This window comes from Microbacterium sp. NPDC056736 (genome assembly GCF_042790415.1).
Taxonomy (GTDB): domain Bacteria; phylum Actinomycetota; class Actinomycetes; order Actinomycetales; family Microbacteriaceae; genus Microbacterium.
Map to the genome: position 1 here is coordinate 330513 of NZ_JBHTZE010000004.1, position 54608 is coordinate 385120.

Annotated in this window: 58 protein-coding genes, 1 tRNA gene and 1 riboswitch (2 of these 60 cut by a window edge); of the genes, 36 read left to right on the forward strand and 23 right to left on the reverse strand. The window is 71.7% G+C overall.

Features of this window, described 5'->3' with window-relative positions:
- From ACFRAL_RS10905 to ACFRAL_RS10915, 3 genes are all read right to left on the reverse strand, one after another.
- Nucleotides 1-298, reverse strand: partial view of a heme peroxidase family protein gene (locus ACFRAL_RS10905; RefSeq protein WP_378882652.1) — the beginning only. Its footprint begins 1358 nt before the window's first position; the window shows 298 of its 1656 coding nt (coding positions 1-298); it begins with the start codon at nucleotides 296-298; its stop codon lies off the left edge, out of view.
- 71 nt (nucleotides 299-369) lie between these two features.
- A complete protein-coding gene (locus ACFRAL_RS10910) occupies nucleotides 370-1575 on the reverse strand; it encodes a homoserine O-acetyltransferase (protein ID WP_336398530.1) in 1206 nt (401 codons plus the stop codon).
- A 114-nt stretch (nucleotides 1576-1689) separates the two neighbouring features.
- A complete protein-coding gene (locus tag ACFRAL_RS10915) occupies nucleotides 1690-3012 on the reverse strand; it encodes a bifunctional o-acetylhomoserine/o-acetylserine sulfhydrylase (RefSeq protein WP_336398531.1) in 1323 nt (440 codons plus the stop codon).
- A 177-nt stretch (nucleotides 3013-3189) separates the two neighbouring features.
- Between ACFRAL_RS10915 and ACFRAL_RS10920 the strand changes: the two genes are divergently transcribed.
- Genes ACFRAL_RS10920 through ACFRAL_RS10935 form a run of 4 tightly spaced genes read left to right on the forward strand, consistent with a single transcriptional unit; the run spans nucleotide 3190 to nucleotide 6219 of the window.
- Nucleotides 3190-3978, forward strand: a complete 789-nt coding sequence (locus ACFRAL_RS10920; protein ID WP_336398532.1) for an SDR family oxidoreductase — start codon at nucleotides 3190-3192, stop codon at nucleotides 3976-3978.
- Nucleotides 3975-4841: a metal-dependent hydrolase gene (locus ACFRAL_RS10925; RefSeq protein ID WP_378882656.1), complete on the forward strand. Its 867-nt coding sequence runs from the start codon at nucleotides 3975-3977 to the stop codon at nucleotides 4839-4841. The genes ACFRAL_RS10920 and ACFRAL_RS10925 overlap by 4 nt, the downstream gene beginning before the upstream one ends.
- 1 nt (nucleotide 4842) lies before the next feature.
- Nucleotides 4843-5535, forward strand: coding sequence for a uracil-DNA glycosylase (locus tag ACFRAL_RS10930; RefSeq protein ID WP_378882659.1), 693 nt, complete (start codon nucleotides 4843-4845; stop codon nucleotides 5533-5535).
- Between the two features lie 45 nt (nucleotides 5536-5580).
- Nucleotides 5581-6219, forward strand: a complete 639-nt coding sequence (locus ACFRAL_RS10935) for a GNAT family N-acetyltransferase (RefSeq protein WP_378882662.1) — start codon at nucleotides 5581-5583, stop codon at nucleotides 6217-6219.
- A gap of 3 nt (nucleotides 6220-6222) precedes the next feature.
- On the opposite strand, the gene ACFRAL_RS10940 is transcribed toward ACFRAL_RS10935, so the two are convergent.
- From ACFRAL_RS10940 to ACFRAL_RS10975, 8 genes are all read right to left on the reverse strand, one after another.
- Nucleotides 6223-6675 (reverse strand): hypothetical protein, encoded by a 453-nt coding sequence (locus tag ACFRAL_RS10940; protein WP_378882665.1) that lies wholly within the window; start codon nucleotides 6673-6675, stop codon nucleotides 6223-6225.
- Complete coding sequence (locus tag ACFRAL_RS10945; protein ID WP_378882667.1) at nucleotides 6644-7723, reverse strand: M4 family metallopeptidase; 1080 nt, start codon at nucleotides 7721-7723, stop codon at nucleotides 6644-6646. Before ACFRAL_RS10945 ends, ACFRAL_RS10940 begins: the two co-directional genes overlap by 32 nt.
- A gap of 35 nt (nucleotides 7724-7758) precedes the next feature.
- Nucleotides 7759-8571 (reverse strand): ATP-binding cassette domain-containing protein, encoded by an 813-nt coding sequence (locus tag ACFRAL_RS10950; protein ID WP_378882670.1) that lies wholly within the window; start codon nucleotides 8569-8571, stop codon nucleotides 7759-7761.
- Complete coding sequence (locus ACFRAL_RS10955) at nucleotides 8568-9356, reverse strand: ATP-binding cassette domain-containing protein (protein ID WP_378882673.1); 789 nt, start codon at nucleotides 9354-9356, stop codon at nucleotides 8568-8570. The genes ACFRAL_RS10950 and ACFRAL_RS10955 overlap by 4 nt, the downstream gene beginning before the upstream one ends.
- Complete coding sequence (locus ACFRAL_RS10960) at nucleotides 9353-10309, reverse strand: ABC transporter permease (protein ID WP_378882677.1); 957 nt, start codon at nucleotides 10307-10309, stop codon at nucleotides 9353-9355. Before ACFRAL_RS10960 ends, ACFRAL_RS10955 begins: the two co-directional genes overlap by 4 nt.
- Entirely contained in the window at nucleotides 10306-11256 is a 951-nt protein-coding gene (locus ACFRAL_RS10965; RefSeq protein ID WP_336398541.1) for an ABC transporter permease, read from the reverse strand. The genes ACFRAL_RS10960 and ACFRAL_RS10965 overlap by 4 nt, the downstream gene beginning before the upstream one ends.
- A complete protein-coding gene (locus ACFRAL_RS10970) occupies nucleotides 11253-12767 on the reverse strand; it encodes an ABC transporter substrate-binding protein (RefSeq protein ID WP_378882680.1) in 1515 nt (504 codons plus the stop codon). Before ACFRAL_RS10970 ends, ACFRAL_RS10965 begins: the two co-directional genes overlap by 4 nt.
- 186 nt (nucleotides 12768-12953) lie before the next feature.
- Entirely contained in the window at nucleotides 12954-13934 is a 981-nt protein-coding gene (locus tag ACFRAL_RS10975; RefSeq protein WP_378882683.1) for an alpha/beta fold hydrolase, read from the reverse strand.
- 67 nt (nucleotides 13935-14001) lie between these two features.
- Here ACFRAL_RS10975 and ACFRAL_RS10980 point away from each other — a divergent pair, with 67 nt between their 5' ends.
- The 3 genes from ACFRAL_RS10980 (at nucleotide 14002) to ACFRAL_RS10990 (ending at nucleotide 15844) form a co-directional block, all read left to right on the forward strand.
- Nucleotides 14002-14511: a carboxymuconolactone decarboxylase family protein gene (locus tag ACFRAL_RS10980; protein WP_336398544.1), complete on the forward strand. Its 510-nt coding sequence runs from the start codon at nucleotides 14002-14004 to the stop codon at nucleotides 14509-14511.
- Entirely contained in the window at nucleotides 14508-15290 is a 783-nt protein-coding gene (locus ACFRAL_RS10985) for a tyrosine-protein phosphatase (protein ID WP_336398545.1), read from the forward strand. The genes ACFRAL_RS10980 and ACFRAL_RS10985 overlap by 4 nt, the downstream gene beginning before the upstream one ends.
- 77 nt (nucleotides 15291-15367) lie before the next feature.
- Nucleotides 15368-15844, forward strand: coding sequence for an SIP domain-containing protein (locus tag ACFRAL_RS10990; protein ID WP_336398546.1), 477 nt, complete (start codon nucleotides 15368-15370; stop codon nucleotides 15842-15844).
- 4 nt (nucleotides 15845-15848) lie between these two features.
- Here the strand turns inward: ACFRAL_RS10990 and ACFRAL_RS10995 are convergent, their stop codons facing one another.
- The 4 genes from ACFRAL_RS10995 to ACFRAL_RS11010 all read right to left on the reverse strand — a co-directional run bounded on the left by ACFRAL_RS10995 (nucleotide 15849) and on the right by ACFRAL_RS11010 (nucleotide 20233).
- A complete protein-coding gene (locus ACFRAL_RS10995) occupies nucleotides 15849-16304 on the reverse strand; it encodes a Fe-S oxidoreductase (RefSeq protein WP_378882687.1) in 456 nt (151 codons plus the stop codon).
- Nucleotides 16301-17137 carry an arginase family protein gene (locus tag ACFRAL_RS11000; RefSeq protein WP_378882690.1) on the reverse strand — a complete coding sequence of 279 codons (837 nt, stop codon included), beginning with the start codon at nucleotides 17135-17137 and terminating at the stop codon, nucleotides 16301-16303. The genes ACFRAL_RS10995 and ACFRAL_RS11000 overlap by 4 nt, the downstream gene beginning before the upstream one ends.
- A 222-nt stretch (nucleotides 17138-17359) precedes the next feature.
- Nucleotides 17360-18100: a PspA/IM30 family protein gene (locus ACFRAL_RS11005; protein ID WP_336398549.1), complete on the reverse strand. Its 741-nt coding sequence runs from the start codon at nucleotides 18098-18100 to the stop codon at nucleotides 17360-17362.
- 96 nt (nucleotides 18101-18196) lie between these two features.
- Nucleotides 18197-20233: a TPM domain-containing protein gene (locus ACFRAL_RS11010; protein ID WP_378882693.1), complete on the reverse strand. Its 2037-nt coding sequence runs from the start codon at nucleotides 20231-20233 to the stop codon at nucleotides 18197-18199.
- A gap of 230 nt (nucleotides 20234-20463) precedes the next feature.
- On the opposite strand from ACFRAL_RS11010, the gene ACFRAL_RS11015 reads away from it, so the two are divergent.
- From ACFRAL_RS11015 to ACFRAL_RS11030, 4 genes are all read left to right on the forward strand, one after another.
- Complete coding sequence (locus ACFRAL_RS11015; RefSeq protein ID WP_378882696.1) at nucleotides 20464-21321, forward strand: DUF3097 family protein; 858 nt, start codon at nucleotides 20464-20466, stop codon at nucleotides 21319-21321.
- 9 nt (nucleotides 21322-21330) lie between these two features.
- A complete protein-coding gene (trmB, locus tag ACFRAL_RS11020; RefSeq protein ID WP_378882701.1) occupies nucleotides 21331-22095 on the forward strand; it encodes a tRNA (guanosine(46)-N7)-methyltransferase TrmB in 765 nt (254 codons plus the stop codon).
- Nucleotides 22096-22110: 15 nt separating this feature from the next.
- Complete coding sequence (locus ACFRAL_RS11025; protein WP_378882703.1) at nucleotides 22111-23019, forward strand: type II CAAX prenyl endopeptidase Rce1 family protein; 909 nt, start codon at nucleotides 22111-22113, stop codon at nucleotides 23017-23019.
- 61 nt (nucleotides 23020-23080) lie between these two features.
- Nucleotides 23081-23144: riboswitch (guanidine-III (ykkC-III) riboswitch) on the forward strand.
- 10 nt (nucleotides 23145-23154) lie between these two features.
- Entirely contained in the window at nucleotides 23155-23475 is a 321-nt protein-coding gene (locus tag ACFRAL_RS11030; RefSeq protein WP_336398553.1) for a multidrug efflux SMR transporter, read from the forward strand.
- A 326-nt stretch (nucleotides 23476-23801) separates the two neighbouring features.
- Here ACFRAL_RS11030 and ACFRAL_RS11035 read toward each other — a convergent pair whose 3' ends face one another.
- The 4 genes from ACFRAL_RS11035 to ACFRAL_RS11050 form a co-directional block, all read right to left on the reverse strand.
- Complete coding sequence (locus ACFRAL_RS11035) at nucleotides 23802-24065, reverse strand: hypothetical protein (protein ID WP_378882707.1); 264 nt, start codon at nucleotides 24063-24065, stop codon at nucleotides 23802-23804.
- Nucleotides 24066-24146: 81 nt separating this feature from the next.
- Nucleotides 24147-24485 (reverse strand): ATP-dependent DNA ligase, encoded by a 339-nt coding sequence (locus tag ACFRAL_RS11040; RefSeq protein WP_194397877.1) that lies wholly within the window; start codon nucleotides 24483-24485, stop codon nucleotides 24147-24149.
- A 200-nt stretch (nucleotides 24486-24685) separates the two neighbouring features.
- Nucleotides 24686-24758 (reverse strand) — tRNA-Arg (locus ACFRAL_RS11045).
- A gap of 43 nt (nucleotides 24759-24801) precedes the next feature.
- Nucleotides 24802-25626, reverse strand: a complete 825-nt coding sequence (locus ACFRAL_RS11050; RefSeq protein ID WP_336398555.1) for an SGNH/GDSL hydrolase family protein — start codon at nucleotides 25624-25626, stop codon at nucleotides 24802-24804.
- Nucleotides 25627-25785: 159 nt separating this feature from the next.
- On the opposite strand from ACFRAL_RS11050, the gene ACFRAL_RS11055 reads away from it, so the two are divergent.
- The 10 genes from ACFRAL_RS11055 (at nucleotide 25786) to ACFRAL_RS11100 (ending at nucleotide 38223) form a co-directional block, all read left to right on the forward strand.
- On the forward strand, nucleotides 25786-26640 hold the full coding sequence (locus ACFRAL_RS11055; RefSeq protein ID WP_336398556.1) for a transglutaminase family protein: 855 nt from the start codon (nucleotides 25786-25788) through the stop codon (nucleotides 26638-26640).
- Nucleotides 26641-26723: 83 nt separating this feature from the next.
- Nucleotides 26724-28391 (forward strand): arginine--tRNA ligase, encoded by a 1668-nt coding sequence (gene argS / locus ACFRAL_RS11060; protein WP_378882712.1) that lies wholly within the window; start codon nucleotides 26724-26726, stop codon nucleotides 28389-28391.
- A gap of 2 nt (nucleotides 28392-28393) precedes the next feature.
- Nucleotides 28394-29215 (forward strand): DUF2993 domain-containing protein, encoded by an 822-nt coding sequence (locus ACFRAL_RS11065; protein WP_378882715.1) that lies wholly within the window; start codon nucleotides 28394-28396, stop codon nucleotides 29213-29215.
- A 150-nt stretch (nucleotides 29216-29365) separates the two neighbouring features.
- Nucleotides 29366-30820, forward strand: coding sequence for a diaminopimelate decarboxylase (lysA, locus tag ACFRAL_RS11070; RefSeq protein WP_378882716.1), 1455 nt, complete (start codon nucleotides 29366-29368; stop codon nucleotides 30818-30820).
- Complete coding sequence (locus tag ACFRAL_RS11075; protein WP_378882720.1) at nucleotides 30817-32169, forward strand: homoserine dehydrogenase; 1353 nt, start codon at nucleotides 30817-30819, stop codon at nucleotides 32167-32169. Before lysA ends, ACFRAL_RS11075 begins: the two co-directional genes overlap by 4 nt.
- 22 nt (nucleotides 32170-32191) lie before the next feature.
- Nucleotides 32192-33280 (forward strand): threonine synthase, encoded by a 1089-nt coding sequence (gene thrC / locus ACFRAL_RS11080; protein WP_378882723.1) that lies wholly within the window; start codon nucleotides 32192-32194, stop codon nucleotides 33278-33280.
- Nucleotides 33277-34224, forward strand: coding sequence for a homoserine kinase (thrB, locus tag ACFRAL_RS11085; protein WP_378882726.1), 948 nt, complete (start codon nucleotides 33277-33279; stop codon nucleotides 34222-34224). The genes thrC and thrB overlap by 4 nt, the downstream gene beginning before the upstream one ends.
- 200 nt (nucleotides 34225-34424) lie before the next feature.
- Nucleotides 34425-36644, forward strand: coding sequence for a transcription termination factor Rho (gene rho, locus ACFRAL_RS11090; protein WP_378882729.1), 2220 nt, complete (start codon nucleotides 34425-34427; stop codon nucleotides 36642-36644).
- A gap of 6 nt (nucleotides 36645-36650) precedes the next feature.
- A complete protein-coding gene (gene prfA / locus ACFRAL_RS11095; protein WP_378882732.1) occupies nucleotides 36651-37745 on the forward strand; it encodes a peptide chain release factor 1 in 1095 nt (364 codons plus the stop codon).
- 76 nt (nucleotides 37746-37821) lie between these two features.
- Nucleotides 37822-38223, forward strand: a complete 402-nt coding sequence (locus ACFRAL_RS11100; RefSeq protein ID WP_336398565.1) for a hypothetical protein — start codon at nucleotides 37822-37824, stop codon at nucleotides 38221-38223.
- Nucleotides 38224-38248: 25 nt separating this feature from the next.
- Here ACFRAL_RS11100 and epsC read toward each other — a convergent pair whose 3' ends face one another.
- From epsC to cysK (ACFRAL_RS11115), 3 genes are all read right to left on the reverse strand, one after another.
- Nucleotides 38249-38833 carry a serine O-acetyltransferase EpsC gene (epsC, locus tag ACFRAL_RS11105; RefSeq protein ID WP_336398566.1) on the reverse strand — a complete coding sequence of 195 codons (585 nt, stop codon included), beginning with the start codon at nucleotides 38831-38833 and terminating at the stop codon, nucleotides 38249-38251.
- Nucleotides 38830-39783, reverse strand: coding sequence for a cysteine synthase A (gene cysK / locus ACFRAL_RS11110; RefSeq protein ID WP_378882736.1), 954 nt, complete (start codon nucleotides 39781-39783; stop codon nucleotides 38830-38832). The genes epsC and cysK (ACFRAL_RS11110) overlap by 4 nt, the downstream gene beginning before the upstream one ends.
- Nucleotides 39784-39869: 86 nt before the next feature.
- Nucleotides 39870-40808, reverse strand: coding sequence for a cysteine synthase A (cysK, locus tag ACFRAL_RS11115; RefSeq protein ID WP_378882739.1), 939 nt, complete (start codon nucleotides 40806-40808; stop codon nucleotides 39870-39872).
- Nucleotides 40809-40934: 126 nt separating this feature from the next.
- On the opposite strand from cysK (ACFRAL_RS11115), the gene prmC reads away from it, so the two are divergent.
- From prmC to ACFRAL_RS11180, 13 genes are all read left to right on the forward strand, one after another.
- Complete coding sequence (gene prmC / locus ACFRAL_RS11120) at nucleotides 40935-41813, forward strand: peptide chain release factor N(5)-glutamine methyltransferase (protein WP_378882741.1); 879 nt, start codon at nucleotides 40935-40937, stop codon at nucleotides 41811-41813.
- A gap of 82 nt (nucleotides 41814-41895) precedes the next feature.
- On the forward strand, nucleotides 41896-42693 hold the full coding sequence (locus ACFRAL_RS11125; RefSeq protein WP_378882744.1) for an L-threonylcarbamoyladenylate synthase: 798 nt from the start codon (nucleotides 41896-41898) through the stop codon (nucleotides 42691-42693).
- Nucleotides 42690-43886, forward strand: coding sequence for an MraY family glycosyltransferase (locus ACFRAL_RS11130; protein ID WP_378882747.1), 1197 nt, complete (start codon nucleotides 42690-42692; stop codon nucleotides 43884-43886). Before ACFRAL_RS11125 ends, ACFRAL_RS11130 begins: the two co-directional genes overlap by 4 nt.
- Nucleotides 43883-44371 carry a hypothetical protein gene (locus ACFRAL_RS11135; protein ID WP_378882750.1) on the forward strand — a complete coding sequence of 163 codons (489 nt, stop codon included), beginning with the start codon at nucleotides 43883-43885 and terminating at the stop codon, nucleotides 44369-44371. Before ACFRAL_RS11130 ends, ACFRAL_RS11135 begins: the two co-directional genes overlap by 4 nt.
- A gap of 169 nt (nucleotides 44372-44540) precedes the next feature.
- A complete protein-coding gene (atpB, locus tag ACFRAL_RS11140) occupies nucleotides 44541-45335 on the forward strand; it encodes a F0F1 ATP synthase subunit A (protein WP_336398623.1) in 795 nt (264 codons plus the stop codon).
- Between the two features lie 62 nt (nucleotides 45336-45397).
- A complete protein-coding gene (atpE, locus tag ACFRAL_RS11145) occupies nucleotides 45398-45631 on the forward strand; it encodes an ATP synthase F0 subunit C (RefSeq protein WP_292728372.1) in 234 nt (77 codons plus the stop codon).
- 29 nt (nucleotides 45632-45660) lie between these two features.
- Complete coding sequence (locus ACFRAL_RS11150; protein ID WP_336398573.1) at nucleotides 45661-46215, forward strand: F0F1 ATP synthase subunit B; 555 nt, start codon at nucleotides 45661-45663, stop codon at nucleotides 46213-46215.
- Nucleotides 46215-47006 carry a F0F1 ATP synthase subunit delta gene (locus ACFRAL_RS11155; protein ID WP_378882755.1) on the forward strand — a complete coding sequence of 264 codons (792 nt, stop codon included), beginning with the start codon at nucleotides 46215-46217 and terminating at the stop codon, nucleotides 47004-47006. Before ACFRAL_RS11150 ends, ACFRAL_RS11155 begins: the two co-directional genes overlap by 1 nt.
- Nucleotides 47007-47068: 62 nt before the next feature.
- On the forward strand, nucleotides 47069-48706 hold the full coding sequence (gene atpA, locus ACFRAL_RS11160) for a F0F1 ATP synthase subunit alpha (protein ID WP_336398575.1): 1638 nt from the start codon (nucleotides 47069-47071) through the stop codon (nucleotides 48704-48706).
- A 20-nt stretch (nucleotides 48707-48726) separates the two neighbouring features.
- Nucleotides 48727-49623 carry a F0F1 ATP synthase subunit gamma gene (locus ACFRAL_RS11165; RefSeq protein ID WP_336398576.1) on the forward strand — a complete coding sequence of 299 codons (897 nt, stop codon included), beginning with the start codon at nucleotides 48727-48729 and terminating at the stop codon, nucleotides 49621-49623.
- Nucleotides 49624-49645: 22 nt separating this feature from the next.
- Nucleotides 49646-51091 carry a F0F1 ATP synthase subunit beta gene (atpD, locus tag ACFRAL_RS11170; RefSeq protein ID WP_336398577.1) on the forward strand — a complete coding sequence of 482 codons (1446 nt, stop codon included), beginning with the start codon at nucleotides 49646-49648 and terminating at the stop codon, nucleotides 51089-51091.
- Between the two features lies 1 nt (nucleotide 51092).
- The gene (locus ACFRAL_RS11175) at nucleotides 51093-51353 is read left to right on the forward strand and encodes a F0F1 ATP synthase subunit epsilon (RefSeq protein WP_194397897.1); all 261 of its coding nucleotides are present in this window, start codon (nucleotides 51093-51095) and stop codon (nucleotides 51351-51353) included.
- Between the two features lie 88 nt (nucleotides 51354-51441).
- Nucleotides 51442-52218, forward strand: coding sequence for a YaaA family protein (locus ACFRAL_RS11180; RefSeq protein ID WP_378882761.1), 777 nt, complete (start codon nucleotides 51442-51444; stop codon nucleotides 52216-52218).
- Between the two features lie 13 nt (nucleotides 52219-52231).
- Here ACFRAL_RS11180 and ACFRAL_RS11185 read toward each other — a convergent pair whose 3' ends face one another.
- Complete coding sequence (locus tag ACFRAL_RS11185) at nucleotides 52232-52684, reverse strand: DUF4282 domain-containing protein (protein WP_336398579.1); 453 nt, start codon at nucleotides 52682-52684, stop codon at nucleotides 52232-52234.
- Between the two features lie 189 nt (nucleotides 52685-52873).
- Here ACFRAL_RS11185 and ACFRAL_RS11190 point away from each other — a divergent pair, with 189 nt between their 5' ends.
- Together ACFRAL_RS11190 and ACFRAL_RS11195 are read left to right on the forward strand one after the other, a co-directional pair.
- On the forward strand, nucleotides 52874-53662 hold the full coding sequence (locus tag ACFRAL_RS11190) for a large exoprotein (RefSeq protein WP_378882765.1): 789 nt from the start codon (nucleotides 52874-52876) through the stop codon (nucleotides 53660-53662).
- A gap of 88 nt (nucleotides 53663-53750) precedes the next feature.
- Nucleotides 53751-54608: the 5' portion of an aldo/keto reductase gene (locus ACFRAL_RS11195; RefSeq protein ID WP_378882768.1), read on the forward strand. It continues 123 nt past the right edge of the window; only the first 858 of its 981 coding nucleotides appear in the window; its start codon is at nucleotides 53751-53753; its stop codon lies off the right edge, out of view.

Genomic DNA, 54608 nt, shown 5'->3' on the forward strand with positions numbered 1-54608 from the left:
GCAGCCGGCTGGCCTTGCGCACCCTGGTCTTGGTCAGGTAGCCGAACTTGTCGGCGGCGGAGGAGAACACCTCGTGCGCGGGGAAGTATCCGAGCGAGAACTTCGCGCCGTGGAACCTCCCGTGCTCGGGCCGCACCGCCTCCAGCGAGGAGCGGATGTCCACCGGCAGCCGCGGTGCCCGCCGCTCGCCGGGCGACCGCTCCCGGGTGCCGTTCACGCCGAGCTGTTCGCGGAGAAAGGGCTGGGCCGCGAAGGCGTCTTCGGGCGACTCGGCGCCCGGCTTGGTGTCAGTGCTCATGATTCCCTCCTTGGGACTTTGCCCAGTGGGAGAGGAGCGCCTCGCGGACGGTGATACCGCGGCGACGTGAATCAGGACTCGAGCAGCCGGCGCAGGTGGGTCCCCACCGCGTGCGTCTCGATGAGGAACCCGTCGTGGCCGAAGTCGCTCGAGAGCACGACGGCGCGGTCTCCGTCGAGCGTGTTGCGGATGCCGCGGGCGATGCGGTGCTGCCCGTCGATCGGGAAGAGGCGGTCGCTGTCGATGCCGAGCACGAGCGCCGTCGCGGTGACGCGGGCGAGCGCGTCCTCGACACCGCCGCGGTCGCGCCCGACGTCGTGCGAGTTCATCGCCTCCACGAGCGTGATGTACGCGTTCGCGTCGAAGCGCCGCGTGAACTTGTTGCCGTGGAAGTCGAGATACGACTCCACGGCGAACCGGCCGCCGCGCCCGAGCGGGCTGACGCCGGACTGCCACGACCGCTGGAACCGCTGGTTCAGCTCGGTGGGGGAGCGGTAGTTCAGCAGCGCCATCCGGCGGGCCAGCGCGAGGCCGCGCGTCGGCCCGTCCCCGTCGGCGGCGTCGTAGTACTCGCCGCTCTGGAACCGCGGGTCGATGCGGATGGCCTCCAGCTGCACCGAGTTCAGCGCGATCTGGTCGGCGGTGTTGACCGGCGGCGACGACAGGATCCCCACGCGCGCGACGCGCTCGGGCAGCGACACCGCCCACTCCAGGGCGTGCATGCCGCCCATCGATCCGCCGACGACGGCCGCCCAGACGTCGATCCCCAGCGCATCCGCGAGGCGCACCTGGGCCGCCACCTGGTCGCGGATCGTCAGGTACGGGAAGCGCGAGGCCCACTCGTAGCCGTCGGGACCGATGGATGCCGGACCCGTCGAGCCCTGGCATCCGCCCAGCATGTTCGGTGCGACGACGAACCAGCGATCGGTGTCTATCGGGCCGCCCGGGGCCACGATGTCGTCCCACCAGCCGGAGGTCGGGTGCCCCGCCCCGGCCGGCCCGCGGACGTGGCTGTCGCCGGTGAGCGCGTGGAGCACCAGTACGGCGTTGTCGCGGGTGGCGTTCAGCTCGCCCCACGTCTCGTACGCGAGCCGGTAGGCGGGCAGCTCGCGGCCGCCCTCGGTGCGGAACGCCCCGAAGGCGGCGAAGTGCCGGTCGCCCGGCGGGTCGCCGTCGCGCCAGGCGCCGGTGGCGGGCGGGCGCCCGCCCAGCAGGCGGGCGTCGGCCTCCGTGACGGGCGCGCTCGGCACCGTGTCCTCGGAGGTCTGCCAGTCCATCGGTCCATTCTCGCGTGCCGGGTCGCGGGCAGGCCGCGTGTTACGGGCGGGATGACGGATGCCCCGTCCCGGCGCCGCGCGCCGGGACGGGGCATCCGCGTCCCGAGGAGGGGGTCAGGCGCGAGCGGCCTCCGAGACGCGGCGTGCGGCCGCGAGAGCCTGCTCGAGGTCAGCCTTGAGGTCGTCGATGTTCTCGAGGCCCACCGAGAGGCGCACCAGGCCAGGGGTGACCCCGGCGGTGAGCTGCTGCTCGGGCGTGAGCTGCGAGTGCGTCGTCGAGGCCGGGTGGATGACGAGCGAGCGCACGTCGCCGATGTTGGCCAGGTGGCTGAACAGCGTCAGCGAGTTGACGAACTCGCGGCCGGCCTCGACGCCGCCCTTCAGCTCGAACGACAGCACCGCGCCGACGCCCTTCGGGGCGTACGTGTTCGCGGCGGCGTACCACGGCGAGGTGGGCAGGCCCGAGTAGTTCACCGACGCGACGTCGCCGTGGTTCTCGAGCCACTCCGCGATCTCCTGCGCGTTCTGCACGTGACGCTCGACGCGCAGCGACAGCGTCTCGATGCCCTGGATCAGCAGCCACGCGCTGTTCGGCGAGATGGCCGAGCCGAGGTCGCGGAGCAGCTGCACGCGCGCCTTGATGATGTAGGCCAGGCCGTCGCCGACCGCGGCGGTGTACGACGCGCCGTGGTACGAAGGGTCCGGAACCGTGAGGCCGGGGAACTTCTCGACGTTCTTGGACCACGCGAAGGTGCCGCCGTCGACGATCACGCCGCCGATGGTCGTGCCGTGGCCGCCGAGGAACTTGGTGGCCGAGTGCACCACGATGTCGGCGCCGTGCTCGAACGGCTTGATGAGGTACGGCGTCGCGATCGTGTTGTCGACGATGAGCGGCACGCCGCTCTCGTGGGCGATGTCGGCGACGGTGCGGATGTCGAGCACGTTGATCTTCGGGTTGCCGATGGTCTCGGCGAAGAACAGCTTCGTGTTGGGGCGCACCGCGCGGCGCCACTCCTCGGCGTCGTCCTGGTTCTCGACGAACGTGGTCTCGATGCCGAGCTTGGCGAGGGTGTACTTGAAGAGGTTGTACGTGCCGCCGTAGATCGAGCTCGACGAGACGATGTGGTCGCCGGCCTCGGCGATGTTCAGCACCGCGAAGGTCGCCGCCGCCTGGCCGCTCGCGAGGAGCAGAGCGCCGGTGCCGCCCTCGAGCGCGGCGAGGCGCTCCTCGACGACCGCCTGCGTCGGGTTCTGGATGCGCGTGTAGATGTTGCCGAACTCGGCCAGCGCGAAGAGGTTCGCCGCGTGGTCGGCGTTGTCGAAGACGTACGACGTGGTCTGGTAGATCGGCGTCGCACGAGCCTTGGTCACCGGGTCGGGCTGGGCCCCCGAGTGGATCTGCTTGGTCTCGAAACGCCAGTTCTCGGGTGCGGACATGGCTTGCTCCTGCGGGTTCGGATGCCGGGAGCAGGCGCCCCCAGCCGGGTTCGACAGTACGGAGAACCGCGGTTGTCGACAACGCGGGGGAAATGTGACGTAACGCGCTCACCGCCCCCTCCTCCCCGGACCGCCCGCGAGTGAACGGGGCTGGGGACTGTGGGTAGCGTGGAGGTCATGGCGAACAGACGTGCTGTGGTGACCGGGGCGAGCTCGGGGATCGGGGAGGCGGCCGTCCGCGCGCTGCGCGCGACCGGCTGGGACGTGGTGGGGGTGGCGCGGCGGGCCGACCGCCTCGCGGCGCTCGAGGACGAGACGGGCGCCGTCGCGTTCGCCGCCGATCTGACGACGGATGCCGATGTCGAGGCGCTCGCGGCGTTCCTCGACGGCTCCGGCCCGGTGCACGCGCTGGTGCACGTCGCCGGGGGCGCCCGCGGCACGGACCGGGTCGAGGACGGGCGCGTCGAGGACTGGCAGTGGATGTTCGAGGCCAACGTGCTGTCCGCCCAGCGCCTCGTGGCGGCCCTGCTGCCGCAGCTGCGCCGGGCCGCGGCATCCGACGGTCACGCCGACACGCTCTTCGTGACCTCGACGGCCGCCCAGCACGCCTACGCAGGCGGCGCCGGCTACAACGCGGCGAAGGCGGCCGAGGCGATGCTCGCGCACGCGCTGCGCCTCGAGCTCAACGGAGAGCCGATCCGCGTGGTCGAGATCGCGCCGGGGATGGTGCACACGCCCGAGTTCACGCTCAACCGCCTGGGCGGTGACACCGTCGCCGCCGAGCGCGTGTACGAAGGCGTGCGCGAGCCCCTCACGGCAGACGACGTGGCCGACGTGATCGCGTACGCGCTCAACGCTCCCGGCCACGTGAATCTGGACTTGGTGACCATGCGCCCCGTCGCGCAGTCGGCACAGCACCTGCTCGCGCGCGGTCCGCTGCGTCCGCGCGGCGTGGACGCACCGTGACGCTCGACCGCGGCACGGTCGTCACCTACCCGGACGGGGCGACCGTCTCGCACGGAACGGTGGTGCACGTCGCCCCGGCCGGCGACGGGCGCACCGCCGTCATCCTCGACCGCACCGCGTTCCACCCGGTCGACACGGCATGGCCCGACCAGCCCGCAGACAGAGGCGTCCTCCGCATCGGCGGCGTCGAGCTCCCGGTCGTCGACGCGGTGGTGGGCGCCGCGCAGGGCGAGCAGCTCCTCCTCGGCGCCGACGTCCCCGTGCGCACCGGGACCGAGGGGTGGAGCTTCGTCGTCGCCCACGTCGTCGCCGGTGACGGGGTCGCCCCCGGCGCGAGCGTCGAGGTGGAGGCGGATGCCGCCTACCGCGCCGCCCTCTCGCGCGGCCACACCGCGTGCCACCTCGCCTCCCTGGCGCTGGACGCGGCGCTCGCGGACGCGTGGCGCAAGCCGGCACCGCTGGACGCGCTCGGTGCACCGGCCTTCGACGCACTGGCCATCCAGGAGTCGCGCATCCTCCCCGAGGGGTCCCGCGACGTCTACCGCATCGGCAAGTCGCTGCGTCGCAAGGGCTTCGACCCCGCGGCGTTGGAGGACCTCGGGTCGCTCGCCGCCCGGGTGGACGCCCTGCTGGCCGAGTGGGTCGCAGCCGACGGCGCCGTGCGCATCGTCCGCGACGGTGAGGCGCTCGCCGACCGGCGGACGTGGGTGTGTCAGCTCCCCGGCACCGAGGTCCGCATCCCCTGCGGCGGGACGCACGTCGCCTCCCTCGCCGAGCTCGCCTCGGTGTCGGTCTCGTTCGCGACGACCGCGACAGACGGCGGACTCGAGCTCGTGATGACCACCGCGGCCGAGCGTGCCTGACATGGCGATGACCCTCCCCGAGCTCGCCGGCGCGGGGCTCATCGACGCCGGCTGGTCGGCGGCGCTCGAGCCGGTCGCCCCCGACATCGCGGCGCTCGGCGACCGCCTGCGGGCGGAGGTCGCCGCCGGACGCCCCTACCTGCCGTCCGGCGACCGCGTCCTGCGGGCCTTCCAGCGCCCGCTCGCCGACGTCAAGGTGCTCATCGTCGGGCAGGACCCGTACCCGACGCCGGGGCATCCGATCGGCCTCTCGTTCGCCGTGGACGCGCACGTGCGTCCGCTGCCCAGGAGCCTCGCCAACATCTACCAGGAGCTGGAGGCCGACCTCGGCATCCCCCGGGCGCCCCACGGCGACCTGTCGGCCTGGAGCGACCAGGGCGTCATGCTCCTCAACCGCGTCCTGACGGTCGCCCCGGGGGCACCGGCGTCGCACCGCGGCTGGGGGTGGGAGAAGGTGACCGAGCACGCCATCCGCACGCTCGTCGCCCGTGACAGGCCGCTCGTGGCGATCCTGTGGGGGAGGGATGCCGCGAACCTGCGGCCTCTGCTCGGGGACACACCCGTCATCGAATCGGCGCACCCGTCCCCGCTCTCTGCGAGCCGGGGCTTCTTCGGCGCCAGGCCGTTCTCGCGAGCGAACGAGCTGCTCGCGATCCAGGGTGCCGAGCCGGTGGACTGGCGGCTGCCCGCGTAGGCTCGTCCCGCTGCCCAGGGCCGGCCGCACACATCAGGAGGGCGCATGCTCGAGGAGGAATACGAGAAGGACCGCCGACGGCTGCCGCGCCATCTGCAGCGCCAGCCGGAGCCCGAGCTGCCCTTCACGTTCCGGATCCGTCCCGTGGAGGACCGGGACATCCCCGACATCCGCGAGATCTACAACTACTACGTCACCAACTCGGTGGTGACCTTCGATGAAGACACCTGGTCGGTCTCGAAGTGGCGCAAGAAACGCGACCACCTCCGCAGGCTCGGGCTGCCGTTCCTCGTCGCCGAGTCCCCGTCCGGTCAGATCCTGGGCTACGCGCTGGTCCAGCCGATGTCGAGCAAGTCCGCCTACCGCTTCTCGGTGGAGAACTCGATCTACCTCGGCCAGGCCGCGACCGGCAAGGGGCTCGGCCGCGCACTGCTTCACGCCCTCATCGAGGCCTGCGAAGAGGTCGGCATCCGCCAGATGGTCGCCGTGATCAGCGACAAGGGGGCCGAGGGCTCGGTCGCGCTGCACGAGAAGCTGGGGTTCGTCGAGGTCGGGCGCATGGGCCGGGTGGGCTTCAAGTTCGACCGCTGGCTGGGCACCATCTACCTGCAGAAGTCGCTCAATCCGAAGAAGGGGGCGGGCAAGAAGCCCGGCACCCCCAAGAAGGGATTGTTCGGGCGCTGATCCTCAGCGTCCGGGCAGCTCCGGTCCCGGCCGCTGCCTGCTCCAGTCGCGGACGGCGTCGATGAGCTCGCGCCACGCCCCGACGACCTGGTCGTCGAAGAGCTCTGCCTCGCGCGGGTCGGATCCCGCCCAGCTGGCGCGGATCAGCCACACGAAGCCGTCCGGCACGGGCGGTCGGCCGCGGTCCTCCGCCGACAGGACCGGGGGTTCCTCCGGGCCGCTCGTCGTCGCCGTCGGGGCCGTGTGCGCGCCCTCCTCCGGCGCCCAGGGCGGGGGGACGTCGTCCCACGGGCAGCGCTCGATGAGCGAGCGCCATTCCGGCGCCTCCGCGGCGGGAGGCTGCGCCGACCAGCGTCGCGTCATGCCGGCGATGCCGCCGGTGCGGGCCACGTCGACCTCGAGCGCGGGGTCGGGTGCGCCCCCGTCAGCATCGCGTGGTCGGGTCGTCTTGATCATCCGCGATCACCCCGACGCTCGTCCACCCGGCGCGGACGGCGTCGACCTCCTCCGAGTCCTCACCGTACTCCGTGCTCGCCGCCGTGACCGTGGCCCGTGCGAACGTCGTGAAGTCGGCGGTGGCGGGCACCGTGCCCGATGTGAGCGTGCGGTACCAGATGAGGCCGGCGCGGTCCCACGCCCGCCCGCCCAGGGCGGTGGCGGTGAGGTAGAAGGCGTGGTTGGGGATGCCGGAGTTGATGTGCACGCCGCCGTTGTCGTCTCGGGTCACGACGAAGTCGCGCATGTGGGCCGGCTGCGGGTCCTTGCCCAGCACGTCGTCGTCGTACGCCGTGCCGGGGGCGGCGAGCGATCGGAGCGCCGTTCCCTGCACGGCATCCGTGAAGATCCCTTCGCCGATCAGCCAGCTCGCGGTCTCGACGGTCTGGGCTTCGCGGTGCTGCTCGGCGAGCGCACCGAAGACGTCGGCGACGGATTCGTTGAGCGCGCCGGACTGGCCGCGGTAGAGCAGCCCGCCCTCGTCCTCGATGACGCCGTGGGCGAGCTCGTGGGCGATGACGCTCAGCGCGCCGGTGAACCCCGCGAAGATCTCGCCGTCGCCGTCGCCGAACACCATCCGCTCGCCGTTCCAGAAGGCGTTGTCGTAGTCGCGGCCGTAGTGCACGGTGGCCAGAAGCGAACCGCCCGCACCGTCGATGCCGTCGCGCCGGTACGCGTCCCACCAGAAGTCGAACGTCGCTCCGAGGCCGTCGAAGGCATCGTCGACGGACGCGTCGCCGGTCGCCGGGTCGTCCTCGCCGCGCACCCGCACGCCCGGCAGCACCTCGCGCTCCTGCGCGTCGGAGATCTCGCGATCCGGCGCGGGCGTGGTCTCGGCGACCAGCGTTCCCCGCTCCTCGATCGACAGGCGCAGCCGGGAGCGGGCCGGCCGGTAGTCGCGCGGGGCGGCGAGGGTGGCGCGGGCGGCCTGCGCGGCCTTGGCCCAGCCCTCCTCCCGCACGGCGGCGATGCGGGCGAGGAGATAGGGCGGGACGATTCCGGGAGCCATGCTCCGAACCTAACGCCGCCCGCCGACGCCCAGCGTCAGGCCGGGCTCACATCCCGCCCGGGGGCGTCGATGACGGGGATCGAGGCCAGCAGCCGGCGGGTGTACGAGACCTGCGGCTGCAGCAGCACCTTCTCGGTCGGTCCCTCCTCGACGACGCGGCCGTCCTTCATCACGACCACTTCGTCGCACAGGTTCTGCACCACGCCGATGTCGTGCGACACCAGCAGCAGGGTGAGCCCGTCGCGGGCGCGCAGCTCGCCGAGCAGCTCGAGGATCTGCGCGCGCACCGTCACGTCCAGGGCCGACAGCGGCTCGTCGCCGACGAGCAGCCGCGGCCGGTGCACGATCGCCCGTGCCAGGGCGATGCGCTGCCGCTGGCCGCCCGAGAACTCGTGGGGGAAGCGGTCGGCCATCGCGGCATCCAGTCCCACGTCCTCCAGCACGTCGCGCACGCGCGCGCGCCGGTCCCCGTCGACGCCGAGCGCCCACAGCGGCTCGCCGACGATGCGGCCGACGCTCATCCGGGGGTCGAGAGAGGCGTAGGGGTCCTGGAAGACGATGCCGGTCTGCCGGCGCAGCCAGTGCAGCGATCGCGCCGAGGCGTTCGCGTCCACCGCCTGCCCGTCGAACTCGACGGTCCCCGCGGTGGGCGCGTCCAGCGCCAGCAGCAGGCGCACGAGGGTGGACTTGCCCGAGCCGGACTCGCCGATGACCCCCACGGCGGATCCCTCCCGCACGTCGATGTCGGCATCCTCCAGGCCCGTGGTGAAGGTGCGCGCGCCGAACAGCCGGCTCTTCGGCGCGGGGTAGCGGCGGGTCAGCCCGCGACCGCTGATCAGCACGTTCATGGGGCACCCCCCGGGCGCCACAGCGTGGCGGTCGCATCGCGCAGCAGCTCCTGGGTGACCACGGATGCCGGGGCGGAGAGCAGCTGAGCCACGGGCGCCGCCTCGACGACGCGCCCGCGCTCGAGCACGACGCCGTGCGTCGCGATCTGCGACAGCACGGCGAGGTCGTGCGTGATGAACACCAGCGACATGCCGTCGTCGCGCACGAGCCCCAGGAGCAGGTCGAGGATCTCGGCCTGGATCGTGACGTCCAGCGCGGTGGTCGGCTCGTCGGCGATCAGCAGCCGCGGCCGGCACGCGAGCGCCATCGCGATCGCGACACGCTGCCGCTGGCCCCCCGACAGTTGATGCGGGTACCGCGAGACGATGCGGCCGGGGTCGGGGAGCGCGACCCGGGAGGCCTCGGCGACGGCGCGGGCTGCGGCATCCCGCTTCGACAGGCCCTCGTGGATCCGCACCGACTCGGCGATCTGGCGTCCCACGGTGCGGATGGGGTTGAGCGCGGTACGGGGCTCCTGGAACACGATCCCGATCTCGTCGCCGCGGAGCTCGGCGAGCTCGGCGTCGTCGAGCCCGAGGATCTCGCGGCCGTTCCAGCGGATGCTGCCCGACGCGGTCGCGCCGTCGGGCAGGAGCCCGAGGATCGCGAGGGCCGTGAGCGACTTGCCCGATCCGGACTCGCCGATGAGTCCCACGCGCGCGCCGTCGGGGACGCCGAACGAGACGCCGTCCACCACGACGCGGCCGCCGATCTCGATGCTGAGGTCCTGCACGTCGAGGGTCACGACACGACCTCCGGGATGTGCAGGCGTGCGCGTCGGGTGGCGAAGGGGCTGCGGGACAGGGTCGGGTCGGTCGCCTCGCGCAGGCCGTCGCCGAGGAGGTTCAGCCCGAGCACGGTGAGGGTGATGGCAAGACCCGGCCACACCACCGACAGCGGATGCACCGTGATGAACTGCTGCAGCTCGGCCAGCAGCAGCCCCCACGAGGGCTCGGTGACCGGCGCACCGAAGCCCAGGTACGACAGCCCCGCCTCGGCGAGCACCGCCACCGCCATGCCCCACGACAGCTGCACGATGAACACCGGGGCGACGTTGGGCAGGAGGTGGCGCCACAGGTTCTGCGCGGGCGTCAGTCCGCTCGCGCGGCCGGCGAGCACGAAGTCGCTGTGCAGAACCCGCCGCAGCTCCGGCCGCGTCACGCGGGCGATGTTGACGCCGAAGCCGATGCCGACCGCCCAGATCACGACCCACAGCGACCCGCCCCAGACGGCGGAGATCATCATGGCGATGATGAGCACGGGGAACGCGATCAGGATGTCGACCAGGACCGCGACCGACTCGCGCACCCACCGGGCGGTGAGCGCGCCGAGGGCCGCGAGCGCGATGCCGATGACGGTGGCCACCGCTCCCGCGCCCACGGCGACCAGCACGGTGGTGCGGGCGCCGGCCATGAGGAGGCTGAGGATGTCGCGCCCCGACCCGTCGGTCCCCAGGAGGTGCGGCCATCCGGGCGGCGCCCAGCGGCCGGAGATGTCGACCTGCTGGGGATCGAACGGCGTCCACACCTGCGCGACGACGGCGGTCGCCGCGACGACGCCGACCACGATGAGGCCGAACCGTCCGGTCGACAGCGCCCACAGCCGCCGCAGCCACGCCCAGCGCGACCGGCGGCGCCGGGGCGGGGCCTCGGGTGCGGCATCCGCGTCGGCAGCCCCTGCGCTCGTCGAGGGGATCATGCCGCCTCCCGCTGCCGCGGGTCGATGAAGCGGTGCACCAGGTCGACGGCGAAGCCGACGACGAGCACGAAGCCGGTGAGCGCCAGCAGCTCGCCCTGAACCATCGGAAGGTCGCGCGCGGCGACGTCGGAGACCAGCATGCGGCCGATGCCGGGGAGGGAGAACAGCTGCTCGATCACCACCGCGCCCACGATGATGCCCGCGACCTGCAGGCCGAGCACGGTGATCACCGACAGCCCCACGACGGGCAGTCCGTGGCGGATGAGCGCCTGGTCCCTGGTGAGGCCCTTCGCGGCGGCCGTGCGGACGAAGTCCTGACCGACGGCCTGGAGCGTCGCGCTGCGCACGAAGCGCAGCAGCATCGCGCCCTCGACGATGCCGATCGTCAGCGCGGGGAGGATCAGCGCGCGCAGCGCGGCGGCCGGGTCCTCCCACCCGGCCCGCGGGAAGCCCTGCGCCGGAAGCCAGCCGAGCCACACCGCGAAGACGACGACGAGCATCATCCCCGCCCACACCACGGGCACGGCGGCGAGCGCCTGGGCGCCGACGCTGAGCGCGGTGCCGTCGGCGCGGCCGCGGCGCATCGCCGAGAGCACGCCCAGCGGCACGCTGATCACGACGGCGATGAGGAGCGACAGCACCCCGAGCGGCACCGTCACCTCGGCCTTCTGCGCGAGCTGGTCCACGACGCTCGACCCGGTCAGGAGGGACGTGCCCAGGTCGCCCCGGAACAGGCCGCCGATCCAGTCCAGGTACTGCGCGGGCAGCGGCCTGTCCAGCCCGAGGCGCGCGCGGATGGCGCCCTGCTGCTCAGGCGTCGAGCCGACCCCGGCGATGACCGAGGCGACGTCGCCGGGGAGCACGCGGAGCGTCACGAAGATCAGCACGCTGGCGACGAGAAGCCCGAGCAGGAGCAGGGCGAATCGGGTCAGCGTGTAGCGGATCACCCGTTGCTCTTGCCGATCTCGGTGACGTTGAGGCGCTCGTTCACGTTGATCGAGGGCATACCGGTGATGTTAGTGCCGACCGCGATGACCGAGGCGCCGTTGTACAGCCAGTCCGCCGCGTGGTCCTCGGCCACGATCCGCGCGGCCTCCTGCAGCAGGTCGGCGGCCTCTGTCTCATCGGTCGCCGCGAGGGACCGGGCGTAGAGCTCCTGCACCTCGGGGTTGTCGTAGGTGAAGTAGTAGTCCGGGTTCGCCCAGTTCTCGAAGTCGCGGGCCTCGGTGTGCAGCACGAAGCTCAGGTCGTAGTCCTGGTTCGTGTACACGTCGGTCAGCCACGTCGTGAAGTCCACCGACTCGACCTCGAGCGTGATGCCGACCTCGTCGAGATCCGACACGAGGATCTGCGGGATGGTCGTCGAGTAGAAGTTCGGGATGGTCAGCGTCAGCTCGAGGTCCTCGGCGCCGGCCTCCTCGAGGAGCGCCCGCGCCGCTTCGGGATCGAACGGCGCGACGTCCGACAGGTCCTCGTAGCCCGGGTCGAGCTCGGGGATCGGCCCGTACTGGGCCTGCCCCGACGCCAGCGCCTCGATGATCGCGTCGTGGTCGATGGCCTGACGGATCGCCTGCCGCACGCGCTCGTCCTCGAGGGGGCTGCCCGGCGCCTGGTTGAACGCGAGCGTCCCCTTGTCGGTCGACCGGCCGAGCACGAGGGCGAAGTCGCCGTTCGCCTCGATCTGCTCGCGGAGGTTCGCGTCGAAGCCCGTCAGGACGTCGACCTCGCCGGCGAGGGCCGCGTTGAGGGCCGCCTGGTTGTCGGGGATGTAGTCGAAGACGACCTCGGCGGCGCCGGACGGCTCGTCCCAGTAGGCCTCGTTGCGGACGAACGTGATGCTGTCGCCCTGCCGCCAGTCGTCGAGCACGAACGGCCCGGTGCCGTTCGCCTCGGTCTGGTAGTCGACGGTGTCGCCTTCCTTGAGGATGATCCCCGCGCGACCGGTGAGGTTCCACAGCAGGCTCGAGTCCGGGGCGTCGAGGGTGAGCGTGACCTCCTGGCCCTCCGCCTCGATCGCCGTGACGCCCGAGAGACGGCCGGAGTCCCGCCACTCCGCGGTGTCGCGACGGGTGGTCAGCGACCACACGACGTCCTGCGGGGTGAGCGGCTGGCCGTCGTGGAAGGTGACGCCCTCCCGCAGCGTGAAGGTGTAGGTGAGACCGTCGGGGGAGACGGTCCAGTCGCCGGCCAGAGCCGGGACGATGTCCTGCTCCGGGGTGCGCGCGACCAGGCCCTGGTAGATGTTGTCGACGAGGATCTGGTCCAGGGCCGAGCCCGCCGTCTGCCGGATGTCGAGGTTACCGGGCTCCAGCACGAGGCGGATCGCCACCGAGGCGTCGGGATCGGGGTCGCCGATCACCGTCGGGGTCGGCTCGGCTCCGCTGCCGCTGCACGCGGTCAGGGCGAGGAGGCCGGCGGCGAGCAGGGAGGTCGCGGCAAGGGCGGTGCGACGGAGCATGGAGGTCCTTTCGGGGAGGGTCCCGCGTGCTGTGGGGCGGGCCGTTCTGTGGGGACGGCCCGGGGGCGGATATCAGCCTAGGGATATCGCGTCGGCGCGCGGCAACCGCTACTCGGAACGCAATACAAGTGATATCGCTTCCCGAACCGGCCGATTCCCGCGGGGTCCTGCCGCGCCTCGCGCCGATCACGCGTCCAGCGCGCGCCTGCGGAGGAGGGCGGCGAGGTCCGCCGGGATGTCCTCCTGCACGTTGTGCCCCGCGGGGACGGAGACGACGGATGCCGCCGGCAGCCGCCGCGCGAAGACCTCGGCGTCGGCGTCGGTGACGTAGCCGCGGTCGCCCCGGATGAGTGTCGTCGGGGCGAGCACCGCGGCGAGGTCCTCCCAGCCGGATTCGCCGAGCACCGACGCGACGGCATCCGTCCCGCCGGCAGGAGGCACCGCGGACGGCGCGTCGACGGGTCCGTCGCCCGCGCGCGCGGCGGACGCGGCGTTCGCCAGGTGCGCGAAATGGTGCTTCCACTCGACGCGTCCGTCCGGACGCACCCGCGAGTTGTGGAACACGCCGCGCTCCGCCTTGCGGCGGGTGCCGCCGCCCAGGCCGAAGGCGAGAGCCCGGTCGACCAGCTCGTCGCGCGAGGCCCAGTCGACCGGACCCGCGAAGAACTCCCGGATCTGCGTGGGGCCGGCGTTCGCGTCCACGCCGGGCGTGATGTCGATGACGACCAGCTCGCGCACCAGATCCGGACGGGATGCCGCGACCGCGGCGGCCGTCAGCCCGCCCAGCGACTGCCCGACGAGCACCTGCGGCTCGGCGGTCCACGCGTCCATCCCCGCCGCGACGTCGGCGGCCAGCACCCGCGCGAGGTACGCCGCATCGTCGCGCCAGGACGAGTCGCCGTGGCCGGGCAGATCGATCGCCAGCGCGGGCAGCCCGAGCGCGAGGATCGTGGTGTCCCAGGTATGCGCGTTCAGGCCGGCGCCGTGGAGCAGGGTCACCACGGGCGGCGTGTCCGGCGCGTCGGCGGGGGCGTAGTGCAGCGCGCTCAGGCGGCGGCCGCTCTCGAGCGTCAGGGTGAGGCGCCGGCCGCGGGGGAGCGGGGAGTCGATGCCGGCCTCCGCCGCCTGCTCGGGAAGGAACGAGAACTCGTCGATGGGGTCGCTCACCCGCTCATCATGCCGCACCGCACGGGCGCCGGTCCGCGTGGTGTGCACGGCTGGGTAGTCTGGCGTCATGACGGCTGAACACCGCGTGCACCTCTCGCGAGCGGCGCGACCCGCCTACCAGGCCCTCTCGGCCTTCTCGAAGAGCGTGGGCGGCATCGCGGCCGAGAACGGCGTCGACGACCGGCTCAAGGAGCTGGTGCAGATCCACGCCTCGCAGCTCAACGGCTGCGCCTACTGCGTCCGCGTGCACGTCGAGCGTGCGACGGCGGCCGGCGTGTCCGCCGACGAGATCGCACAGCTGCCCGTGTGGCGGGACTCGGGCGTGTTCTCCGAGCGCGAGCGCGCGGGGCTCGAGCTCGCCGAGGCGTTCGTGTTCATCCACGACGACGGGATCCCCGACGACGTCTACGACCGCGTCGGCGGCGTGCTCACCGAGAAGGAGTACGTGGCCCTCAGCTGGATCCTCGTCTCCATCAACGCGTTCAACCGCATCGCGATCGCCGGCCGGTACAGCGTGCCGCCGCGCGACGACCTCGCCGGCGAAGACAAGGACGCCGCCGCGGGCGCGGCGTGGTGACCGACGACCCGGACGCCGTGGAGCCGGTGACCCCGGCGGGCTCCGGTCGCCTGGAGTTCTCCGATCCGGTCGTCCCCGGCGCCGTGAACCTCCGCGATGTCGGCGGGCTGCGGGCGGGGGAGACGACGACGCGCTACGGCGTCCTGTTCCGCTCGGGCAATCTCGCGCGTCTGGGAGGGAAGGGCAGGCGCGCGCTGGCAGGGCTCGGGCTGCGCCGCATCATCGACCTGCGCGCCGACGACGAGATCGCACGCGATCCGAGTCGCGTCTCGGGTCTGGACATCGTCACGCAGCGCGTACCGCTGTTCCTCGGCTCGGTCGAGTCGTTCTTCCGCGACGACCTCAGCCTCGACGAGATGTACCGCCGCATCGTCGACGACTCGGCCGAGGGCGTGGTCACGGTCGTACGCGGCATCCTCGCCGATCAGCCGGTTCTCGTGCACTGCACCGCGGGCAAGGACCGCACCGGCGTGACCGTCGCGCTCACGCTCTCGGCCGCCGGCGTCGACGTCGACGCCGTCGTCGCCGACTACGCGCGCACGGAGGGGCTGCTGCCGGCCCGGCGCAATCGCTATGTCGTGACGCTGCTGCGCTCGATGCACCCCCGGGCCGTGAACGTCGAGGACCTCGTCATGCGCTCGCCGGCGCCCGTCATGGAGGCGCTGCTCGTGAGCATCGCGGAGCGCTTCGGGTCGTCGGCGGAGTACCTGCGCGCGCACGGCCTCGCCGACGACGAGATCGCGGAGCTGCGCCGCGTGCTGCTGCGGCCCGACGCGTAGCGCGGGGCCGGGCGGTGATGTCATCGTGCGTCACTGAGGTAAGGCAACCCTTCATAAGCGGGTATAGTGGAGGTGTCATGTCGCACACCACCGCACACCCGTCCGCCACGCACAGCGCGTCGGCGTGCCGTGCGTCTCGCCACACGCGCGTCCAGCACCTCATCACGGCCGACGAGACCTCGCTGACCGAACTCGAGGCGCTGCTCGCGACGCTTCCGATCTGCTCGACGGGCCGGGTCTTCATCGAGATCCCGGATGCCTCGTGGCTCGCCGAGATCGCGGCGCCCAGCCGGATGGTCGTGACGTGGCTCGACCGGTCGCAGCGCTCCGGCGCGCCCGGCACCGGTCGCGGCTGCGGCTCGGGGGAGGCGCTGACGCGTGCGGTCACGGCCTGGTCCGACGAGATGCTCTGCGCCGAGGACGACCAGACCCGCATCCACCTGCTGGGCGGCTACCTCGGCACCGCAGACATCCTCGACCACCTCGTGGGGCTCGGCGTGCGCGCCGATGCCGTCCACACGCCCGCGCAGTACGGCCTGACGACCGCCCGCTGAGCGTTCAGGCCCCGCGCGGCACGTAGTTGCCGTCGGCCAGGTCCGCCTCGATCTCGAACCGGTTGCGCAGCGGGTCCCGCCCGGCGAGCAGATACAGCAGCGGCATCAGGAAGCCGTACCGCCGCCACTGGCGCTTGTGCACGGCTTCGTGGCGCAGCAGCGCGTCGGTGACGCGCCCGTCCCCGGTGAGGAAGCAGCCGCCGACGCACACGCCGCCCCGAGGGAAGGACCATCGCGGCATCCCGCGGAAGACCCACAGGCCCTCGCGTCTCTCGATCGCGCCCGTGCTCCACAGCGTGCCCCAGATCCACCCCACGGTGCTGCCGTACCAGTAGCCGACGCGGCTGACCGGCGAGTCCAGCAGGAAGGCCGGGATGAACGCGTCCAGGCGGCGGCCGCGGATGACGGCACGCTCGGCGCGGGCGCGCCATCCGGGCGGCGGCGTGGCGATGGGGCTCACGCGAGCGCCCCGATCACCCGCAGGATCGCCCCGAGATCGTCGGTCGCGGCCGCGGCCGACGTGGGGGAGTAGCCCGCGAGGGAGGCTCCGACCAGCGGCACGCGCGCGCGCAGGCGGGCGAGCGCGACGGTGAGCTCCGCGACCGTGATCCCGAACGGCTCCGGGTGGGCGTTGCCGGCGATCTCGGCGGGATCCAGCGCGTCGATGTCGACGTGCACGTACACCGCGTCCGCGCCCGTGGCCGCGACGGCGTCGGCGAGCGCGTCGGCCTCCGCGAACCGGTCGACCGCGAGCGAGGTGATGCCGAAGTCCGCCACCGCCGTCAGCTCGGGATCGTCGAACGACCGTGCGCCGCCGATGACCACGCGACCCGGGACCACCGTCCCACCGGGCAGGGCGAGCCCCGGCACGCCGTCGCCGACGACGGCGCGCAGCACCATGCCGGCGAACGCCCCGGACGGCGAGGTCTCGGGCGAGTTGAGGTCGGGGTGAGCGTCGATCCACACCACCGCGAGCGCGGGAGCCCGGCGCGCGGCGTGCGCGATGGGTGCCAGGGCGATGCCGCAGTCCCCGCCGATCGTCAGCACCGGCTCGTCGGGAGCCGCCGAGCCGTGCGCTGCGAGGGCCTCCGCGACCATGCCGTGCACGCGCTGCAGCGCGCTCAAGCGGTGGATGCCGGTGCCGAGCGACTCGCCCGCCTCCATCGGCACATCCAGCACGGTGGTCGAGGCCCGGGGCAGGTCGCCGGCGATCGCCTGCGCCCCGTCGATGAGCTGCATCGCGCGCGAGGAGGGGCTTCCCTGCCACTGCGGGACCACGAGGTATCGCGTCATCCCCTCATCTTCGCGCACAGCCGCGGTCGCGGCATCCGCCCTCCGCCTTCTTCGCCGAGAAACCGCGATGTCGGCGAAAGTCCACGTTGTGGGCGACGAGAGCGTGGTCGTTCGCCGAGAAACCGCGATGTCGGCAAGAAGTGGGGGAAGGGCAGGGTGCCGCGGAGAACGCGGAGGGCGCCGGGTCCGCGGGGACCCGGCGCCCTCCGGCGCGTGGTGCGATCAGTTCTCGATCGCGGCCTGCTGCGGCGTCGCGCCGGACTTCAGGGCGGCCAGGCGCGCCTCGACCTCGGTCAGCTCGCCGACGTCCTCGAGGGCGTTGAACTGCGCGTCCAGGCTGGACGCCGCGAGCTCCTGCTTCCCGGCCGCGAGCGCCTCCTGGCGCCGCACCTTGTCCTCGAAGCGCCCGAGCTCGCTGGTCGGGTCGAGCACGTCGATCGACTTGACGGCGTCGTGCACCTTGTTCTGCGCCTCGGCGGTCTTCGCGCGCGCGAGCAGCTCGGAGCGCTTGGACCGCAGCTGCTCCAGCTTCTGCTTCATGCCGTTGAGGCCCTCTTTGAGCTTGTCGACGACCTCGTTCTGCGAGGCGATGGTGGGCGCGATCGCCTTGGCCTCGTTCTCCTCGCTGATCTGACGCTGCAGCGCGATCTTGGCGAGGTTGTCGAACTTGTCGGCGTCGGCCGTGTTGCCGACCCGGCGCAGCTCGTCGGCCTTGCGGCTGGCGGCGAGGGCCTTGTTGCCCCACTCGGTGGCCGCCTGCACGTCCTCCTGGTGGTCGCGCTCGAGCAGGCGCAGGTTGCCGATCGTCTCGGCGATGGCCGACTCGGCGTCGGCGATGGAGTTCGTGTAGTCGCGCACGAGCTGATCGAGCATCTTCTGCGGGTCCTCGGCAGAGTCGAGGAGTGCGTTGATGTTCGCCTTCATGAGGGTCGAGATGCGACCGAAGATGGACTGCTTCGCCATCGGATTTCCTTCCTGTCGGACTTCAGTTCTGGTCTGGATCGATGTCGGATGACGGATGCCGCTCCCCGCGGTGCACGGACGGCTGGACGGTGCGGGTCAGAAGCGGCCACCCCCTCGGCGCATGCGGGTTCCACCGCCGCCGAAGCTGCCCGGCCGGAACCCGCCGCCGCCCGAGCGACCGCCGCCGAGCATGCCGCCCAGCCCGCCGCCGAAGCCGCCGCCGCCCCCCGAGCGACTGCCGCCGAGCATGGAGTTGAGCACGATGCCGCCCAGCACGGCGCCGAGCATCCCGTTGTTCCCGCCGCTCTGCTGGCCGCCGCCGCCGAACATGCCGCCCATTCCGCCGCCGAAGGCGCCGACGTCGTTCTGGGCCAGCTGGATGGCGAGACCCGCGAGCTGGTCCGCCCGCTGCGCCTGCTGCATCGCCTGCTGCGGATCGACGGCCTGCAGGGCGTGGGCCCGTGCGAGCGAGGCGCCCGCTTCGGCGAGTCGCGTGCGGGCCTCGGCGCCGACGGCGCCGCGCCGCGCCGTGATGTAGTCCTCCGCGGCGGAGACCTGGGCCTGCGCCTGCGTCATCACCTGGGCGAGCATCTGGTGGGCGCGCTGTGCCTGTGCCTGGGCGTCGCGGACGCCCTGCACGAGCGAGTCGATCTGGGCGTCGGCCGCCTCCAGCGCCTGCAGCGCCGCGAGGGGGCGCTTGGCCGCACCGGTCAGCTGGGCGCGGGCGGTGTCGAGCTGCTGGCGCGTCGCGGCGATGACGGCCGCGATCCGGCCGTCGGCATCGGGCAGCGTTGACGCCGCGGCGATGTCGCTCTGCAGCTCGGTGAGAAGGGCGGCTGCGCTGCGCTCGCCCTCGGCGAGGTCGTTCGCGAGCTTCTCGATGGCGTCCTCGAGGAGGGTCGCCTGACCGACCGCCTCCTCCGCCGCACGGATGCCGACCGCCGCCTCGCCGCCGTCTCCGGCCCCGATCGCGGTCTGCGCCGCGGCGAGCTGCTCGTCGGCGAAGCCGAGCCGCTGCCGGGCCTGCTCGGGGTTGTCGGCGACGGTCGCGAGGGCCTCCGGCGCGTACGCCGAGCGAAGGGTCTGCAGACGCGCCGCCGCCTGATCGAGGGATGCCGCGGCTCGCGCCCGCTCGGCCTGCACGCGGGCCAGCGCCTCGGGGGCGTTCTGCTCGAGCTTCCGCAGCTCGTCGAACGCCGCCGCCTTCTCGTCCAGGAGCGCGTTCGAGGCCTCGCACAGCGCGATGATGCGCTCGTTCCAGGCCCGGGTGTCCTGCTCGGAGTCGGGCGTCGCGTCGTCGAGCTGCTGGCGGAGGCCGAACGCCTCGTCGAGGTTCTGCTTCGCGGTGGCCAGCGCGGTCTCGAACTCGACGGTCGCGGCATCTCCGAACTGCGCCTTGGCGAAGCCGAGCTCCTGGGCGCTGGTCTTGAGCGCGTCGTCCGTCTCGACCAGGAGCGACGCGGCCCGCTTCTCGAGGTCCTCGATGCTGACCTGCGGCGGCGCACCGGGGACCTGCGGCCCCGCCGTGCCGGAGCGCCGGCGCCGCAGGAACATCACCAGCAGCACGGTGCCCACGACGACCGCGGCCGCGAGCAGCACCCACGTGAGCCATCCGCCGCCCCCGGGCACGTCGGAGGCGCCCGCCCCGGAGCCGCCGTCGGCGGCGTCCGTCATGCCGTCCGCCGCCGCATCGACCGCGCCGAGCCAGTCGTCGCGCTGCAGAGCGGGCTGGATGCGCTGGGTCTCGATCGTGGAGAGCTGCTCCTCGCTCAGCGGTCCGTTGGAGTAGCCGGACAGGTAGTACTGGCGGCCGTCGACCGAGACCGCGAGCAGGTACTGGGTGGTGCCGAGCCCGTTGTCGTCGGCGGTCTGGTTGGCCCACGGGCCGGCGTCGTCCGGATCGGTGAACTGGTCCACGTACACGACCCACAGGTCGAGTCCGGTGTCGGTCTTGAGCTGCTCGAGGCGCTGCTGCGCCTCGGTCTCTTCGTCCGTCGAGAGCACGTCGGCGTCGTCGAGGACGTACCCGGAGCCGAGCGTCACCGGGGGTGTCGCCGAGGCCGCCGCCCCGCCGATCGCTGTGGCCGCGACCACCGCAGCGGACGCCAGCGCCGCAGCCCATCGCCGTCGCATCGATCCCCCCTCTGGGACTCGGGTGACCCCCCGGCCGAGTCTATTCAGGCCCGGGCATACGAGGGTAGCCCGCACGGCGGGCCCAGGTTGTGTGTTCGCCGAGAGCACGCGGCGCGCCGGCGCAGACGGGCTCCCCGCCGGGCGGAGCGGGGAGGAGATCGGCTGCCGGGCGGGTCGCTGCGATACGCGCCCGCGGCGAGCGGGTAGCGTTTCGGATCCGGAGGACGAGGATGGACGATCGCTACGGCGCGGATGTGCTGGCCACGGGGTGGAAGGGCCACGGGGTGCGCGAGCTTCCCCGGGTCGCGGCATCCCGCGATCTCGTGGTCGAGGTCGCCGCCGACGGCTATTGCGGCGCGGTGGTCGGCGTGTCGGGCGGCATGGTCGAGCTGGAGGACCGCCGCGGCCGGAGGCGCGTGTTCCCGCTCGGGGCGGGATTCCTGATCGACGGCAGGGACATCGTGCTGGGGCCGCCCGCGCCGGCGCCGGCGGCCACGGGTCCTCGCCGCACCGCCTCGGGGTCGTTCGCCGCGCCGGACGCGCGGGCGAGGACCGCGCGGGCCAGTCGCATCCTCGTCGAGGGGCGGCACGACGCCGAGCTGGTGGAGCGGGTGTGGGGCGACGATCTGCGCGCCGAGGGCGTCGTCGTGGAGTACCTGCAGGGCATCGACCTGCTCGATGCCACGCTGGACGAGGAGCCGCCGTCGGCGCAGCGCCGGTACGGCGTGCTCGTGGACCACCTCGTGCCCGGCTCGAAGGAGTCCCGCATCGCCGACGCCGTCGCACGCGGCCGCCACGGCGCGCACGTGCTGATCGTCGGCCACCCCTGGATCGACGTCTGGCAGTGCGTCACGCCCCGCGCGGTCGGCATCGAGCGCTGGCCGGACGTGCCGCGGGGCATCGAGTTCAAGGTCGGCGTGTGCCGCGCCCTCGGCTGGCCCGCTCGCGACCAGGCCGACCTGGCGCGGGCCTGGCAGCGGATCCTCGCGTCGGTCACGACCTACCGCGACCTCGAGCCCGCCTTCCTCGGCCGCGTGGAGGAGCTCATCGACTTCGTCACGGTCGGCCCGGCCGACGCCTCTCGGTAGCCTGGAGGCGTGACCGACCCCGCGCCGCCGACCTCCGACGCCCGAACCTTCCGCGAGAAGCCGGTGTCGTTCGTGCGTCGCAGCGGCCGGATGTCGGAGGCGCAGGAGCGGGCGTGGAGCGAGCTCGCGCCCCGCTACGTCGTGACCGTCCCGAGGGACGTGGCGGCCACGAGCATCCTGCCCGGCTCAGAGATCGACCCCGCCGCGGTGTGGGGCCGCGAGGCGCCGCTGGTCGTCGAGATCGGCTCCGGCCAGGGCCACGCCATCGTGCACGCGGCGTCGTCGCGTCCCGACGAGGACTTCCTCGCGATCGAGGTCTTCAGGGCGGGGCTCGCGCGCACGATGCTCGACGCGGAGCGCGTCGGCGCGCGCAACCTGCGCCTGGTGGAGGCCAACGCTCCCGAGGTGCTCGAGCACCTGCTGCCCGCGGCATCCGTCGACGAGCTCTGGGTCTTCTTCCCCGACCCGTGGCACAAGAAGAAGCACACCAAGCGGCGCCTCGTCGCCGGCGGGTTCGCCGAGCTCGCAGCGCGCGCGCTGAAGGACGGCGGCATGCTGCGCCTGGCGACCGACTGGGAGGACTACGCGCTGCAGATGCGCGAGGTCATGGGTGCGGCACCCGACTTCGAGCCGGCCTACGAGGGGGAGTGGGCGCCGCGGTTCGAGGGCCGCGTGCTCACCGCGTTCGAGCGCAAGGGCGCGCGCGTCGGGCGCGACATCCGCGATCTGTCCTACCGTCGGGTCCGACGGACCGCCCGCCCGCTCGACGACTGATCCGGAGCCGCCCTCATGCCCGCACATCCCGACGCCGCACCCGCGCCGGTCGTCCCGGCGTGGTCGTGGCGCCTCGCCCCCGCCCTCCTCGTGTGCCTGGCCGCCCCCGCATTCTTCGTGCTGCGGGTCCCGTGGGTCGGCTGGGTGCTGCTGGCCGCCGGAATGGCCGTCGCGGTGGCCATGGAGCGCGTCCCGGCGTCGCAGCAGGTGCTCCAGGGTGCCGGCGCGAGCGCACCGGCGACCCAGGAGAACGGCATCCGTCGCCCGTCCCTGGTGCGGGACCTCTCGCTCATCGCGGTGGGCATGCTGATCGTCAGCGTGATCCCGTTGAAGGCAGAGCTCGACAACCTCGCCATCCTCCGGTTCGCCCTGGCACTCGGCGGCGCGGTGGCGGTGCCCTACGTGATCTCGCGATGGGTGTACCGTGACCGCGCCATCCGGTTCCCCTGGCGCGGCGGAGGCCGGTGGACGGCATTCCAGTGGACATGGCTGGTCGCCGTGCTGCTGCTGGGCTGGCTGATCCTGCCGTTCTACTTCATCACCTCGGGGGTGTACCTCAACTGGCCCGTGGTGGACACCCCCGATCTGATCGCACGCCTCTTCGTCGGCGTGGGCGCGGTCGGCATCTGGGACGAGCTCTTCTTCATCTGCACCTGCTTCGCGCTGCTGCGCCGGCACTTCCCGTTCTGGCAGGCCAACGTGCTGCAGGCCGTCGTGTTCGTGTCGTTCCTGTGGGAGCTGGGCTACCAGGCGTGGGGGCCGCTTCTCACGATCCCGTTCGCGCTCCTGCAGGGCTTCATCTTCATGAAGACGCGCTCGCTGGCCTACGTCGTCACGGTGCACCTGCTGTTCGACGCGGTCGTCTTCCTGGTGCTCGTGCACGCGCACAACCCGGGCATGCTGGACGGGCTCTTCCTCGTCTGAGCGTGCGTGCGGGGCGGTGCGGCTGCTCAGGGCCTGCCCAGGCCGGACGGGTAAGGTCGCAGACGGGTCCCGACCGGACCCCCGGACGACGGATCAGTACCCGGTGAGCGACAAGACTGGCCAGGAGTCGCAGTCATGTCGTGGGTCATCCTCATCCTCTCGGGCATCCTCGAAGCCGTGTGGGCCACCGCGCTCGGCAAGACCGAGGGCTTCACCAAGCTCTGGCCCACCGTCGTCTTCGGCGTCGCGCTCGTGGCCAGCATGGGCGGCCTCGCGTGGGCGATGCGCGACATCTCCACCGGCACCGCCTACGCCGTCTGGGTCGGGATCGGCGCGGCGCTCACCGTCGCGTACGCGATGATCACCGGTGCCGAGGCGTTCTCGGTCGTCAAGATGCTGCTCATCCTCGGCCTGGTCGGCTGCGTCGTGGGACTGAAGGTCGTCGGACACGAGTGATCGAAGGAGCGGATGCTGCGGCATCCGCTCCCATCTCCCGCCCCCTGTCCTTCACCCTCACGTTGACGTCGAGGCGAGTTCTGCCCGCCCCCTTGACGGCGCGGTCGGACAGGAGGACATTCGAGAGTGCGAACAGACAACAGGAACGAGGTACCCGAAAGGGAACCGGACACGGAAACCAGACATCGCACTGACGATCCCCCCGGCGCTTCGGCACCGAGGGGATCATCGTTTTCTGCGCCGAGCGCGGAGCGCCGGGGCTCGCGCGAAGCCGGGGCCCCGGCGACGCGCCCGCGGGCGGCCTCGTGCGGGCGGAGCACCGTTCGTCAGCCCCCGGTGCGCGGGTTCTGCCCCGACCCCGCGACCTCGGGTGGCGGAGCGGCATCGTCGCCCGGAATCGGGATGACGGCGAGCGGCACACCAGGGGTGATGAGCAGATGGGCGGGCCGCATCGTGCCCTCGCCGTCGTTGACCTCGAGCCAGAAGAAGCCCTTCGCCAGGCCCGCCTCCACCTCGCGCAGGAGATCGTTCAACCGGCGGCCGCCCACGCTGTAGTGCTCGCCGTCGTAGTAGATGTCGATCCGCTTCATGCCGCTCCTGTCGTCCCTGGCCGTCTCGGCCGTCCCTGTTCGCGAATCGGCGCGAGGGGCCGTCGCCCGCGCGGTGCGCGGTCAGGCGATCACATCGTGCTCCTGCGGCTCCACGGCGATCGGCATGGCAGGCTCGGGGACGAGGTAGAGACCGGACGGCGAGTTCGCGGTGTGGGCGAGCGCGTCGATCCACGCGGGGTTGAGCTGCGGTTTCCGGCTGCCGTAGAACTTGTACACCAGCGCGCATCGAGGGTGGACCCAGATCGTCGTGCGTCCGTCGCCGATGCTGGCGTCGTCGCGCCATGTGAAGTGGAAGGGCTCTCCTCGCCGCAGCTTGGTGCCGATCACCAGCTGAAGGTGCGCGAGCGTACGGTCATCGAAGTCGACCTTCACAGCCCCTTCGTAGATCAGCTTTCCCATCGACTGCCTCCGCCCGGAGACTGCCGGCGAACGCAGCGCCGTGGGGGTCGCCTGTGGTGGACGTCGGTCAGCTCCACCGCTCATGCTCCTCCGGTCGCGGGGGTTTGGACACCCCTTGACACCCCGCGAAGGTGCCCAACGGTGTGCCGGCCGAAGAACACGAAAGGACCGGTCCGTGTGGACCGGCCCTTCACCGTGTGTGCCCCCGACAGGAATCGAACCTGCGACCTTTGGTACCGGAAACCAACGCTCTATCCCCTGAGCTACGGAGGCGTGCCGATCGAGATTACCATCCCGGACGGGCGGCTCCCGCCAGTCACGGTGCCGGGACGGCGTCGTCGTGCGGGGCGTCGGCCACGATCGCAGGCTGATCCGCCATGCGCTCGATCGCGTCCGCGACGCGCCCCGCGAGGTAGGCGTGACCGTCCGTGGAGGGGTGGTCACGGCCGACCGGCCCGGTGTCGATGACGTCGAGGTAGTTCGCCTGCGTGATCCAGTCCTCGGCGATGGGGGAGATGTACCACCACCCGCGGGCGGAGGCGAGCTCGCCGAGATCGGCGTCGATGCTCCGCGTGCTGCGCTCCACGGGCAGCACCTGCGGGGCCGGACCGAGGATCACGATGTCGGCGTCGGGATACCGGGCGTCCAGCGCGTCCCACGCGGCCTTCACGGCATCCCGGTACCCGTCCGGATACAGCCGGCGATCGTTGATGGACCCCTCGACGATGATCACGTCGGGATCGAGCGCCGGGTCGAGCGCGGCGATGCGCTCGCCGTAGGACGGTCCGTCGATCCCGGGCTTCAGGTAGCCGCTGCCGCGGACGCCGTCGACGACGGTCTCCACCCCGAGCTCGTCGGCGAGCCGGTACGCGAAGCCGAGCGTCGGCGTCGTCGCCGCAGATCCGTACACCCACGAGTCGCCGAACACGAGCACGCGGGCGTCGTCGTCGAGGAGGAGGGGAGCGAGGGGGACGGATGCCGCGGCCGGCGCGTCGCCCTCCGAGACGGCCACCTGTGCGACGGGTTCGGGCGCCACACCCGGACGCAGGAGGGCCACCGCGCACAGCGCGGCCACGGCGATCGCGGCGACCGACAGGGGGAGCCACAGCCGCCGTGCGCGGAAGCGGCCGGGCGCGTGCATGTGAAGAGGGTAAGTCATCTCCCCGGGAGTCTCGTCCACAGTGCCGGGAGCTGGGGAAAGGACAGGCGGATCCTGAGCCTCCGTGTCCTTGCTGGCCGCTCACCCGGGAACCTCCACAGCCCCGCGTCGAGGCGCCTCGCGGCATGCGAGGATACTTCGGTGCAACGCGTCGTGACCGCTGAGATGGACCTCGAACTGGGGGCATCCGTCGACCTCATCTTCCAGATCGCAGCCTCCCAGGCGGTGCCGGTCTCGAATGAGCAGCTGACGTTCACGCAGGGTGATCGCGTGTACACGCCGACCGAGATCGTCGACCAGTCCGGAAGCCGGCTGCACCGCCTCACGGGCGAGCCCGGACGGCTCGAGATCCGCTACGAGGCGACCGTCGAAGGTCAGGCCGCGTCGAGCCGGACGAGCGACCTCGAGGCCATCACGTACCTGCGCCCCAGCCGGTACGCGCAGTCCGACGAGGTTTTCCAGCAGGCGCGCCGTCAGTTCAAGGGCCTCTCGGGTCACGACCTCATCGCGGCGGTGTCCGAGTTCGTCGCGTCCAGCACCACGTACACGCCCGGCCTCAGTCACGGCACCGACAGCGCCGTGACCACGCTCATGACGGGGCAGGGCGTGTGCCGGGACTACGCGCACGTCGTGATCGCCCTGCTGCGGGCGATGGACATGCCGGCCCGCTACGCCGCCTGCTACGCGCCGGGGCTGCGCCCGATGGACTTCCACGCCGTGGCGGAGGCCTATCTCGACGGCGCCTGGTACGTGATCGACGCGACGAGGCTCGCGAACCGCAGGTCGCTGGTGCGCATCGCCACCGGACGCGACGCCGCGGACTGCGCGTTCCTCAGCTACCACGGCGGCTACGTGGGGCTCGAGCGCCTGCGCGTCGACGCCTGGGTGGTGCCCGAGGCGGCGACGCTGGAGGGACTGGACACGCTTCCCGATGCCCTCCCCGAGGCGGCGGATCCCGCCTCCGACGACTTCGGCGCGCTCGTGCAGATCTCCTGAGAGCCCGGCCCGCCGACGGCCTTGCCGACGGCGGTGCCGCGCCGAACGGGGGCCGCCACCGGCCCAACTAGAATGATCCGGTTATGAACCCCGAAGCCCTCTCCGCCGCTCTGCTCGCCGTCGTCGCTCCGCTGGCGGAGGCCCGACGCCCCGGTGCGGCGGCTGGGCTCACCGCCGCCGACCTGCCGCTGGAGCGGCCGAAGAACCGCGACCACGGCGACTGGGCGTCCAACGCGGCGCTCAAGCTCGCGAAGGCCGTGGGTGCGAACCCGCGCGAGTTCGCCGCCGACATCGCCCGTGGCCTCGCCGAGGTCGAGGGTGTCGCGGGCGTCGAGGTGGCCGGTCCCGGGTTCATCAACATCCGGCTGGATGCCGCGGCCGCCGGCGCCCTCGCCAGGACGATCGTCGAGGCCGGCGCGGCGTTCGGCACGAACGAGTCGCAGCGCGGCAACACGATCAACCTCGAGTTCGTGAGCGCGAACCCGACCGGGCCGATGCACATCGGCCACACCCGCTGGGCCGCACTGGGCGACTCGATGGCGCGGCTGCTGCTCGCCAGCGGCGCGACGCTGGTCCGCGAGTTCTACGTCAACGACGCCGGCGCGCAGATGGAGCGGTTCGGGCGCTCGGTGCTCGCGGCCGTGAAGGGCGAGCCCACGCCCGAGGACGGCTACCCGGGCTCGTACATCGACGACCTCGCACGGCGCGTGCTCGCCGCGGAGCCCGAGCTGCTGTCGCTGCCCGAGGACGAGCAGCTCCGCGTGGCCCGCGATCGCGCGTACGACTTCCAGCTGGGCGACCTCCAGGTCTCGCTGGAGAGGTTCAACGTCCACTTCGACGTGTTCTTCAGCGAGCGCACGCTGCACGCCAAGGGCCCCAACGGCGAGCCGAGCCTCGTCGACGAGGCGGTCGACCGCCTTCGCGAGCAGGGGCACGTGTTCGACGAGGACGGAGCGGTGTGGGTCCGCACCACCGACTTCGGCGACGACAAGGATCGCGTCATCCGCCGCTCCAACGGCGAGTACACCTACTTCGCCGCCGACGCGGCGTACTACCTCAACAAGGGCGACCGCGGCTTCGCGCACAAGATCTACCTGCTGGGCGCCGACCATCACGGCTACGTCCACCGCCTGAAGGCGCTCGCGGGCGCCGCCGGCGACGACCCCGACAAGGACATCGAGGTGCTCATCGGGCAGCTCGTGTCGGTCAACGGCGCGCGGCTGTCCAAGCGGGCGGGCAACATCATCGAGCTCGACGACCTGCGCGACTGGATCGGCACCGACGCGCTGCGGTACTCGCTGGCGCGCTACCCCGCCGACTCGCCGCTGACCCTCGACCCCGAGATCCTGCGCAAGCGCACCAACGACAACCCGGTCTTCTACGTGCAGTACGCGCACGCCCGCACGCACAACGTCGGCCGCAACGCGCACGGCTCGGGCGTCGACCGCTCCGAGTTCGCTCCCGAGCTGCTCACGCACGAGACCGAGTCGGCGCTCCTGGGGGCGCTGCAGGAGTTCCCGCGCATCGTCGCGTTCGCCGCCGAGGTGCGCGAGCCGCACCGCGTCGCCCGCTACCTGGAGGAGCTGGCCGGCCTGTACCACCGCTGGTACGACAACTGCCGCGTCATCCCGCTCGGCGATGAGCCCGTCGAGCCGGTGCACCGCACGCGCCTGTGGCTCAACGACGCCACCGGACAGGTGCTGCGCAACGGCCTCGACCTCCTCGGCGTCGGCGCGCCCGAGCGGATGTAGCGATGAGCTCAGCGGACACGCGGCCCACCGAGCCCCTCCCGGAGCGGTCGGCGGCGTCCGCGTCGCCCCGGCGCCGGCGCGGGTCCTGGCCCTGGTTCGTCGGCTTCGCCATCGTCGCACTGCTCGCGGTGGCCGCCTGGTTCGCCGCCGAGCTCATCGCCCGGCAGATCGTGGTCGGCGTGGTGCGCGACCAGGTGCGCACGCAGCTCGCGCTGCCCGACGACCAGCCGATCGACGTCGTCCTCGTCGAGCCGGTGCTGCCGCAGCTCATCGCGGGGACGCTGACCGAGCTCACCATCTCGTCGCAGGACGTGGTGCTGGGCAGCGTCGAGGGGGACATGTCGGTGGTCGCGCAGGGCGTGCCCGTGCGCGGCAGCGGCGACATCGCCGGCGCCGAGGGCACGCTGGTGCTCGACGAGCAGCAGCTGAGGACGCTCATGTCCGATGTCGAGGGGTTCCCGGCCGACAGCCTCGGGCTCGCGGCCCCCGACATCACGGCGACCACGGACCTGACGATCTTCGGCGCGACGGTCGCCGTCGGCGCCGCACTCACCCCGTCCGCCGCCGAGGGCGATCTCGTGCTGACCCCCGCGTCCCTCCAGGTCGGCGGTGCGGAGGTGTCGGCCGAGGAGCTCCAGGACCGCTTCGGCCGCATCGCCGACGGGGTGCTGCGCGACTGGGACGTCTGCGTCGCGGAGTACCTCCCCGCCGGGGTGACCCTGACGTCGGTCGCCGTCGAGGGCGAGACGCTCGTGGCCGGCTTCGACATCGACGGCGGCATCGCCTCCGACCCCGCGCTGCAGGAGAACGGCACCTGCGCCTGAGACGCCGGGCGTCACACGGCGCGGGGGCCCGCAGCCACGTGCCCTAGACTGCTAGCACTGCCAGGGGCGTGACTCCGCCGGCCCGGCATTCGCGCCGCACCCGGTCGCCCGGACGGCCACAGCGTCGAAGCCCCCACCGATTGGTCCACCGTGTCCGCCGACCCGCACACCCGCACCGTCGCTCCGGCCTGGCTCCATCCGCCCGCCGATGCGAACGGCCTTGCGCCCGCCGTGTGGCCCGCGGCGGCCCGCCGCGACGATGCGGGAATCCTGTCTCTCGGCGGCATCCCCGCCACGACGCTCCGCGAGCGCTTCGGAACGCCCCTGTACGTCCTGGACGAGGACGAGGTGCGCGCCACCGCGCGGCGGACGCTCGACGCGTTCCGCGCCGCGGCGGCGCTGCACGGCGTGCAGGCGCGGGTCTACTACGCCGGCAAGGCGTTCCTCAGCACCGAGGTGGTGCGGTGGGTCACCGAGGAGGGGCTCGCGGTCGACGTGTGCACCGGCGGCGAGCTGGCCGTGGCGCTCGCGGCGGGGGCCGATCCCGCGCGTCTCGGCTTCCACGGCAACAACAAGTCGGTCGCCGAGCTCGAGCGCGCGGTCGAGGTCGGCATCGGGTCGATCGTCATCGACAGTCTCATCGAGATCGAGCGGCTCGCGGCGATCGTCGAGCGCCGCGGCGGCACGCAGTCCGTGCTGGTCCGGGTCAACAGCGGCGTGCACGCCGAGACGCACGACTTCCTGGCCACGGCCCACGAGGACCAGAAGTTCGGCTTCACCCTCGAGGACGCCCCGGCGGCCGTCGCGCGCATCCGCGAGCTGCCCGGCCTGGAGTTCGTGGGACTGCACTGCCACATCGGCTCGCAGATCTTCGGCACCGCCGGCTTCGAGGAGTCGGCCGGCCGCATCGTCGAGCTGCACGCCCAGCTGCGTCAGGGCGGCGAGCTGCCCGTGCTCAACCTCGGCGGCGGCTTCGGCATCGCCTACACGTCGGTCGACGACCCGACGCCCATCGAGGTGCTGGCCCTGGGCATCGCCGAGGCCGTGGCGCGCGAGTGCGAGGAGCGCGGCATCCCGATGCCGAACCTCGCCTTCGAGCCGGGCCGGGCCATCGTCGGCCGCGCCGGGGTCACACTGTACGAGGTCGGCACGACGAAGCCGGTCGCCCTCGAGAGCGGCGACGCGCGGCTCTACGTCAGCGTCGACGGAGGCATGAGCGACAACGCGCGTCCCGCCCTGTACGGGGCGCAGTTCTCGGCGCGCATCGCCTCGCGCACGAGCGAGGCCGAGCCGGCGCTCGCGCGGGTCGTCGGCAAGCACTGCGAGTCGGGCGACATCGTCGTGGACGCCGAGTACCTTCCGGCCGACGTCGCCGCCGGCGATCTGCTGGCGGTGCCGGCCACCGGTGCCTACTGCTTCTCGCTCGCCAGCAACTACAACTACGTCCCCCGCCCGCCGGTCGTGGCGCTGCGCGGGGGAGAGGCGCGCGTCATCGTGCGCGGCGAGACGGTCGACGACCTGCTCGCCCGCGACGCGGGCCTCGCGACGCCCGTGCTCGAAGCTGGGCGCCCCCTCGAGGGCGCACCGATGGAAGGGACCGCATGACCGACTACCGCCGCCTCCGCGTCGCACTCCTGGGAGCCGGAGCCGTCGGCTCGCAGGTCGCGTCGCTGCTGCGCCAGCACGCCGACGAGCTCGCCGACCGGGCGGGAGCGCGGCTGGAACTGGTCGGCATCGCGGTGCGCGACGTCGACGCCAAGCGCGACGTGGACCTTCCCAAGGACCTCTTCACCACCGACGCCGAGTCGCTCATCGTGGGGTCCGACATCGTGATCGAGCTCATGGGGGGCATCGAGCCGGCGCGGGCGTACCTGCTGCACGCGATCAACTCGGGTGCCGACGTCGTGACCGCCAACAAGGCGCTGCTCGCCACGCACGGTCCCGAGATCTTCGACGCCGCCGATCAGGTCGGTGCCGAGGTCTACTACGAGGCGGCCGCCGCGGGCGCCATCCCCATCATCCGCCCGCTGCGGGACTCGCTGGCGGGCGACCGCGTGCAGCGCATCATGGGGATCGTCAACGGCACCACGAACTACATCCTCGACCGCATGGACACCGAGGGCGCGGAATTCGCCGACGTGCTCGCCGACGCCCAGCGCCTCGGCTACGCGGAGGCCGACCCCACCGCCGACGTCGAGGGCTACGACGCCGCGCAGAAGGCCGCGATCCTCGCGAGCCTCGCGTTCCACACCACCGTCCCGCTCGACGCGGTCCACCGCGAGGGCATCACCTCGATCGACAAGTCGATGATGGATGCCGCGCGCCACGCCGGCTACGTCATCAAGCTGCTGGCCGTGTGCGAGCGGCTGAGCGAGGCATCCGGCGAGGCCATCTCGGTGCGCGTGTATCCCGCGCTCATCGACCGCGCGCACCCCCTCGCCAGCGTCCACGGCGCCAACAACGCGGTCTTCGTGCAGGCGGAGGCCGCCGGCAACCTCATGTTCTACGGCGCCGGGGCCGGCGGCGTGCAGACCGCATCGGCCGTGCTCGGCGACGTCGTCTCGGCGGCACGCCGCCACATCGCCGGCGGTGTCGGCGTGGGCGAGTCGACGCTGGCGAACCTGCCGATCGTCCCCGTCGGCCGCGTGACCACGAGCTACCAGATCACGCTCGAGGTCGACGACGAACCCGGCGTGCTGGCGACGGTGGCGGGAATCCTGAGCGACGGGCGCGTGTCGATCGCGACCGTGGAGCAGACCGTCGTCGAAGAGGGCGCCGCGACAGGCTCGGGGCAGTCCGGGTCGCAGGACGACGCGGGCGAGCCCGGTGTGGCGCGCCTGGTGATCGGCACGCACAAGGCGCGCGAGCAGGACCTCAGCGACACCGTCGCGCGCCTCGCCGCGAGCGGCGTCGTGGAGCGCGTCGTCTCGGTGCTGCGCGTCGAAGGCAACTGAAGGCTTCTGAAGGAGAACTGACATGGCACATGTTTGGCGCGGAGTCCTCCGCGAGTACGCAGATCGACTGGGCGTCACGGATGCCTCCACCGTCGTCACCCTCGGGGAGGGCGGCACGCCGCTGCTCCCGGCCCCGGCGCTCTCGCGCCGCACCGGCACCGACGTGTGGGTGAAGTTCGAGGGCATGAACCCGACCGGCTCGTTCAAGGACCGCGGCATGACGGTCGCCGTCTCGCGCGCGATCGAGCACGGCGCGAAGGCCGTCATCTGCGCGTCCACGGGCAACACGTCGGCCTCGGCGGCCGCGTACGCCGCGCACGCCGGCATCACGGCGGCCGTCCTCGTGCCCGAGGGCAAGATCGCGATGGGCAAGCTCAGCCAGGCCGTGGCGCACAACGGGCGCCTCATCCAGATCCGCGGCAACTTCGACGACTGCCTCGAGATCGCGCGGGAGCTCGCCGACAACTACCCGGTGCACCTGGTCAACTCGGTCAACCCCGACCGCATCGACGGCCAGAAGACCGCCGCGTACGAGATCGTCGAGCAGCTCGGCGACGCTCCCGACTTCCACTTCATCCCGGTCGGCAACGCCGGCAACTACACCGCCTACACGCGCGGCTACACCGAGGAGGCCGCGGCCGGCGTGTCCACCCGCGTGCCCCGCATGTTCGGCTTCCAGGCCGAAGGCTCCGCGCCGCTCGTGCGCGGCGAGGTCGTCAAGAACCCCGAGACGGTCGCCAGCGCCATCCGCATCGGCAACCCGGCGTCGTGGGACCTCGCGCTCGAGGCGCGCGCGGCGACCGACGGCTGGTTCGGGGCCATCGACGACGACCGCATCCTGGCGGCGCAGAAGCTCCTCTCCGGTGAGGTGGGCATCTTCGTCGAGCCGGCGTCCGCGATCAGCGTCGCCGGCCTCCTGGACCGCGTCGAGGCCGGTGTCGTCCCGCAGGGCGCGCGCGTGGTGCTCACGGTGACCGGCCACGGCCTGAAGGACCCGCACTGGGCGCTGCGCAACGCCGACGGCTCCGAGGTCGAGCCGACGGTGGTCGACGCGACGACGTCGGAGGTGGCATCCGTCCTCGACCTCGCCCCTGCGGCGGCGACCGCGTGAACGCAGCCGTCGTGCCCGCTCCCGGCCGGCGTGTCGTGGTCCGCGTTCCGGCCACGAGCGCCAACCTCGGGCCCGGGTTCGACACGCTCGGCCTCGCGCTGAGCGTGTACGACGAGCTCGACGTCACCGCGCTGCCGGAGGGCGAGCTCGAGATCGAGGTGGAGGGCGCGGGCGCGGCCGACGTGCCGCGCGACGCGTCGCACCTCGTCGTGCGCGCGATCGCGTACGCCTATGAGGCGGTGGGACGGCGGATGCCGGGACTGCGCCTTCACGCCAGGAACGTGATCCCGCACGGGCGGGGCCTGGGCTCGTCGGGCGCCGCGGTCGTGTCGGGCCTGCTCGCGGCCAAGGGACTGCTGGAGGGTGACGTCGAGCTCGGTCCCGACGCGCTGCTCCGCCTCGCCACCGAGCTCGAGGGGCACCCCGACAACGTCGCCCCGGCGCTCTTCGGCGGGCTGACCATCGCGTGGGTCGACGAGGACGGCCCGCAGCACAAGAAGCTGCTCGTCCACCGCGGCGTCTCGCCGCTGGTCTTCGTGCCCGAGTTCACCATGTCGACGTCTCTTGCGCGCAGCCTCCAGCCCAAGCAGGTGCCGCGCGAGGACGCCGTGTTCAACGTGTCGCGCTCCGCGCTGCTGATCGCGGCGCTCACCCAGAGCCCGGAGCTGCTGCAGGCCGCCACCGAGGACAAGCTCCACCAGAACTACCGTGCCAGCGCGATGCCCGAGACCGACGGTCTCGTGCGCGCACTGCGGGCGGCAGGGTTCGCCGCGGTCGTCTCCGGCGCCGGACCCAGCGTGCTCGTGCTCGCAGACGGACCCGGGCGCCGCCTGGAGGCGGCGTCCCTGGCTGCGGCGGTCACCGACACTCCGTGGGAGGCCCTCATGCTCGCCGTCGACTTCAAGGGTGGTACAGTGAGGGAGTACGCGGAGGGTTCCACGTAATACGTGAATCTGGCCTCCGTCGCAAATCTGCGAAACCACCGCACGGCATTCTGACCTGCCGACGTCCGCTGAGTACCCTCGCGGTCCCTCACCCCGTCGGCGGGTGTCTCGGCAGGCGTGACAACTGCGTGAGACAGACAGTCACCACCCCTGCGCCGTGCGATCGTGCATAACCTGTTCGTTTTCACAAGGGAGAACTCGTGGAGTCCATCTCCGAGATCCACGCCGACGTTCCGGCCGACGAGCGCGCGGAAGCGCCTGAGGCCGTCGAGAACGCCGACGCCGTCCAGACCGACGCGGTCGAGGGCACCGAGAGCACCGCCGCCGAGGCCGTCGCCGAAGAGGCCGTGGCCGAGGCCGTCGAGGCCGACGCCGTCGCCGAAGAGGCGGTCGAAGAGGCCGTCGAGGCTGAGGCCGTCGCCGAAGCGGCTGTCGCCGAGGCCGTGGCGGTCGCCGAGTCCGGCGACCCCATCGCCGCCGAGGCCGCCGAGGCCGTCGCCGAGGAAGCGGTCGCCGAGGCGCTCGTCGCCGATGCCGTCGCCGTGGAGGCCGTCATCGAAGCCGAGGTCGCCGACGTCATCGCCGATGAGGCCGTCGCCGAGGCAGCCGCGGCGGACGCCTCCGCCGCCGAGGCCCCGGCCGCCGAAGAGCCGCCGGCCGCCCCCGCGAAGGCGCCGCGCAAGCGCGCGCCGCGCCGGGCGAAGAGCACCGACGTGCCGCCGCCGACCGAGCCCGCGGCGGATGCGTCCGCCGACGCGGCCGACGCGCCCGCCCAGGCGACGTCGACCGAGGCTGCGCCGGCCGCCGGCGACCAGGGCGCCGACGAGGCATCCGCCGCCGAGGCATCCGCCCCCGCTGACGCGCCCGCCGCCGAGACGGCGTCCGCCGACGCGGGCGAGCAGGCCGCCGACGCGGGCGAGCAGGCGACCGAGGGCGAGGGCGAGCAGACGACGTCGCGCAGCCGCAGCCGGAGCCGCAGCCGCAGCCGCAGCCGCAACGGCGCCAAGGACCAGGGCGGCCAGAACGCCGACGGCGGTCAGAACGCCCAGGGCGGTGCTCAGAACGCCCAGGGCGGCGGCCAGAGCCAGAATGCGAAGCCCGCGGCGGAGCCCGCGAAGGCCGAGCCCGCCGACGAGGAGCAGCCGGCCCAGGGCAACGGGCGCGGTCGCCAGCGCAACAAGCGCCGCGGCGCGCAGACCACGGGCGACGAGTTCGACACCGAGATCGGCGAGGACGACGTCCTCATCCCGATCGCCGGCATCCTCGACGTGCTCGACAACTACGCCTTCGTCCGCACCACGGGCTACCTGCCCGGGACCAGCGACGTCTACGTGTCGCTGGGCCAGGTGAAGAAGTACAACCTGCGCAAGGGCGACGCCGTCGTCGGCGCGATCAAGCAGCCGCGCGAGGGCGAGCAGTCCAGTCGTCAGAAGTACAACGCGCTGGTCAAGGTCGACGCGATCAACGGCCTGTCGGTCGACGACGCCGCCACGCGCGTCGAGTTCGGCAAGCTCACCCCGCTTTACCCGCAGGAGCGCCTGCGCCTCGAGACCGCGCCCGAGAAGCTGACGCAGCGCATCATCGACCTCGTCGCCCCGATCGGCAAGGGGCAGCGCGGCCTCATCGTCGCGCCGCCCAAGGCCGGCAAGACGATCGTGCTGCAGCAGATCGCCAACGCGATCGCGATCAACAACCCCGAGGTGCACCTGATGGTCGTGCTCGTCGACGAGCGCCCCGAAGAGGTCACCGACATGCAGCGCACGGTGAAGGGCGAGGTCATCGCCTCGACCTTCGACCGTCCTGCCGAGGACCACACCACGGTCGCCGAGCTCGCGATCGAGCGCGCCAAGCGCCTGGTCGAGCTCGGTCGCGACGTCGTCGTGCTGCTCGACTCGATCACCCGCCTCGGCCGCGCCTACAACATCTCGGCGCCCACCTCGGGCCGCGTGCTCACCGGCGGCGTCGACGCGTCGGCGCTGTACCCGCCCAAGCGCTTCTTCGGCGCTGCGCGCAACATCGAGAACGGCGGGTCGCTCACCATCCTCGCCACGGCGCTCGTGGAGACCGGCTCCAAGATGGACGACGTGATCTTCGAGGAGTTCAAGGGCACCGGCAACAGCGAGCTGCGCCTGAACCGCCAGCTCGCCGACAAGCGGATCTTCCCGGCGGTCGACGTCAACGCGTCGAGCACCCGCCGCGAGGAGATGCTGCTGTCGCCCGACGAGGTGAAGATCACCTGGAAGCTCCGCCGCGCGCTGGCCGGCCTCGAGCCCCAGCAGGCCCTCGAGGTCGTGCTCGGCAAGCTCAAGGAGACGCAGTCCAACGTCGAGTTCCTGGTGCAGATGCAGAAGTCGATCCCGGCTCCCACCACCGGTCACAGCGGCGGACGCAGCCACGCGGACGACAACAGCATCCGCTGATCCCCCATGGTCGAACCCGCGATGTTCGATTCCGTGCGGGCGCTGATCGACGAGCACCGCGCGGTGCAGGAGGAGCTCTCCGACCCCGCGGTGCACGCCGATGCGGCGCGCGCCAAGCGGGTCAACCGGCGCTACGCCGAGCTGTCGCGCATCGTCAAGGCGCACGAGGACTGGCTGGCGGCATCCGATGATCTGGATGCCGCCCGCGAGCTCGCGCGCGACGACGAGGCCTTCGCCGAAGAGGTGCCGGCGCTGGAGGCGAGGCTCGCCGAGACGCAGGAGCGCCTGCGGCGCCTGCTCATTCCGCGTGACCCCGACGACGCCCGCGACGTGATCATGGAGATCAAGCAGGGCGAGGGCGGCGCCGAGTCGGCCTTGTTCGCGGCGGACCTGCTGCGCATGTACCTGCAGTACGCCGCCTCCAAGGGCTGGAAGACCGAGCTCCTCGAGCGCAACGAGTCCGACCTCGGCGGCTACAAGGACGTCCAGGTCGCGATCAAGGGCTCCTCGTCCGACCCGGCGCAGGGGGTGTGGGCGCACTTGAAGTACGAGGGCGGCGTCCACCGCGTGCAGCGCGTGCCGGCGACCGAGTCGCAGGGGCGGATCCACACGTCGACCACGGGTGTGCTGGTGTTCCCCGAGGTCGACGAGCCCGAGGAGATCCACATCGATCCGAACGAGCTGAAGATCGACGTCTTCCGCTCGTCCGGCCCCGGCGGGCAGTCCGTGAACACGACGGACTCCGCGGTGCGCATCACGCACGTGCCGACCGGAATCGTCGTCTCGATGCAGAACGAGAAGTCGCAGCTGCAGAACCGCGAGGCCGGCATGCGCGTCCTCCGCGCGCGCCTGCTCGCCCGGCAGCAGGAGGAGCTCGAGGCGGCGGCATCCGACGCCCGCAGGTCGCAGATCCGCGGTATGGACCGTTCGGAGCGCATCCGCACGTACAACTTCCCCGAGAACCGCATCGCCGATCACCGCACCGGCTACAAGGCCTACAACCTCGACCAGGTGATGGACGGCGCCCTCGAGCCGATCATCGAGTCCGCGATCCAGGCCGACGAAGAGGCGCGCCTGGCCGCCCTCGGCGCCGACGCCTGACGCCCCCGCCTCTGACGCTCCCGTCCGGACTGGCGCTTCGCGAGGGGGACGGATGCCGCGGCGCTAGGCTTCGAGCGTGCTCACGCTCCTCATCCGCGCGCTGATCTTCCTCGTCTCGGCAGCGCTGGGACTCATCGCGGCCGACCTCATCCTCGACGGCTTCACGCTGCACTGGGACGACTGGTGGGGCATCCTGCTCGCCGTCGTCATCTTCGCGGTGCTGCAGAGCGTCCTCGCGCCGTGGCTGCTGAAGATCACCCGGCGCCACGCGAACGCCCTCATCGGCGGCATCGGCCTGCTGTCGACATTCGTCGCGCTGCTGATCGCCGTGCTGATCCCGCAGGCGGGGATCGGGATCGACGGGCCCGTCGCGTGGATCATCGGGACGCTCATCGTCTGGCTCGTGACGGCTCTCGCGTCCTGGCTGCTGCCGCCGCTGTTCATCCGGCGCAAGGTGCAGGACCGCGCGCGGTCCTGACGCCCCGCGTCCGGCGGGACCCGTGTCAGATGTGGTACTCGGGCGTGGTCAGCAGGGCGCGCGTCTCCTCGCCGACGCGGCGGGCGCGCGGCTTGGCGGGTACGCCCACCAGGACGCTGTCGGCGGGGGCGTCCTTCGTGACGACGGCGTTCGCGCCGACGACGGAGCCCTCGCCGATGACGACAGGTCCGAGGATCTTCGCGCCGGCCCCGACGGCGACGCCGTCGCCCAGCGTGGGGTGACGCTTGCCGCCCTCGCGCTGACGCCCGCCGAGCGTGACCCCGTGGTACAGCATGACGTCGTCACCCACCTCGGCGGTCTCGCCGACCACGACGCCCATGCCGTGGTCGATGAAGAAGCGGCGCCCGATCGTGGCGCCCGGGTGGATCTCGATGCCGGTGAGCCAGCGCGTCACCTGCGAGCCCGCGCGGGCCACGAACCGCGCGTCGCGCACCCAGAGCGCATGCCACACGCGGTGGGCCCAGATCGCGTGGAGCCCGGGGTAGAGCAGGGCGATCTCGAGGCCGCTGCGCGCCGCCGGGTCGCGCAGCTTCGCGGCGGCGACGTCTTCGCGCACGCGCGCCAGGAATCCGATGCGTTCGTCGGTCATCTCTTCTCACCCTCCGGTTCGCGCAGATGCTCGTACAGCGCCGTGGACAGGTACCGCTCGCCCGAGTCGGGGACGATGACGACGATGCGCTTCCCCGCGGCCTCCGGGCGCGCGGCGATCTGCAGGGCCGCCCACACGGCGGCGCCCGCCGACATGCCGCCGAGGATGCCCTCGCGCGTGGCCAGCTCGCGCGCGACGCGGATCGCGTCGTCGAACTCGACGTCGAAGATCTCGTCGACCACCGACCGGTCCAGCACGTCGGGCACGAAGTTGGGGCCGATGCCCTGGATGCGGTGCCCGCCCGCGCGGCCCTCCGTGAGGACGGGGGAGTCCTTGGGCTCGACGAGCGCGATCCTCACGTCGGGGTTGCGCTCCTTCAGCACCTGCCCGACGCCCGTGATGGTGCCGCCGGTCCCGGATCCGGCGACGAACCAGTCCACGCTGCCGTGGGTGTCGTTCCAGATCTCCTCGGCGGTGGTCCTGCGGTGGATCGCGGCGTTGGCCTCGTGCTCGAACTGCCTGGCGAGGATCGCTCCCGGCGTCTCGGCGACGATCCGCCGGGCGACGTCGACGGCCTCGGTCATGCCCTTGTACGGGTCGGTGAGGACCAGTTCGGCGCCGTATGCCTTGAGCAGCGTGCGCCGTTCCTTCGACATCGAGGCGGGCATGGTGAGGATCACCCGGTACCCGCGCGCGGCGCCGATGAGGGCCAGCGCGATGCCGGTGTTGCCGCTGGTGGACTCGACGATCGTGCCGCCCGGCTGCAGCTCACCGGCCTCCTCGGCCGCAGCCACGAGGGCATAGCCCAGCCGGTCCTTCACGGACGAGCCCGGATTGTAGAACTCGAGTTTGGCGAGCACCTCCGCGCCGAGCCCCTCCGTCAGCGCGTTGAGGCGCACCAGCGGGGTCTGACCGAACGCGGTCGTGATGTCGGGATGGATGCCGGGCACGAAGCTCCCTCTCTCGTCGGGGTCCACACGACGACGGCGCGGCGGCGGCCGATCAGATCGGTTCGCCGTCGCGCCGTCGTGACGGATCAATCTTCGCGCAGATCCTCGTAGAGCGCAGTCGACAGGTAGCGCTCACCGAAGGACGGCACGATGACGACGATGTTCTTGCCCGCGGCCTCGGGCCGCGCCGCGACCTGGAGCGCCGCCCAGATGGCGGCGCCGGAGGAGATGCCCACGAGGATGCCGTCCTGGGTGCCGACCGCGCGAGCCGTCGAGATGGCGTCGGGGAACTCGACGTCGATGACCTCGTCGATCACGCCCCGGTCGAGGATCGCCGGGACGAAGTTCGGGCCGATGCCCTGGATCTTGTGCGGACCGGGGGTGCCCTTGGTCAGCAGCGGCGAGTCGGCCGGCTCGACGGCGACCACCTTGGCGTCGGGCACGCGCTCCTTGAGGACCTGGCCGACACCGGTGATCGTGCCGCCCGTGCCGATGCCGGCGACGAAGTAGTCGACCTTGCCGTCGGTGTCGCGGAGGATCTCCTCCGCGGTCGTCTTGCGGTGGATCTCGACGTTGGCCTGGTTCTCGAACTGGCGGGCGAGGATGGCGCCCGGCAGCTCCGTGACGAGCTCCTCGGCCTTGGCGATGGCGCCCTTCATGCCGCCGGCGGGGTCGGTGAGGACGAGCTCCGCGCCGTATGCCTTCAGCAGCAGGCGGCGCTCGATCGACATGGAGGAGGGCATGGCCAGCACCACGCGGTAGCCGCGGGCCGCACCCACCATCGCGAGGGCGATGCCGGTGTTGCCGCTGGTCGCCTCGACGATCGTGCCGCCCGGCTCGAGCTCGCCCGACGCCTCCGCCGCATCGACGATCGCGATGCCGAGGCGATCCTTGACGCTCGAGGCGGGGTTGTAGAACTCCAGCTTGGCCAGCACGTTGCCGCCGACGCCTTCCGCGACGCGGTTCAGCCGGACGAGCGGAGTGTTGCCGAAAGCGGAGGTGATGTCGGGATGGATGCCGGTCATGTCGGGGCCTTTCGCGGGTTCACGGCTGATCAGCACCAGCCTAGGGGGACGGCATCCATGTGAGTCCTTCTGTGACAGGGAGGTGGCGGCGGCGCGCTACCCTCCGGGGCGTAGGGTGGTGCGGTCATGTCTCCCCCCGAAGAACCACCCGCCCTGGCCGCCGCGATCGCGCACGCCGCGGCGCGCCTGGGCGCCGCGGGCATCGCCGACCCCGCGGTCGACGCCGAGCTGCTGGCGGCCTTCGTCCTGGGGCTCGGGCGAGGGGGAGTGCAGGCGTCCGCGATCCGCGGCGACCGCATCGCCGCGGCCGACGCCGAGCGCCTCGAGGAGCTGGTGACCCGGCGCGCCACCCGCGAGCCGCTGCAGCACATCACCGGGACGGCGCCCTTCCGCCATCTGGAGCTCCGCGTGGGGCCGGGCGTCTTCGTGCCCCGCCCCGAGACCGAGCTCGTCGCGCAGCTGGCGATCGACGCGCTCCGGGCCGCGGCATCCGAGTCCCCGATCGCGGTGGATCTCGGCACCGGAAGCGGCGCGATCGCGCTGGCGATGGCGACCGAGGTGCCGCACGCGCGGGTCTTCGCGGCCGAGAACTCGGTGGAGGCGTTCCTGTGGACGAAGGAGAACTTCGCGATGGTCGGCGCCGACAACGCGCGGCTGGCCTTCATCGACCTCGCGCACGCGTTCCCCGAGCTCGACGGCACGGTCTCGGTGGTCGCCTCCAACCCTCCGTACGTGCCGGATGCCGCGATCCCGCGCGACCCGGAGGTGCGGTTCTTCGACCCGCCCGCCGCGCTCTACGGCGGCGAGGACGGCCTGGACGTCGTGCGCGTGCTGAGCGGCGTGGGTCTGCGCCTCGCGCATCCCGGGGGGATGATCATCATCGAGCACGGCGAGTGGCAGGGGCAGGCGATCCGCGAGCTCCTCGCGGCCGACGGATGGCGCGCGGCGGCGACGCACCCCGACCTCACGATGCGCGATCGCGCCACCACCGCGCTGCGCCCCTGACACCGTCGGCACCGCCCCGCGGACGGAGCATCCAGCGACGCCGTGAACGCACAGCCGCGCCCCGACTAAACTGTCCGGCGACATGTCCCCCATCTTCGACTGCCGCGACGAGGCCCAGCTGCTCGCCGGCATGCGCAGGGCGCGCCAGGCCATCGGCCGCGGCGAGCTCGTCGTCATCCCCACCGACACCGTCTACGGTGTGGCCGCCGACGCCTTCGACCACCAGGCCGTCGCCCGACTGCTCGCCGCCAAGGGCCGCGGGCGCCAGTCGCCGCCGCCCGTGCTCGTGGCCGGCGTCACCACGCTCCGTGCCCTCGTCGCCGACGTGCCCGAGCCCGTCGAGCGCCTGATCGATTCGTTCTGGCCCGGTGGCCTCACGATCGTGCTGCCGGCCCAGCCGTCGCTGTCATGGGATCTCGGCGAGACCCGGGGCACCGTCGCCGTGCGGATGCCCGCGCACCGCATCGCCCTGGAGCTCCTCGAGGAGACCGGCCCGCTGGCGGTCTCCAGCGCGAACCTCACGGGCATGGCGGCGGGCATCACGGCCGAGGACGCGGAGGAGATGCTGAAGGACAGCGTTGCCGTGTACCTCGGCGACGGACCGTCGCGCGACGGCGTGCCGTCCACCATCGTCGACGCCACGAGCCTCGTCGGCGGCGAGGAGCCGCTGGTGCGCGTGCTCCGCGAGGGCGCGGTCAGCCGCGAACAGCTGCGCGAGGTGCTGGGCGACCTCCTCGAGGCCGACCCGGGTGCGGACCCCGAGCCGTCCGGCCGGGAAGCGGAGCCCGACGCCGAGGCCGAGCCGTCCGGCGGCGAGGCGGGGCCGACGGCCGCAGGCGTGACGGATGCCGACGCCCAGAGCGTCCCCGGCAGCTCGTGAAGCAGTACGTCTTCACCATCCTCCTCACGGCGGCCATCACGTTCGTCCTGTCGTGGGCGGTCTGGCGGCTGAGCCTGAAGTACGAGCTGTATCCGGGGATCCGCGAGCGCGACGTCCACAAGACCCCGACGCCGCGCCTCGGCGGCATCGCCATGTTCATCGGCGTGCTCGCGGCGTTCGCGGTGTCGTCGCAGCATCCGTTCTTCGCCATCATCTGGACCGAGCCCGAGCAGGTGTACGCGCTGCTGGGCGCGACGGCCCTCATCGTGGTGATCGGCGTCCTCGACGACGTGTGGGACCTCGATTGGATGATCAAGCTCGGCGCGCAGTTCCTCGCGGCGGGCCTCATCGCCTGGTTCGGCCAGCTGCAGATCTACACGCTGCCGCTCGGCGGCATGACGATCTCGAGCTGGGCCAGCTTCACACTGACCGTCTTCTCGATCGTCGTCGTGATGAACGCCGTGAACTTCATCGACGGCCTGGACGGCCTCGTCGCGGGCGTCTGCCTCATCGCCAACGTGGTGTTCTTCGCGTACTCGTACATGATGGTGCGCGACATCGGGGCGAGCACCTACTTCAACCTCGCGTCCTTCATCGCCGCCGTGCTGATCGGCGTGTGCATCGGGTTCCTGCCGATGAACTGGAGTCCCGCGCGGCTGTTCATGGGGGATGCCGGGGCGCTCATGCTCGGCCTGCTGATGGCCTCGTCGGCGATCGCGATCACCGGCAACATCAACCCGGCGATGGTCGCCGACAACGACGAGTTCGGCCGCTCGCAGCTCCTCGGTGCGTTCATCCCGATCCTGCTGCCGGTCGTCGTCGTGCTGCTGCCCCTGCTCGACTTCGGACTGGCGGTGGTCCGTCGGATGAGCAAGGGCAAGTCGCCGTTCTCACCCGATCGCCGCCACCTGCACCACCGCATGCTCGACATGGGCCACTCCGACCGCGACGCCGTGCTCATCTTCTACGCCTGGACCGCGCTGGTGAGCCTCGCGGTGCTGCTGATGTACATCGGCACGACGCTGGAGTGGCCGGGCGACTACCTCCTCGGCGTGGCGTACGGCGTCGTCGGCATCGCCGCCTGCCTGATCGTGACCCTGCTGCCGTCGCATCGACGTGTCGCCCACGCGATCGAGGCCACCCCATCCACCGCCCTGCACGATCCCGCGCCCGCACAGGAGGACGCCCGATGAGCTCCACCCCCATCTCCAGCACCCCGATCCTGCGCACCGTCCTGGTGTGGTCGGGAACCGTCACCGCCGCACTCCTCGTGGTGGGCGGCCTCGTCGGCTACCTCGTGGCGGGAGTGGACGGACTGTGGAGCGCCCTGGCCGGCGTCCTCATCGCGGCCGTCTTCCTCGCCATCACCGCCGCGAGCATCCTCATCGCCAACCGCTGGTTCGGCGACGCGCTGTACGTGCCGATCTTCTTCGGGATCGTGCTCGGCGGCTGGATCCTGAAGTTCGTCGTGTTCCTCGTCGCGCTGTTCGTGCTGCGGGACCAGCCGTGGATCGTCGGACCGGTGTTCTTCCTCGCGCTGGTGGCGAGCGTGCTCGCCTCGCTCCTCATCGACGTCGTCGTGCTCATGCGCATGCGCGTGCCGCACGCGAGCGACGTCGAGCTCCCGACCGACCCCGACGCGGGGGAGCGCACCGACGGGCCGGGCACCGCCGCGTGACGCCTCGCGGGCGGATTCAGGGACCTCTCAAGTTTGATAGGCTGAACGAGCGCCCGCCCGCCCACCCTGTTGTGAACGCCTGCGGAGTGACGCTCACCGACCATCGTCGCAACGGTCCTTCACCGATGCCCCGAAGCTGGAGCCTGCGCTGTTTACTCAAGCTGCGACCCTGATCGCCCCCCTTGCCGCTGACGCGCCCCCGGAGTTCCACGGGCCGTCGATCGAAGAGTTCTTCCCCGAGATCCTCTTCACCGCGTTCGGCATCATCCCGGTCCACCGGATCCACCTGATCCAGTTCCTCGCGACCATCGCGATCGTCCTGATCTTCTGGCTCGGCACGCGCCGCATGCGCGTCGTCCCCGGTCGGTTCCAGAGCCTCGTCGAGATGGGCCTGGACTTCGTCCGCGTCAACATCGGCGAAGACCTCCTGGGCAAGAAGGACGCCCAGCGCTTCCTGCCGATCCTCACCACGATCTTCTTCATGGTGCTGTTCATGAACATAACGGGCATCATCCCGTTCCTGAACATCGCCGGAACGAGCATCATCGCGGTGCCGCTGACGCTCGCGGTCGTGAGCTACGTCACCTTCATCTACGCCGGCATCAAGAAGAGCCCGAAGAACTTCTTCAAGAACTCGCTCTTCCCGTCGGGTGTGCCGTGGCCGATCTACATCATCGTCACGCCGATCGAGCTCATCTCGACGTTCATCATCCGCCCCGTGACGCTGACGCTCCGACTCCTCATGAACATGATGGTCGGCCACCTTCTGCTGGTGCTGTTCTTCGCAGCCACGCAGTTCTTCGTCGTCGACCTCGGCGGCTGGTGGACGGCGCTCGGCGCCGGCAGCCTCGCCTTCGGCTTCGTCTTCACGCTGTTCGAAATCCTGGTGGCGGTCCTCCAGGCGTACGTCTTCGCTCTCCTCACCGCGGTCTACATCCAGCTCGCGGTCGCGGAAGAGCACTAAGCGGGTCGGCCCCTCCGTCCAGAACGACACAGGGCCGCCCACAACCGAAAGGAAAAACCCCCGTGGACGCAACTACGGTTCTCGCACAGGTCACCGGCAACGTCGCGACGATGGGCTACGGCCTCGCTGCGATCGGCCCGGCCATCGGCGTGGGCATCGTCGTCGGCAAGACGATCGAGGGCGTGGCTCGCCAGCCCGAGCTCGCCGGCCGCCTGCAGGTGCTCATGTGGATCGGTATCGCCTTCACCGAGGCGCTCGCCTTCATCGGCATCGCGACCTACTTCATCTTCGTCTGATCGCCGAATCTCAGTCCTAAGGAGACAGGATGCTGCACGCTCTTGTCGCGTACGCCGCGGAGGAGGGGGAGACCCATAACCCCCTCATCCCCGCCTGGTACGACATCATCTGGTCGTCGGTCTGCTTCGTCATCATCCTCTTCCTCTTCTGGAAGATCGCGCTTCCGCGGATGAAGAAGATGCTCGACGAGCGCTCGGCGGCGATCGAAGGCAACATCGCGAAGGCCGACGAGGCCCAGCGCAAGGCCGAGGCGGCGCTCGAGGAGTACACCGCCCAGCTCGCCGACGCCCGCAAGGAAGCCGGTGAGATCCGCGACGCCGCCCGTGAGGACGGCAAGAAGATCCTCGCCGAGGCGAAGGAGACCGCTGCCTCCGAGGCCGCCCGTCTCACCTCGACCGCCCACGCTCAGATCGAGGCGGAGCGCCAGTCGGCGCTCGTGTCGCTGCGCAGCGAGGTGGGCACGCTCGCCCTCGACCTCGCCGGCGGCGTGATCGGCGAGACGCTGTCCGACGACGCGAAGGCTCAGGCCGTCGTCGATCGCTTCCTCGCCGAGCTCGAGGAGTCCGAAGGGGCCAAGGCGTAATGGGCAGCGCGACCACTCAGGCCGTTGCGGCGACGACGGCGGCGCTGGACGCCGCCGCCGACGTCGACCTCGACGTCGCCCGCGAGCTGTTCGCCGCGGCGCGCACCGTGGGCGACTCGTCGCAGCTGAGCGGCGCGCTCGCCGACTCGGCGGCGCCTGCCGAGGCCCGCCGCAACGTCGTCCTCGCCGTCTTCGGACCGACCGTGAAGCCCACGACCGCGTCGCTGCTGGCGACCGTGGTCGCGCAGCGCTGGTCGTCGTCCGACGACCTGGTCGAGGGGATCGAAGAGCTCGCGGTGCGGGCGACGGCCGTCGCCGACGCGAACTCCGACATCGAGGGCGAGCTGTTCGCCTTCTCGCGCACCGTCGCCGACAACGCGGAGCTCGAGCTCGCTCTCGGCAGCCGCCTGGGTGACTCGACGTCGAAGGGCGCGCTCATCGAGACGCTGTTCACGGGGCGCGCGAGCGAGGCGGCGACGCTCATCGTGTCGTCCCTCGTCCGGCAGCCGCGCGAGCGGCGGGTGCGCCAGCTGCTGTCGCGTGCGATGAAGCTCGTCGCCGACCAGCGCGGACGCACCGTCGCCACCGTCGTGGCGGCGGCGCCGCTGAGCGCCGCCCAGAGCGAGCGCCTCGTCGCAGCGCTGACGAAGCGCTACGGCAAGCGCGTAGCGCTGAACACCATCGTCGACCCGGGCGTGGTGGGCGGCCTGCGCGTGCAGATCGCCGACGACGTGATCGACGCCAGCGTGTCGTCGCGTCTGGCCGACCTCCGTCAGCGGCTCGCAGGCTGACACAGACTTCCCGCCCGAGGGTGGAGATTTCGGGGCCGCGGCCCCATGAACGAAGGAAAACAATGGCAGATCTCACTATCAGCCCCGATGTCATCCGTGACGCGCTGAAGGACTTCGTCGCCGCCTATGAGCCCACGGGCGGCGCGGCCACCGAGGTCGGCACCGTCATCGACGCCGCCGACGGCATCGCGCACGTCGAGGGCCTGCCGGGCGTCATGGCGAACGAGCTCGTGACGTTCCAGGACGGCACCCAGGGCCTCGCCCTCAACCTCGACGAGCACGAGATCGGTGTCGTCGTGCTCGGCGACTTCGCCGGCATCGAGGCCGGGACCCAGGTGACGCGCACCGGCGAGGTGCTGTCGGTCGCCGTCGGCGACGGCTACCTCGGCCGCGTGGTCGACCCGCTCGGCAACCCCATCGACGGTCTCGGCGAGGTCGCGACCGTCGGCCGTCGTGCCCTCGAGCTCCAGGCGCCCGGCGTCATGCAGCGCAAGTCGGTGCACGAGCCCCTCCAGACCGGCATCAAGGCGATCGACGCGATGATCCCCGTCGGCCGCGGACAGCGCCAGCTCATCATCGGGGACCGCCAGACGGGCAAGACGGCCATCGCGATCGACACGATCATCAACCAGAAGTCCAACTGGGAGTCGGGCGACGTCAGCAAGCAGGTCCGCTGCATCTACGTCGCGATCGGCCAGAAGGGCTCGACGATCGCCGCCGTGAAGGGCGCCCTCGAGGACGCCGGGGCCATGGAGTACACGACGATCGTCGCGGCTCCCGCCTCGGACCCCGCCGGCTTCAAGTACCTCGCCCCCTACACCGGCTCGGCCATCGGCCAGCACTGGATGTACGAGGGCAAGCACGTCCTGATCATCTTCGACGACCTGTCCAAGCAGGCCGAGGCCTACCGCGCCGTGTCGCTCCTGCTCCGCCGCCCGCCGGGCCGCGAGGCGTACCCCGGTGACGTCTTCTACCTGCACTCGCGTCTGCTCGAGCGCTGCGCGAAGCTCTCCGATGAGCTCGGCGCCGGCTCGATGACCGGTCTTCCGATCATCGAGACGAAGGCGAACGACGTCTCGGCGTACATCCCGACGAACGTGATCTCGATCACCGACGGCCAGATCTTCCTGCAGTCCGACCTCTTCAACGCCAACCAGCGTCCCGCGGTGGACGTCGGCATCTCGGTGTCGCGCGTCGGTGGCGACGCCCAGGTGAAGTCGATCAAGAAGGTCTCCGGAACGCTCAAGCTGGAGCTCGCGCAGTACCGCTCGCTCGAGGCGTTCGCGATGTTCGCGTCCGACCTCGACGCGGCCTCGCGTCGTCAGCTCGCCCGAGGCGCGCGTCTGACCGAGCTGCTCAAGCAGCCGCAGTACTCGCCGTACCCGGTCGAGGAGCAGGTCGTCTCGATCTGGGCGGGCACCAACGGCAAGCTGGACTCGATCGAGGTCGAGGACGTGCTGTCCTTCGAGCGCGAACTGCTGGACTACCTCCGTCGCAACACGTCGATCCTCGACACGCTGCGCGAGACCAACGTCCTGGACGACGACACCGTCGCCGAGCTCGCGAAGAAGACCGACGAGTTCATCCTGGAGTTCCAGGCAGGCAAGGGCCAGGCCATCGGCAAGCCCGGCCACGAAGAGGTCGCGGCGGCGCAGGCCGAGGACGTGAACCAGGAGAAGATCGTCAAGGGCCGCCGCTGAGGCGGGCCTGGGCATAAACCATGGGCGCACAACTCCGGGTCTACAAGCAGAAGATCAGCTCTGCTCAGACGACCAAGAAGATCACGAAGGCGATGGAACTCATCGCGGCTTCGCGCATCCAGAAGGCGATGGCGCGTGTGCGCGCATCGTCGCCGTTCGCGCGTGCCGTGACGCGGGCCGTCTCCGCCGTGGCGACGCACTCCAACGTCGACCACCCGCTGACCGTCGAACGCGAGACGATCCGCCGCTCCGCGGTGGTGATCTTCTCGTCCGACCGCGGCCTCGCCGGCGCGTTCAACTCGCAGATCCTCCGCGAGGGCCTCGAGCTGGCGCAGCTGCTGCGCGAGGAGGGCCGCGAGCCGGTGTTCTACCTCGTCGGCCGCAAGGCCGTCGGCTACTTCCAGTTCCGGCGGATGGAGGCCGCGGCCGAGTGGACGGGTGACACCGACACGCCGCACTTCTCGACGGCCGAGGAGATCGCCGCCACACTGCTGGACGCGTACGACCGCGGTGGCGAAGAGAACGGGGTGGACGAGATCCACCTCGTCTACAACCGCTTCGTCAGCATGATGACGCAGACGCCCGAGACGGTGCGCCTGCTTCCGCTGGAGGTCGTCGAGGCCGAGGAGTCGTCGTCGGCGCAGGTCTACCCGCTGTACGAGTTCGAGCCGGATGCCGCGACCGTCCTGGACGCGCTCCTGCCGGTGTACATCCAGAGCCGCGTCTTCAACGCCCTCCTCCAGTCGTCGGCCGCGAAGCACGCCGCGACCCAGAAGGCGATGAAGTCGGCCAGCGACAACGCCGACAAGCTCATCACCGACTACACCCGCCTGCGCAACAACGCGCGCCAGGCCGAGATCACGCAGCAGATCGCCGAGATCGTCGGCGGCGCCGACGCCCTGGCGTCGGGCAAATAGACCACACGAAAGAGAAGAAGCCATGAGCCTCACCGCTGAGAAGACCGCGACCGCGGTCGGACGCGTCGCGCGCGTCACCGGCCCGGTCGTCGACATCGAGTTCCCGCACGACTCGATCCCCGACATCTACAACGCGCTGAAGACCACCATCACGATCGACGGCGAGTCCACCGAGATCACGCTCGAGGTCGCCCAGCACCTCGGCGACGACCTCGTGCGCGCCATCTCCCTGAAGCCGACCGACGGCATGGTCCGCGGCCAGGAGGTGCGCAACACCGGCGGCCCCATCACGGTGCCCGTCGGCGACGTCACCAAGGGCAAGGTGTTCAACGTCACCGGCGACGTCCTCAACGCCGCACCCGGTGAGACCATCGAGGTCACCGAGCGCTGGGGCATCCACCGTCAGGCGCCGTCGTTCGACCAGCTCGAGTCGAAGACCGAGATGTTCGAGACCGGCATCAAGGTCATCGACCTCCTCACCCCGTACGTGCAGGGTGGCAAGATCGGCCTCTTCGGCGGTGCGGGCGTCGGCAAGACCGTCCTCATCCAGGAGATGATCCAGCGCGTCGCGCAGGACCACGGCGGCGTGTCGGTATTCGCAGGCGTCGGCGAGCGCACCCGTGAGGGCAACGACCTCATCGGCGAGATGGAGGAGGCGGGCGTCTTCGACAAGACCGCCCTCGTGTTCGGCCAGATGGACGAGCCGCCGGGGACCCGTCTGCGCGTGGCCCTCTCGGCCCTGACGATGGCGGAGTACTTCCGCGACGTCCAGAAGCAGGACGTGCTGCTCTTCATCGACAACATCTTCCGCTTCACGCAGGCGGGCTCCGAGGTGTCGACGCTGCTCGGCCGCATGCCGTCCGCGGTGGGCTACCAGCCGAACCTGGCCGACGAGATGGGCATCCTGCAGGAGCGCATCACCTCGACGCGCGGCCACTCGATCACCTCGCTGCAGGCGATCTACGTGCCCGCCGACGACTACACCGACCCGGCGCCGGCGACCACGTTCGCCCACCTCGATGCGACCACCGAGCTCTCGCGCGAGATCGCGTCCAAGGGCCTGTACCCCGCGGTCGACCCGCTGTCGTCGACGAGCCGCATCCTCGACCCGCGGTACATCGGTGAGGACCACTACCGCGTGGCCACCGCCGTGAAGCAGATCCTCCAGAAGAACAAGGAGCTGCAGGAGATCATCGCGATCCTCGGTGTCGACGAGCTCTCGGAAGAGGACAAGATCGTCGTCGCCCGCGCGCGCCGCATCCAGCAGTTCCTCTCGCAGAACACCTACATGGCGAAGAAGTTCACCGGTGTCGAGGGGTCGACCGTCCCGATCAAGGAGACCATCGAGTCGTTCGACGCGATCGTCAAGGGCGACTTCGACCACGTCGCCGAGCAGGCCTTCTTCAACGTCGGCGGGATCTCGGACGTCGAAGAGGCGTGGGCTCGCATCCAGAAGGAGAACGGCTGACATGCCGCTCAAGGTGAGCCTGGTCTCCGCCGACGCGGAGGTCTGGTCGGGTGAGGCGTCGCTCGTCGTCGCCAAGACCGTCGAGGGCGAGATCGGCTTCATGACCGGGCACGAGCCGGTGCTCGCGATCCTCGCCGAGGGTCAGGTGCGCATCACGCAGACCTCCGGCACGAAGATCATCGCCAACGCGCAGGACGGCTTCCTGTCGATGGAGGGCGACGATCTGACGATCGTGGCCGGAAACGCCGCCCTGATCTCCTGATCACCCGCTGTACACGCACTCGGCCGGCCCCCGCGGGGGCCGGCCGAGTCGTGTTCCCGCCCCGCCCATCGATCCGCTCCGGAGCACCATGCTGATCCTCCTGCCGCCGTCCGAGACGAAGCGTCCCGGTGGCGCGGGCGCGCGGCTGGACCCGGGCGGGCTGGCGCTCGCCCAGCTCGCCCCGCTGCGCGAGGCCGTCCTCTCCGCCCTCGTCGCCCTGGCTGCGGACGAGGAGGAGTCCGCCCGCGTGCTCAAGCTCGGTCCCCGCCAGCGCGGCGAGGTCGCCGTGAACGCCGCGGTGCGCGACGCGTCGACCATGGCCGCGGTCGACCGCTACACGGGCGTCCTCTTCGACGCGCTGGACGCGGCATCCCTCCCTGCGACGGCTCGTCGCTGGCTGGGTGCCCATGTCATGATCCACTCCGCGCCACTGGGCCCGGTGTGGGCGCTCGACCCCATTCCGGCCTACCGGCTCGGCGCCGGCGCGTCCCTGCCCGGCCTTCCTCCGCTGCGGCGCCTCTGGGCCGAGGCGACGACCGCCGCGATCGCCGACCTCGCGCCCCGCTTCGTGCTCGACCTGCGCTCGGAGGCCTACGCCGCCCTCGGCCCGGTGCCGGCCGGCGTCGCGTCGCGGTACGTGCGTGTCGTGAGCGAAGGCGGCGACGGCGCGGTGCGGGCGCTCAATCACTTCAACAAGCACGCCAAGGGCGCTCTCGTGCGGCGGCTCGCCCAGGAGCGTCCCCGCATCTCGTCCCCGGCCGCGTTCCTCCGGTGGGCGGAATCATCCGGTCTGCGCGTGCACGAGGGCGGTGAGGGCGAGCTCGAGCTCTTCGCCCCTGCGCCCGGCTCGCCGACCGATCGCTGAACCGGTCGAGGCCTCAGCGCCGCGTGTGCTGCGCCGTGCGCTCGGTGTTCTCCGCGATCGCGATGAGGGCGACGACCGCCTCGATGACGAACCTGAGCAGGATGATCGAGAGGAACGTCAGCACCGGCACCACGATGATGGTGGCGATCAGTCCCGTGACCCCCGCGCCGACGTTGAGCCACATCACCGAGATCGCGTTGATGATCCCGCCGGCGAAGTACACGATGAACCCGATGCCGATCGCGATGAGACCGACGAAGTAGAACACGCTCGCGAGGCGGCGCGTGATGAAGGTCCGGAACGACAGGTCGAACAGCGCGGAGAAGAACCCGCGGCTGACGTCGCCGGCGTCGCCGCCGACGCGGGGGACACCGGTGTCGTCGGGGTCGGTCGCGCGCGCGGCCTCTGCGGCGGACTGCGGAGGAAGCGGCGGCGGCGTGGGAGCGGACGGGTTCTGGTCTGTCATGACGGTCCTTCGGATCGAGTTCTGCTCAGGCTATCCACCGCCGGGCGGCCGGGCCATCCCCCGGATCGTGGCGTCAATGCTGACAGTTCGCTGAGAGCGTCGATAGCATGTGTCCAGCGGAGCAGGGGCTCCGCGGTCGCGTCGCGTCGCGATGCGACCCGAATCGACTCTCTCGGAGGTCGCTCCACCATGGACTACAACGACGGCGGCGCCGGGGCGCTCCTCGCCTGGCTCATCATCGCCCCCTTCCTCTTCCTGATCGCCATCGCCGGCTACGTCATCGGCTCCTGGTTCCTCATGAAGATCTTCGACAAGGCAGGGGTGCAGGGGCGCTGGCGCGCCTGGGTGCCCGTCTACAACACCCTGATCTTCGTCAAGCTCGGCGACCTCAACCCGTGGTGGCTGCTGATCCTGTGGGGTGGCGGGATCGTGCTCGGCTGGGTGCCGGTGCTCGGCTCGCTCATCGGCCTCGCCGCCTTCCTGTACACGCTCCTCGCCGCGTGGCGCGTGGGGCTGAAGCTGCAGAAGGAAGCCGTCTGGCTCATCCTGTACTTCTTCCTCGCGATCGTCTGGCTGGGCATCAACGCGTTCGACCGCTCGCGCTGGAACACCGCGATCCCGGCCGCGCCCTGGGCGGGGAGCTTCCTCGCCGACAAGACGGTGTGGAGCGGCGTTCCCGCGCAGACCCCGGCGGGCGGCTACCCGGCGAACCCCGCCACAGCACCCGGATACGGCGCCGCCCCAGCGGCGTACGAGCCGCCCGCGGGATACTCGGCACCTCCGCCCGCGCCGACCGCGTCCGCTGCGCCGCCGGCGCCGCCGGCAGGCTACGCGCCGCCGCCCGCAGCTCCGGCCGCGCCGGCCACTCCGCCCGCCGCCGAGCCTGGGGCGACCTCGCCCGCGGCGGAGCCTCCCGCCACGGAGCCTCCCGCCACGGAGCCGCCGGCCCCGGAGCCGCCGGCTCCCGCGAAGCCGTAGCGACGACCGCTCCGACAGCCCCTCGCCGATCCGGCGAGGGGCTGTCGCGTCTTCCGGCGGGCCGCCGACCCGCGGCTAACGTGGAGGAATGACCTCCACTGTTCCGCTGCGCCGCATGGGCGCGTCCGGTCTCCTCGTCTCCGCCGTCGGACTGGGCTGCAACAACTTCGGCCGCGAGGGGACCCGGACCGAGACCCTCGACGGCACGCGCGCCGTGCTCGACGCCGCGATCGACGCGGGTGTGACCTTCCTCGACACCGCGGACATGTACGGGCGCGAGCCGGGGCTCTCTGAGACGCTGATGGGAGAGGCGCTGAAGGGGCGGCGCGATCGGGTCACGCTCGCGACCAAGTTCGGGCAGACGCGCGACATGGGCTACCCGACGACCGGGTCGAAGGGGTCGCGCTCGTACGTGCGGCGCGCGGTCGAGGCATCCCTCACCCGGCTGCAGACCGACTGGATCGACCTGTACCAGCTGCACGTGCCCGACCCGGCCACCCCCGTCGAAGAGACGCTCGACGCGCTGGGCGACCTCGTGCGCGAGGGCAAGGTGCGCTACATCGGACACTCGAACTTCGCGGGGTGGCAGGTCGCCGAGGCGCACTTCACCGCGCTCATGCGCCACAGCGTGCCCTTCGTGTCGGCCCAGAACCACTACAGCCTGCTGGCGCGCGGTGCGGAGCTCGACCTGCTGCCGGCGGTCGAGCGGTACGGCGTCGGGTTCCTGCCGTACTTCCCGCTGCACAACGGCCTGCTGACGGGCAAGTTCACGAGGGATGCCGCGCCCGCCGACTCCCGCATCATGCGGCAGCGGCCCCACCTCTACCGGGACGCGCCGTGGGACGCGCTCGAGGCGTTCCAGGCGTTCTGCGACGAGCGGGGCATCACGATGCTGCAGGCGACGTTCGGCTGGCTGCTGGCCCGGCCGGGGCTCTCGAGCGTGATC

Coding starts and splice junctions, on each gene's coding strand:
- ACFRAL_RS11035 (WP_378882707.1), bottom strand. CDS start 24,065: ATGAAGCGGATCGACATCTACTACGACGGCGAGCACTACAGCGTGGGC.
- ACFRAL_RS11000 (WP_378882690.1), bottom strand. CDS start 17,137: ATGACGCGATACCTCGTGGTCCCGCAGTGGCAGGGAAGCCCCTCCTCG.
- ACFRAL_RS10940 (WP_378882665.1), bottom strand. CDS start 6,675: ATGATCAAGACGACCCGACCACGCGATGCTGACGGGGGCGCACCCGAC.
- ACFRAL_RS11190 (WP_378882765.1), top strand. CDS start 52,874: ATGGACTACAACGACGGCGGCGCCGGGGCGCTCCTCGCCTGGCTCATC.
- atpD (WP_336398577.1), top strand. CDS start 49,646: ATGAGCCTCACCGCTGAGAAGACCGCGACCGCGGTCGGACGCGTCGCG.
- argS (WP_378882712.1), top strand. CDS start 26,724: ATGAACCCCGAAGCCCTCTCCGCCGCTCTGCTCGCCGTCGTCGCTCCG.
- ACFRAL_RS10950 (WP_378882670.1), bottom strand. CDS start 8,571: ATGAACGTGCTGATCAGCGGTCGCGGGCTGACCCGCCGCTACCCCGCG.
- ACFRAL_RS11010 (WP_378882693.1), bottom strand. CDS start 20,233: ATGCGACGGCGATGGGCTGCGGCGCTGGCGTCCGCTGCGGTGGTCGCG.
- ACFRAL_RS11175 (WP_194397897.1), top strand. CDS start 51,093: ATGCCGCTCAAGGTGAGCCTGGTCTCCGCCGACGCGGAGGTCTGGTCG.
- ACFRAL_RS11040 (WP_194397877.1), bottom strand. CDS start 24,485: ATGGGAAAGCTGATCTACGAAGGGGCTGTGAAGGTCGACTTCGATGAC.
- ACFRAL_RS11150 (WP_336398573.1), top strand. CDS start 45,661: ATGCTGCACGCTCTTGTCGCGTACGCCGCGGAGGAGGGGGAGACCCAT.
- ACFRAL_RS10960 (WP_378882677.1), bottom strand. CDS start 10,309: ATGATCCCCTCGACGAGCGCAGGGGCTGCCGACGCGGATGCCGCACCC.
- prmC (WP_378882741.1), top strand. CDS start 40,935: ATGTCTCCCCCCGAAGAACCACCCGCCCTGGCCGCCGCGATCGCGCAC.
- ACFRAL_RS10970 (WP_378882680.1), bottom strand. CDS start 12,767: ATGCTCCGTCGCACCGCCCTTGCCGCGACCTCCCTGCTCGCCGCCGGC.
- ACFRAL_RS10920 (WP_336398532.1), top strand. CDS start 3,190: ATGGCGAACAGACGTGCTGTGGTGACCGGGGCGAGCTCGGGGATCGGG.
- ACFRAL_RS11015 (WP_378882696.1), top strand. CDS start 20,464: ATGGACGATCGCTACGGCGCGGATGTGCTGGCCACGGGGTGGAAGGGC.
- prfA (WP_378882732.1), top strand. CDS start 36,651: ATGGTCGAACCCGCGATGTTCGATTCCGTGCGGGCGCTGATCGACGAG.
- ACFRAL_RS11050 (WP_336398555.1), bottom strand. CDS start 25,626: ATGCACGCGCCCGGCCGCTTCCGCGCACGGCGGCTGTGGCTCCCCCTG.
- ACFRAL_RS11155 (WP_378882755.1), top strand. CDS start 46,215: ATGGGCAGCGCGACCACTCAGGCCGTTGCGGCGACGACGGCGGCGCTG.
- ACFRAL_RS11075 (WP_378882720.1), top strand. CDS start 30,817: ATGACCGACTACCGCCGCCTCCGCGTCGCACTCCTGGGAGCCGGAGCC.
- ACFRAL_RS11025 (WP_378882703.1), top strand. CDS start 22,111: ATGCCCGCACATCCCGACGCCGCACCCGCGCCGGTCGTCCCGGCGTGG.
- ACFRAL_RS10990 (WP_336398546.1), top strand. CDS start 15,368: ATGTCGCACACCACCGCACACCCGTCCGCCACGCACAGCGCGTCGGCG.
- ACFRAL_RS10930 (WP_378882659.1), top strand. CDS start 4,843: ATGGCGATGACCCTCCCCGAGCTCGCCGGCGCGGGGCTCATCGACGCC.
- atpA (WP_336398575.1), top strand. CDS start 47,069: ATGGCAGATCTCACTATCAGCCCCGATGTCATCCGTGACGCGCTGAAG.
- ACFRAL_RS11065 (WP_378882715.1), top strand. CDS start 28,394: ATGAGCTCAGCGGACACGCGGCCCACCGAGCCCCTCCCGGAGCGGTCG.
- ACFRAL_RS11005 (WP_336398549.1), bottom strand. CDS start 18,100: ATGGCGAAGCAGTCCATCTTCGGTCGCATCTCGACCCTCATGAAGGCG.
- ACFRAL_RS11125 (WP_378882744.1), top strand. CDS start 41,896: ATGTCCCCCATCTTCGACTGCCGCGACGAGGCCCAGCTGCTCGCCGGC.
- ACFRAL_RS10980 (WP_336398544.1), top strand. CDS start 14,002: ATGACGGCTGAACACCGCGTGCACCTCTCGCGAGCGGCGCGACCCGCC.
- ACFRAL_RS10945 (WP_378882667.1), bottom strand. CDS start 7,723: ATGGCTCCCGGAATCGTCCCGCCCTATCTCCTCGCCCGCATCGCCGCC.
- ACFRAL_RS10935 (WP_378882662.1), top strand. CDS start 5,581: ATGCTCGAGGAGGAATACGAGAAGGACCGCCGACGGCTGCCGCGCCAT.
- ACFRAL_RS11180 (WP_378882761.1), top strand. CDS start 51,442: ATGCTGATCCTCCTGCCGCCGTCCGAGACGAAGCGTCCCGGTGGCGCG.
- ACFRAL_RS11185 (WP_336398579.1), bottom strand. CDS start 52,684: ATGACAGACCAGAACCCGTCCGCTCCCACGCCGCCGCCGCTTCCTCCG.
- thrC (WP_378882723.1), top strand. CDS start 32,192: ATGGCACATGTTTGGCGCGGAGTCCTCCGCGAGTACGCAGATCGACTG.
- ACFRAL_RS11135 (WP_378882750.1), top strand. CDS start 43,883: ATGAGCTCCACCCCCATCTCCAGCACCCCGATCCTGCGCACCGTCCTG.
- ACFRAL_RS10910 (WP_336398530.1), bottom strand. CDS start 1,575: ATGGACTGGCAGACCTCCGAGGACACGGTGCCGAGCGCGCCCGTCACG.
- ACFRAL_RS11030 (WP_336398553.1), top strand. CDS start 23,155: ATGTCGTGGGTCATCCTCATCCTCTCGGGCATCCTCGAAGCCGTGTGG.
- cysK (WP_378882739.1), bottom strand. CDS start 40,808: ATGACCGGCATCCATCCCGACATCACCTCCGCTTTCGGCAACACTCCG.
- ACFRAL_RS11165 (WP_336398576.1), top strand. CDS start 48,727: ATGGGCGCACAACTCCGGGTCTACAAGCAGAAGATCAGCTCTGCTCAG.
- epsC (WP_336398566.1), bottom strand. CDS start 38,833: ATGACCGACGAACGCATCGGATTCCTGGCGCGCGTGCGCGAAGACGTC.
- ACFRAL_RS10915 (WP_336398531.1), bottom strand. CDS start 3,012: ATGTCCGCACCCGAGAACTGGCGTTTCGAGACCAAGCAGATCCACTCG.